This is a genomic window from Burkholderia sp. Bp8984, from assembly GCF_003853755.1.
GTDB lineage: Bacteria > Pseudomonadota > Gammaproteobacteria > Burkholderiales > Burkholderiaceae > Burkholderia.
Genome location: NZ_QTQN01000008.1, coordinates 167,386 through 224,707, shown reverse-complemented (window position 1 = coordinate 224,707; position 57,322 = coordinate 167,386). Strand labels below are relative to the sequence as shown.

The following is a 57,322-nucleotide window of genomic DNA, read 5'->3' as shown; positions in this document are numbered from 1 at the left end:
GCAGCCCGACGAGGATCGAGCTGTAGTCCGCGCCCTGGTTGCGGTAGTGGAACAGGCTGATGTTCCAGTCCGGCGCCATCGACGACAGGAACTTCATCAGCGCGCCCGGCCGTTCCGGGAATTCGAAGCGGAACAGGCGCTCTTCGAGCGCGAGCGGCGAGCGGCCGCCCACCATGTAGCGGATATGCTCCTTCGACAGCTCGTCGTGCGTGAGGTCGACGGTCTTGAAGCCGTGCGACTCGAAGTTCGCGGCGATCTCCTCCGACTCGCCGCGCCGCTTGATCTGCACGCCGACGAAGATGTGCGCGGACTGCGCATCGGCGATCCGGTAATTGAACTCGGTCACGTTGCGATCGCCGACGAGCGAGCAGAAGCGCTTGAAGCTGCCGCGCTCCTCGGGGATCGTGACGGCGAACACGGCTTCGCGCGCCTCGCCCACTTCCGCGCGTTCGGCGACGAAGCGCATCCGGTCGAAGTTCATGTTCGCGCCGGACGTGACCGCGACGAGCGTCTGGTTCTCGATGCCTTCGCGCTCCGCATACTGTTTCGCGCCGGCGACCGCGAGCGCGCCGGACGGCTCGAGCACGCTGCGCGTGTCCTGGAACACGTCCTTGATCGCCGCACACAGCGCGTCGGTGTCGACCGTCAGCACGCCGTCGAGGAATTCGCGGCACAGCCGGAAGGTTTCCTCGCCGACGAGCTTTACCGCCGTGCCGTCCGCGAACAGGCCGACCTCGCTCAGTTCGACGCGCTCGCCCTTCTGCAGCGACTGCGCCATCGCGCACGAATCCTCGGCCTGCACGCCGAACACCTTGATCTCCGGCCGCACCGCCTTGACGTAGGCCGCCACGCCGGACGCGAGCCCGCCGCCGCCGATCGGCACGAAGATCGCGTGAATCGGACCCTGGTGCTGACGCAGGATTTCCATCGCGATCGTGCCCTGGCCGGCGATCACGTACGGATCGTCGAACGGGTGGACGAACGTGAGGTCGCGCTCCGCCTGCACCTTGACCGCGTGCGCGTATGCATCGCTGTACGACTCGCCCGCCTGGATCACCTCGACGCTCGGGCCGCCGTGCGCGCGTACCGCATCGACTTTCACCTGCGGCGTCGTGACCGGCACGACGATCACGGCCTTCACGCCCATCCGGGCCGCCGAGAACGCGACGCCCTGCGCATGATTTCCGGCCGATGCCGTGATCACGCCGCGCGCGAGCGCGTCGGCCGGAATGTGCGCCATCTTGTTGTACGCGCCGCGCAGCTTGAACGAGAACACCGGCTGGTTGTCCTCGCGCTTCAGGTAAACAGGGTTGTGCAGCCGGGCCGACAGGTTGCGGGCGGGTTCGAGTTCCGTCTCGAGCGCGACGTCGTAGACGCGCGCGGTGAGGATTTTCTTCAGGTAATCGTGGGATGCCATGGGCGCTCGCGTGCAGTGCGGAAGCAGACGGTAAAGGATCAATGATAGCGCCAAGGGTCGGTCCGCACGCAAGCGGCATGCCGGGCGCACGGTCGCGGAACCGCGCCGGCGGGCGTGTTGGCCGCATGAGGCGTCCCTTTTTACCGGTTTAACCGCATGGTTACCGACCGGACGGACGGCGAATTCCGGCGCGAAAACGTGCCGAGCCAAGCCCGGCGCGGCTTGCGGCGATAGCCCCACGACCTGTCCGGCGTGTCACGCGTGGCCCGATCATGGGTTAGAATTCCGTTTTGAATCAAGGATCGGAAGATGCAGAGGCACCCTCGGATCGCCCCGTTGAAGCCGACGCCGCGCGCAGCCAGCCCCGCGGCGGAGCGGCATGCGCGCCGCGCGCGATCGTGCTGATGGCTCCGAGTGCCGCCAGGCCCCACCCGTCGGGAACGGTGAGTTCAGTCCCGTTCCGGCCCCATGCGAGTTAGTCGCACGCCTGGCAACAGAACAGATTTCCCCAAGATTGCGCCCACGCGCTTGCCGACGCCCCTGCACGGTGTATCGGCCCTCCGAGTCGTCCGAACATGAACGCACCACAAGTTTTCGATCCGCATGGCGCGGCCGCCGCCGTCGCCGCCGACCCCGCGCCCCGTCTGCGCGAGATTCCCTACAACTACACGTCCTTCTCCGACCGCGAGATCGTGATCCGCCTGCTCGGCGCGGAGGCGTGGTCGGTGCTCGACGAACTGCGCGCCGAACGCCGCACGGGCCGCTCGGCACGGATGCTGTATGAGGTGCTCGGCGATATCTGGGTCGTGCGCCGCAACCCGTACCTGCAGGACGACCTGCTCGACAACCCGAAGCGCCGCGCGCTGCTGATCGAGGCGCTGAACCACCGCCTGACCGAGATCGGCAAGCGCCGCCGCGCCGACCTGAGCGCGCACCACGACGACGCGGGCCGTGAACGCGCCGAGCGCGTCGAGATGCTCGAGGCCGCCGCGCAGCGCGCGGTCGACGAGTTCGCCGACGAATTCGACAAGATGGCCGACCTGCGCCGCCGCGCGACCAAGGCGCTCGGCCGCTGCACGCAGAAGGACAACATCCGCTTCGACGGGCTGTCGCGCGTGTCGCACGTGACCGACGCGACCGACTGGCGCGTCGAATACCCGTTCGTCGTGCTGACTCCCGATACCGAAGCCGAGATCGCGGGCCTGATCAAGGCCTGCTTCGAGCTTGGCCTGACCGTGATCCCGCGTGGCGGCGGCACCGGCTACACGGGCGGCGCGGTGCCGCTCACGCCGTTCTCCGCGGTAATCAACACCGAGAAGCTCGAACAGCTCGGCGCGGTCGAACTCACCGAACTGCCGGGCGTCGCGCACAAGGTGCCGACGATCTTCTCCGGCGCGGGCGTCGTCACGCGCCGCGTGACGGAAGCGGCGGAGGCGGCCGGCTACGTGTTCGCGGTCGACCCGACCTCGCTCGACGCATCGTGCATCGGCGGCAACGTCGCGATGAACGCCGGCGGCAAGAAGGCCGTGCTGTGGGGCACCGCGCTCGACAACCTGGCCTGGTGGCGGATGGTCGACCCGGACGGCAACTGGCTCGAAGTCACGCGCCACGAGCACAACCAGGGCAAGATCCACGACATCGCGGTCGCGCGGTTCGAGCTGAAGTGGTTCGACGGCGCGTATGCGCCGGGCGAGAAGCTGCTGAAGACCGAGATGCTCGAGATCGAAGGCCGCCGGTTCCGCAAGGAAGGCCTCGGCAAGGACGTGACCGACAAGTTCCTCGCCGGCCTGCCGGGCGTGCAGAAGGAAGGCTGCGACGGGCTGATCACGTCCGCGCGCTGGGTGCTGCACAAGATGCCCGCGCACACGCGCACCGTCTGTCTCGAATTCTTCGGCCAGGCGCGCGAGGCGATCCCGAGCATCGTCGAGATCAAGGACTACCTGTTCGAGACGTCGAAGCAGGGCGGCGCGATCCTCGCGGGCCTCGAGCACCTCGACGAGCGCTACCTGCGCGCGGTCGGCTATGCGACGAAGAGCAAGCGCAACGCATTCCCCAAGATGGTGCTGATCGGCGACATCGTCGGCGATGACGCCGACGCGGTCGCGCACGCGACATCCGAAGTGATCCGGATGGCGAACGGCAAGAGCGGCGAAGGCTTCGTCGCGATCAGCGCGGAGGCGCGCAAGCGCTTCTGGCTCGACCGCAGCCGCACGGCCGCGATCGCGAAGCACACCAACGCGTTCAAGATCAACGAGGACGTCGTGATCCCGCTGAACCGGATGGGTGAGTACACCGACGGCATCGAGAGGATCAACATCGAGCTGTCGCTGAAGAACAAGCTGCAGCTGGTCGACGCGCTGGAGGCGTTCTTCCGCGCCGGCAACCTGCCGCTCGGCAAGACCGACGACGCGAACGAGATCCCGAGCGCCGAACTGCTCGAGGATCGCGTGCAGCAGGCGCTGGAGCTGCTCAAGCGCGTGCGCGCACGCTGGGAATTCGTGCGCGACCGGCTCGACCAGCCGCTTCGCGAGGCGCAGCACTACCTCGTGCAGCTCGGCTACGAGGCGCTTGCCGAGAAGTTCGCCGATCGCGCGGACGAGCAGCCGGGCGCGACCGTGTTCCACGTCACGCAGGACCGCACGGTCCGCATCTCGTGGAAGCAGGAGATTCGCGCGGAACTGCGCGCGATCTTCAACGGCGGCGCGTTCAAGCAGATCCTCGACGAAGCACAGGCGATCCACAAGCAGGTGCTGCGCGGCCGCGTGTTCGTCGCGCTGCACATGCATGCGGGCGACGGCAACGTCCACACCAACATCCCGGTCAACTCCGACAACTACGAGATGCTGCAGGATGCGCACGCGGCGGTCGCGCGCATCATGACGCTTGCGCGCTCGCTCGACGGCGTGATCTCCGGCGAACACGGGATCGGCATCACGAAGCTCGAGTTCCTGACCGACGACGAGATCGCCGAATTCCGCGCGTACAAGCAGCGCGTCGACCCGAACGGCCGGTTCAACAAGGGCAAGCTGCTCGACGGTGCCGACCTGCGCAACGCGTACACGCCGAGCTTCGGGCTGATGGGCTACGAGTCGCTGATCATGCAGCAGTCCGACATCGGCGCGATCGCCGATTCGGTGAAGGACTGCCTGCGCTGCGGCAAGTGCAAGCCGGTGTGCGCGACCCACGTGCCGCGCGCGAACCTGCTGTACAGCCCGCGCAACAAGATCCTCGCGACCTCGCTGCTGGTCGAGGCGTTCCTGTACGAAGAGCAGACGCGCCGCGGCGTGTCGATCAAGCACTGGGACGAGTTCAACGACGTGGCCGACCACTGCACGGTGTGCCACAAGTGCGCGACGCCGTGCCCGGTGAAGATCGACTTCGGCGACGTCACGATGAACATGCGCAACCTGTTGCGCAAGATGGGCAAGAAGAAGTTCAACGCCGGCAATGCGGCGGGCATGTTCTTCCTGAACGCGACCAATCCGCAGACGATCAACGCCGCGCGCGGCGTGATGATGGGCGTCGGCTACAAGGTGCAGCGCTTCGCGAACGACATGCTGAAGAAGGTCGTGACGAAGCAGACCCAGCATCCGCCCGCGACGGTCGGCAAGCCGCCCGTGGTCGAGCAGGTGATCCACTTCGTCAACAAGAAGATGCCGGGCAACCTGCCGAAGAAGACGGCGCGCGCGCTGCTCGACATCGAGGACAACAAGATCGTGCCGATCATCCGCAACCCGAAGTCGACGACCGTCGATTCGGAAGCGGTGTTCTACTTCCCGGGCTGCGGCTCCGAGCGCCTGTTCTCGCAGGTCGGCCTCGCGACGCAGGCGATGCTGTGGGAAGCGGGCGTGCAGACCGTGCTGCCGCCGGGCTACCTGTGCTGCGGTTATCCGCAGCGCGGCTCGGGCCAGTACGACAAGGCCGAGAAGATCGTCACCGACAACCGCGTGCTGTTCCACCGGGTCGCGAACACGCTGAACTACCTCGACATCAAGACGGTGGTCGTGTCGTGCGGCACCTGCTACGACCAGCTCGCAGGCTACGAATTCGACAAGATCTTCCCGGGCTGCCGGATCATCGACATCCACGAGTTCCTGCTCGAGAAGGGGATGAAGCTCGACGGCGTGACGGGCACGCGCTACATGTATCACGACCCGTGCCACACGCCGATCAAGACGATGGACCCGGTGAAGCTCGTCAACGAGCTGATGGGCGCGGAGAAGGACGGCTACAAGATCGAGAAGAACGAGCGCTGCTGCGGTGAATCGGGCACGCTGGCGGTCACGCGTCCGGACATCTCCACCCAGGTCCGCTTCCGCAAGGAAGAGGAGATCCGCAAGGGCGCCGCGAAGCTGCGCAGCATCCCGGTCGTGGCCGGCAACGCGCCCGCGCCGGCCGCCGCGAGCGCGAACGGCCCGGACGTGAAGATCCTGACGAGCTGCCCGTCGTGCCTGCAGGGCCTGTCGCGCTACAACGAGGATGCGAACCTCGAGGCCGACTACATCGTGGTCGAGATCGCGCGCCAGGTGCTCGGCGAGAACTGGATGGCCGACTATGTCGCACATGCGAACAATGGCGGGATCGAGCGCGTGCTGGTCTAATGCGGGCATGACGACCGCCCGGGCGGGCCAGGAATGAGCGGGCGCCGGCGCAGATGCGCCGGCGCCCGTCCACATGGGAGCGACGATGGAATGCGTGTTTTGCCGTGAAGACGGCGGCGAGGTGCTCTGGCAGGACGATGCGCTGCGCGTCGTGCTCGCGACGGGCGAGCACGATTACCCTGGCTTCTGCCGGGTGATCTGGGGCACGCACGTGGCCGAGTTTTCCGATCTCGGCGAGCCCGAGCGGGCACATCTGATGCGCGTGGTGTATGCGGTGGAGCGCGCCGTGCGCCGCGTGATGCAGCCGAACAAGGTGAATCTCGCGAGCCTCGGCAACATGGTGCCGCACGTGCACTGGCACGTGATCCCGCGCTTCTCCAACGACGCCCATTTTCCGCAGCCCGTCTGGGCGCCGCGCCAGCGCAGCGTGTCCGAGGCGCTGCTGCGCACGCGCGCGGCGCAGGCCTCGCTGCTGCACAATGCGGTGCGCGAGGAAATTCAACGCATGACCGATTCGAGGCAGCCATGAGCGGTTTGACTTCCACGACGCCGATTCCGTCCGGCGTCGTCGTGCACGCGGTGTCGCGCGTGCTCGAATTGCAGTACCCGAACGGCGAAAATTACCGGATTCCGTTCGAGCTGATGCGCGTCTATTCGCCGTCGGCCGAGGTGCGCGGCCACGGGCCGGGCCAGGAGACGCTGCAGACCGGCAAGCGCGAGGTGACGATCACCGCGCTCGAGGGCGTGGGCAACTACGCGCTGCAGCCGACGTTCTCCGACGGTCATTCGACCGGCATCTACTCGTGGGATCTGCTGTACGAACTGGCGACGCAGCAGGACGCGCTGTGGCGCGACTATTTCGACAAACTGCAGGCGGCGGGCGTCGAGCGCGACGCGCCGATGCCGGCGGCCCCCGCGCCGCACGGCCACTGCCACTGAAATCGACGGCGCCCGCTCGGCGCCGTCTTGCCATTTACTGAGGATCAACGCGATGAGCAAAACCCACTTCGGCTTCGAAAGCGTCGAGGAAACCGAAAAAGCGAAGAAAGTGGCGGGCGTGTTCCATTCGGTCGCGAGCAACTACGATCTGATGAACGACCTGATGTCGGCCGGCATGCACCGCGCGTGGAAGGCGTTCACGATCGCGCAGGCGAGCGTGCGCCCCGGCTTCAAGGTGCTCGACATCGCGGCCGGCACCGGCGACCTGACCAAGGCGTTCGCGAAGGCGGCCGGGCCGACCGGCGAGGTCTGGCACACCGACATCAACGAATCGATGCTGCGCGTGGGCCGCGACCGGCTGCTCGACAAGGGCATCGTGACGCCGTCGCTGCTGTGCGATGCCGAGAAAATCCCTTTTCCGGACAACTACTTCGATGTGGTCACGGTCGCGTTCGGGCTGCGCAACATGACGCACAAGGACGCCGCGCTGGCCGAGATGCGCCGCGTCGCGAAGCCGGGCGGCCGCGTGATGGTGCTGGAATTCTCGAAAGTCTGGGATCCGCTGAAAAAAGCGTACGATCTGTATTCTTTCAAAGTATTACCGTGGCTTGGCGACAAGTTCGCGAAAGATGCTGAAAGTTACCGGTATCTTGCTGAATCTATCCGGATGCACCCCGATCAGGACACGCTGAAGACGATGATGGAACAAGCGGGCCTCGATGCCGTCAAATATTACAATTTGTCAGGTGGCGTGGTAGCTTTACACCTAGGAACCAAGTACTAAGGGGTTCTTCCCATACATTCGCCTTACATCTGGAGAAGCTGATGTCCGAATCGCGTTCGTTGTTCAACCGTAGCAAGCCGTCGAAGCCGTGGGCTCGACGGGTCGGCACGCTGCTGATGGTCGGCCTGCTCACGGCCGGCACGTTCGCATCGCTCGACGCCGAAGCCAGACGTATGGGCGGCGGGCGCAGCATCGGCCGCCAGAGTTCCACTGTCACGCAGCGCCAGGCCACGCCGCCCGCGCAGCAGCCGATGCAGCAGGCCGCGCCGGCGCAGGCGCAGCGCGCGAACCCGGCCGCACCGGCACCGGCCGCGCAGCCGAACCGCTCGCGCTGGCTCGGGCCGATCGCCGGTCTCGCGGCCGGCCTCGGCATCGCGGCGCTGCTGTCGCACTTCGGCCTCGGCGGCGCGTTCGCGAGCATGATGGCGAACGTCATCGTGATCGCGCTGCTGGCGATGGTCGGCATCTGGCTGATCCGCAAGTTCATGAACCGTCGCCGTCCGCAGGAACCGGCGTACTCGGTGGGCGGCTCGGCCTCGTCGTCGGGCGGCTACTCGCAGAGCCCGTCGTTCCAGCAAGGCAGCACCGGCAGCAACTATGCCGGCAGCGGCAGCAGCTACGCGAACGAAGCGCAGGGCGTGTTCGGCGGCGGCGCAGCGGCCGCGGGCGCGGCGGGCGCGATGGCGGCCGCACCGCTGCAGGTGCCGGCCGGCTTCGACACCGAAGCGTTCCTGCGCAGCGCGAAGGTCTACTTCGTGCGCCTGCAGGCGGCGTGGGACCAGGGCAACCTGGCCGACATCCGCGAGTTCACGACGCCGGAAATGTTCGCCGAGATCAAGATCGACCTCGATTCGCGCGGCAACGAGGCGAACCAGACCGATGTCGTGCAGCTCGACGCGGAACTGGTCGCGATCGAGGATCGCGGCATCGAGCAGTCGGCGAGCGTGCGCTTCCACGGGCTGATCCGCGAATCGGCGAATGCGTCGGCGGCGCCGTTCGATGAGGTGTGGAACCTGTCGAAGTCGGGCGGCCAGGGCTGGCTGCTCGCGGGTATCCAGCAGATCAACGCGCACTGAGCGTGACCGGCGGCCGGCTTGCCGGCTGCCCGGGCGACGGCCGCCGCACTGCGACCGCTTGCCGCCCGGGTGTGCGGTTGGCCGCGGGCTGCCGACGATCCGACGTTACAATAGAAACCCGCGTGGGCGCCCGGCCTGCGCGGGTTTTTTCTTTCCCAGCCCGATGACCTTTGCCGCCAAGCCTTTTGCTGCTGCTGTCAATCACCTGCTCGCGCGCGAATCGTGGGCGCGCGATCGCCTGATCCCTTACGCGGGCAAGACTGCCCGGCTCGACGTGCCGCCCGTCACGCTCACGCTGCTCGTGCAGCCCGACGGCTACCTGTCCGCGGTGGAAGCGCATGATGCGCAACACGTCGACGTGTCGATCGCGCTCGCGGGCGACACGGTCGCCGCATTCCTGCAGGGCGGCCAGGCGGCCGTGATGAAGCACGTGAAGATCGAGGGCGACGCCGAGTTCGCGACCCAGATCGCGAAGCTGGCCGAGCACCTGCGCTGGGAACCTGAGGAAGATCTCGCGAAGCTGGTCGGCGACGCGGCGGCGTACCGGATCGCGACGGTCGTGCGCGACGCCGGCGCGCGCGCGCGCCGCACCGGCCGCAACGTGCTCGATTCCGTCGCCGAGTACTTGCTCGACGAGAACCCGCAAGTCGTCCGACGCACGGTGCTCGGCGGCTTCGACGCCGAACTGGCGCGGGCGCGCGATGCGCTCGCGCGGGTCGAAAAGCGGGTCGAGCGACTCGAACAAAAAATCGGCGCGCGCACGGGCTCCGGCCCGCGCGGCGCGCACTGAGGGCCGCAGGGCATGCGCATTTTCCGTTTCATCAAGATTGTCTACACCGTCATCCGCTTTGGCCTCGACGAAGTGATGCTGTCCCGGATCGACGACCGGCGCGTGAAGCTGCTGCTGCGGATCACGACGATCGGCCGCCGCTTTTCCGATCCGCCCGCCGTACGGCTGCGTCACGCGCTCGAAAGCCTCGGCCCGATCTTCGTGAAGTTCGGCCAGGTGCTGTCGACGCGCCGCGACCTGCTGTCGGTCGATTTCGCGAACGAACTCGCGAAGCTGCAGGACCAGGTGCCGCCGTTCGATTCCGCGGTGGCGATCGCGATCATCGAGAAGTCGCTCGGCGCGCCGGTCGACGAGCTGTTCGACGAATTCGAGCGCGAGCCGGTCGCGAGCGCGTCGATCGCGCAGGTGCATTTCGCGAAGCTGAAGCAGGGCGTGCACGCGGGCAAGGCCGTCGCGGTCAAGGTGCTGCGCCCGAACATGCTGCCGGTGATCGATTCCGACCTCGCGCTGATGCGCGACATCGCGACGTGGACGGAGCGCATGTGGGCCGATGGCCGGCGCCTGAAGCCGCGCGAAGTCGTCGCCGAATTCGACAAGTACCTGCACGACGAGCTCGACCTGATGCGCGAGGCCGCGAACGGCAGCCAGCTGCGCCGCAACTTCGCGGGCCTCGACTTGCTGCTCGTGCCCGAGATGTTCTGGGATTTCTCGACGTCGCAGGTGCTCGTGATGGAGCGCATGACCGGCGTGCCGATCAGCCAGGTCGAGACGCTGCGCGCGGCCGGCGTCGACATCAAGAAGCTCGCGCGCGAAGGCGTCGAGATCTTCTTCACGCAGGTGTTTCGCGATGGTTTCTTTCACGCGGACATGCACCCGGGCAACATCCAGGTGAGCCTCGATCCGAACACGTTCGGCCGCTATATCGCGCTCGATTTCGGGATCGTCGGCGCGTTGTCGGATTTCGACAAGAACTACCTCGCGCAGAACTTCCTCGCGTTCTTCAAGCGCGATTACCACCGCGTCGCGACGCTGCACCTCGAATCGGGCTGGGTGCCGCCCGAGACGCGCGTCGAGGAACTCGAGAGCGCGATCCGCGCGGTGTGCGAGCCGTATTTCGACCGCGCGCTGAAGGACATCTCGCTCGGCCAGGTGCTGATGCGCCTGTTCTCGACGTCGCGCCGCTTCAACGTCGAGATCCAGCCGCAGCTCGTGCTGCTGCAGAAGACGATGCTGAACGTCGAAGGGCTCGGCCGTTCGCTCGATCCCGAACTCGACCTGTGGAAGACCGCGAAGCCGTATCTCGAGCGCTGGATGACCGAGCAGATCGGCCTGCGCGGCTGGTACGAGCGCTTCAAGGTCGAGGCGCCGCAGTGGAGCAAGACGCTGCCGCAACTGCCGCGGCTGATCCACCACGCGATGGCGGCGCGCCACGATGCGCCGCGCGCGGCGAGCGAGGACCTGATGCGCCAGATCCTCATCGAGCAGAAACGAACCAACCGGCTGATGCAGGCATTGCTGATCTTCGGTCTTGCCGTCGGCGTCGGGGCGCTCGTCGCGCGCGTGCTGCTTGCGCTCGCGTACGGCGCGTGACCGAAGGGGCCGGAGCGATGTCCGAACCGAAACAACCGTCCGCGCCGAGCGCCGCCGATTTCGCGACGCGCGACCCCGGCAGTGCCGCGTTCTGGGACGAGCGTTTCGCGCGCGGCGTGACGCCGTGGGAATTCGGCGGCGTGCCGGACGGGTTTCGCGCGTTTGCGCAGCGGCACGAGCCGTGCGCGGTGCTGATCCCCGGCTGCGGCAGTGCGCAGGAAGCCGGCTGGCTCGCGCAGGCCGGCTGGCCCGTGCGCGCGATCGATTTCGCCGCGCAGGCGGTGGCGGCTGCGAAGGCGCAGCTCGGCGCGCACGCGGACGTCGTCGAGCAGGCCGATTTCTTCACGTACCGGCCGCCGTTCGACGTGCAGTGGGTGTACGAGCGCGCGTTCCTGTGCGCGCTGCCGCCGAGCCTGCGCGCCCGTTACGCGACGCGGATGGCCGAACTGCTGCCCGCCGGTGCGCTGCTGGCCGGGTATTTCTTCGTGACGAAGAAACCGAAGGGGCCGCCGTTCGGCATCGAGCGGGCCGAACTCGATGCGCTGCTCGCGCCGTACTTCGAGCTGATCGAAGATCTGCCGGTGACCGATTCGCTGGCCGTGTTCGACGGAAACGAGCGCTGGCTCACATGGCGCCGTCGCTGAAGCCCGCGCGTCGCGGCCGTTGCCGGAGTGCGCCGGGGTTTCGGATATAATTCAAGGTTTTGCAAGCCGTTTCCAGTTTCTGCGGGAAAAATATCATGCCGATCTACGCCTATCGATGCGAAGCGTGCGGTTTCGCGAAGGACGTGCTCCAGAAGATGAGCGACGCGCCGCTGTCGCAGTGCCCCGAATGCGGGAAGGATGCTTTTCGCAAGCAGGTTACCGCCGCCGGCTTCCAGCTGAAGGGCTCGGGCTGGTATGTCACCGATTTCCGCGGTGGCTCGGGCGGCACCAGCGCGCCGGCGACGGCGTCCGGCGACACGGGCACGGCAGCACCGGCCGCCGCGGCGCCGGCGGCAGCCGCGCCCGCTGCGTCGGGTTCCGAAAGTACGACGACGAGCGCCGCGCCGGCCCCGGCCGCAGCGCCCGCCGCCGGCAGTTGACCGTCGCGGCCCGGCCGGGTCGCGACCAACCCGCGCTTCCGGCGCGGTTCATTGACGGCAGATGATGAAAAAGACGACCCTGAAAACGGTGTTTCTGACCGGCCTGCTGGTTCTCGTCCCGCTCGCGATCACGCTGTGGGTGCTCGGCCTCATCATCGGTACGATGGATCAGACGCTGCTGCTCCTGCCCGAATCGTGGCAGCCGGAGCGGATGCTCGGCTTCCATCTGCCGGGGATCGGCGCGGTGCTGACGCTCGCGTTCATCTTCGTCGTCGGGCTGGCGACGCAGAACTTCATCGGCCAGAAGCTCGTCACGTGGTGGAACGCGGTCGTGCGTCACATCCCGGTCGTCGGGCCGATCTACACGAGCGTCAAGCAGGTGTCGGACACGCTGCTGTCGAGCAGCGGCAATGCGTTCCGCAAGGCGCTCCTGATCGAATACCCGCGCCGCGGCTCGTATACGATCGCGTTTCTGACCGGCGCGCCCGGCGGCGACGTGGTCAACCATCTGACGGAAGAGTACGTGAGCGTGTACGTGCCCACGACGCCGAACCCGACGTCGGGCTTCTTCCTGATGCTGCCGAAGAGCGAAGTCATCGAACTCGACATGTCGGTCGATGCCGCGCTCAAGTACATCGTCTCGATGGGCGTCGTGGCGCCTTCGGCGCCGGCTCCGGCGCCCGCCCGCCGTCCCGTCGAGCCGCCGCTGTAAGTAAAGAATCATCGCCCGGGCCGCGCGTTGCGGCGCCCGTTGATCAAACCGAACGAAAGCAAACATCATGTCGATGCGTACTGAATACTGCGGTCTCGTGACCGAACACCTGCTGGGCCAAACCGTGTCGCTGTGCGGCTGGGTGCAGCGCCGCCGCGATCACGGCGGTGTGATCTTCATCGACCTGCGCGATCGTGAAGGCCTCGTGCAGGTGGTGTGCGATCCCGATCGCGCTGAAATGTTCGCGACCGCCGAAGGCGTGCGCAACGAGTTCTGCGTGCAGATCAAGGGTCTCGTGCGCAACCGTCCGGAAGGCACGGTCAACGCCGGCCTGAAGAGCGGCAAGATCGAAGTGCTGTGCCACGAGCTGATCGTGCTGAACGCGTCGGTCACGCCGCCGTTCCAGCTCGACGACGACAACCTGTCGGAAACGACGCGCCTCACGCACCGCGTGCTCGACCTGCGCCGTCCGCAGATGCAGCACAACCTGCGCCTGCGCTACCGTGTCGCGATCGAAGCGCGCAAGTACCTCGACGAGCAGGGCTTCATCGACATCGAAACGCCGATGCTGACGAAGAGCACGCCGGAAGGCGCGCGCGACTACCTCGTGCCGTCGCGCGTGAACGCGGGCCAGTTCTTCGCGCTGCCGCAGTCGCCGCAGCTGTTCAAGCAGCTGCTGATGGTCGCGAACTTCGACCGTTACTACCAGATCACCAAGTGCTTCCGCGACGAGGACCTCCGCGCCGATCGTCAGCCGGAATTCACGCAGATCGACTGCGAAACGTCGTTCCTCGGCGAGCAGGAAATCCGTGACCTGTTCGAAGACATGATCCGTCACATCTTCAAGACGACGATCGACGTCGAACTCGACGCGAAATTCCCGGTGATGCCGTACTCGGAAGCGATGGCGCGTTTCGGCTCGGACAAGCCGGACCTGCGCGTGCAGCTCGAATTCACCGAGCTGACCGACGCGATGAAGGACGTCGACTTCAAGGTGTTCAGCACGCCGGCCAACGCGAAGGACGGCCGTGTCGCGGCGCTGCGCGTGCCGAAGGGCGGCGAGCTGTCGCGCGGCGACATCGACGGCTACACGGAATTCGTGCGCATCTACGGCGCGAAGGGCCTCGCGTGGATCAAGGTCAACGAAAAGGCGAAGGGCCGCGACGGCCTGCAAAGCCCGATCGTCAAGAACCTGCACGACGCCTCGATCGCGGCGATCCTCGAGCGCACCGGCGCTGAAGACGGCGACATCATCTTCTTCGCGGCCGACCGCGCGAAGGTCGTCAACGACAGCCTCGGCGCGCTGCGCCTGAAGATCGGCCACTCGGAATTCGGCAAGGCGAACGGTCTCGTCCAGGCCGGCTGGAAGCCGCTGTGGGTCGTCGACTTCCCGATGTTCGAATACGACGACGAAGACGCGCGCTACGTCGCGGCACACCACCCGTTCACCAGCCCGAAGGACGAACACCTCGAGTACCTCGAGACCGACCCGGGCCGTTGCCTCGCGAAGGCCTACGACATGGTGCTGAACGGCTGGGAAATCGGCGGCGGCTCGGTGCGTATCCACCGCGAGGAAGTGCAGAGCAAGGTGTTTCGCGCGCTGAAGATCGGCGCGGAGGAAGCGCAACTGAAGTTCGGCTTCCTGCTCGACGCGCTGCAGTACGGCGCGCCGCCGCACGGCGGTATCGCGTTCGGTCTCGACCGCATCGTCACGATGATGGCCGGTGCCGACTCGATCCGCGACGTGATCGCGTTCCCGAAGACGCAGCGTGCGCAGGATCTGCTCACGCAGGCGCCGAGCCCGGTCGACGAGCGTCAGCTGCGCGAACTGCACATCCGTCTGCGTCAGCCGGAACAGCCGAAGGCGTAACGCTTGTCAACGATCGTGTGCGCGGCGACGCGCGCACGACGCCCAACGAAGAAGGCGCCTGGTGCGCCTTTTTCGCTTTTTGCGGTACAGTCGCAGCACTTGCCGCACGTTCGGGCACAGGCCGGACGCACGGCCCTGTGCCGCATGAAACCAAGATGACGAAGCCGCCGAAAATCCCCGAATCCGTTCTCGTCGTGATCTACACGCCCGAACTCGACGTGCTGGTGATCAAGCGTGCCGACCAGCCCGATTTCTGGCAATCGGTGACCGGCTCGAAGGACGCGCCCGACGAGCCGCTCGCGCTCACGGCCGCACGCGAAGTCGCCGAGGAAACCGGCATCGCGGTCGGGTCGCACGACGTGCCGGCCACCGCGCTGGTCGATTGGCACCACCGGATCGAATACGCGATCTATCCGCAATACCTGCATCGCTATGCGCCGGGCGTCACGCGCAACGTCGAGCACTGGTTCGGCCTGTGCGTGCCGCATCGCGTCGACGTGACGCTGTCGCCGCGCGAGCACGTCGACTACGCGTGGCTGCCGTTCCGCGAAGCGGCCGCGCGCTGCTTCTCGCCGTCGAATGCCGAGGCGATCCTGCAATTGCCCGTGCGCGTGTCGCTCGCGCGGGCACCGCACGGCTCGTCCGCATGAATGCGGAAACCCGCAAGCGCTTCGCGCAATTGCGGCAGATGTTCCTGCAGGAGCGCGGCTCCGCGTCGCGGCTCGCGTTCACGGCCGGCAACACGGTACGGCTCTGCGAGACCGGCAACGAATTCTTCCTCGCGCTGATCGAACGGATCGATGCGGCGCGCGAGCAGGTGATGCTCGAAACCTACATCTTCTGCGACGATGCGGCCGGCCGGCCGGTGTCGGATGCGCTGATCCGCGCGGCGCAGCGCGGCGTGCGCGTGCGCGTGATCACCGACGGCATCGGCACCGCGCGCCTGCCGCTGTTCGACACGTGGGCCGAGGCCGGCGTCGAGCATTGCATCTACAACCGCTACCTGTTCGGCCGCTTCGGCTTCTCGCGCACGCACCGCAAGCTCGCGGTGATCGATCATGCGGTCGCGTTCTGCGGCGGCATCAACATCGTCGACGACTTCACGCAGGGCAGCGCAACGCTGCCGTTTCCGCGCTGGGATTTCGCGGTCGAGATGGCGGGGCCGGCGGTGTCGGACGTGCGCGCCGCGTTCGAGCTGCAGTGGCACCGGATCCAGTTCGGCCACAAGCCGTACGCGCAGTACGCGGCGGGGCTGCACGGCGGCGAGGCGTTTCCGGACATGTTCCGGCGCTGGATGCGCAGCCACCGCTGGATCAAGGCCGGTGCGCTGCGGGTCGTGACCGAGCCGAGCGTCGCGTTCGTCGCGCGCGACAACGTCGTGAACCGCCGCGCGATCGAGAAGGCGTATCTCGCCGCGATTGGCCAGGCGCGCCAGCGGATCCTGCTCGCGAATCCGTACTTCATGCCGGGCCGCAAGCTGCGCCGCGCGCTGACCGGCGCGGCACGTCGCGGCGTCGACGTGCGGATCCTGATCGGCCGCAAGGAATTCGCGGCGCTCGATACGGCCGTGCCGTTCCTGTATCACGCGCTGCTGCGCGCGGGCGTGCGCGTGGCGGAATACGACAAGACGATGCTGCACGGCAAGGTGGCCGTGATCGACGACAACTGGGCGACCGTCGGCTCGTCGAACCTGGACGCGCTGAGCCTGATGCTGAACAATGAGGCGAACGTCGTGCTGGTGCGCTACGATGCGGTCACGAACCAGCTGCGCGACGCGATCGCGGCCGCCTTCTCCGAAGGCCGCGAAATCGATGCCGCCCGGTACGCCGCACGGCCGCGCATCGAGCGTATGCTGAACTGGCTCGCATACAACACGTACCGCCTCGTGATGAAGGCGCTGACGGTCGGCGGTTACGACTGACACGGATTCAGCATCCGCTTCATCAATCTGTCCGCACGTTCGTGCGGAAAAGCCGCTCCGGTCCTCCGGAATCGCGCAAAATAGCGGCTCGGTTAGACACCGGTTTCTAATAATTTCCTTGTTTTCGCGAGCGGCCGCACTCAATAATAGTACGGCCGTTCGATTTTATTCGAACCCCCGAACGGTTACAGAAATAGCTATGCGAAAAGGCGAACAGACGCGTGCCGCGATACTCGAAGCTGCTTTGGACCTCGCCAGCCGTGACGGGCTGGAGGGGCTGACGATCGGCCTGCTGGCCGAGCGCATGCAGATGAGCAAGAGCGGTGTGTTCGCGCACTTCGGATCGCGCGAGGACCTGCAGGTCGAGGTCGTCCGCGAGTATCACCATCGTTTCGAGAACGAGGTGTTCTTTCCGAGCCTGCGCGAGCCGCGAGGCTTGCCGCGCCTTCGGGCGATGCTGGCCCGCTGGACGGAGAAGCGCATCCAGGAGGTGACGACCGGATGCATCTACATCAGCGGTGCGGTCGAGTACGACGACCGGCCTGACAGCCCGGTACGCGAGCAGTTGATCGCGAGCGTGACGGCCTGGCGTGCCGCGATGCTGCGTGCCATTTCGCAGGCGAAGGAAGAAGGCCATCTGCGTGCGGATACCGATCCGGACCTGATGCTCTTCGAGCTGTACAGCTTCACGCTCGGCCTGCATCACGACGCACGATTCCTGCATTCGCCGGATGCCGTGCGCCTCACATGGGCCGCGCTGGAAAAGACGATCGTTTCGTATCAGAGCGAGAGCCGTTAGCGGCGCGTGATCCGCCCGCCAGGAGCTCGAGCCGTTTGCCCACCTTTGGAGAGAGTCATGGGACAGTACGCCGCGCCGCTGCGCGACATGCAATTCGTGTTGCACGAGCTTCTGAATGTCGAGGCCGAGGTCAAGCAAATGCCGCGGCATGCGGACCTCGACGCCGACACGATCAACCAGGTCCTCGAGGAGGCGGGCAAGTTCTGCTCCGAGGTACTGTTCCCGCTGAACCAGGTCGGCGACCGCGAAGGCTGCACGTATGAAGGCGACGGCGTCGTGAAGACCCCGACCGGCTTCAAGGAAGCGTATCGGCAGTACGTCGAGGCCGGCTGGCCGGCGCTCGGCTGCGATCCGGACTACGGCGGCCAGGGCCTGCCCGCGTTCGTGAACAACGCGCTCTACGAAATGCTGAACTCGGCGAACCAGGCATGGACGATGTATCCGGGCCTGTCGCACGGCGCGTACGAATGCCTGCACGCGCACGGCGCGCCGGAACTCCAGAAACAGTATCTGCCGAAGCTCGTGTCGGGCGAATGGACGGGCACGATGTGCCTGACCGAGCCGCACTGCGGCACCGACCTCGGCATCCTGCGCACCAAGGCCGAACCGAACGGCGACGGCTCGTACTCGATCAGCGGCACGAAGATCTTCATCTCGAGCGGCGAGCACGACATGTCGAAGAACATCGTCCACCTCGTGCTCGCGCGCCTGCCGGACGCGCCGCAAGGCACGAAGGGGATCTCGCTGTTCATCGTGCCGAAGTTCATTCCGGACGCCGCGGGCGAGCCGGGCGAGCGCAACGGCATCAAGTGCGGCTCGATCGAACACAAGATGGGCATCCACGGCAACTCGACGTGCGTGATGAACCTCGACAACGCGAAGGGCTGGATGGTCGGCGAGCCGAACAAGGGCTTGAACGCGATGTTCGTGATGATGAACGCCGCGCGTCTGGGCGTCGGCATGCAGGGCCTGGGCCTCACGGAAGTCGCGTACCAGAACTCGCTGACGTACGCGAAGGAACGCCTGCAGATGCGCTCGCTGACGGGCCCGAAGGCACCGGACAAGCCGGCCGATCCGATCATCGTGCACCCGGACGTGCGCCGCATGCTGCTCACGCAGAAGGCCTACGCGGAAGGCGCGCGCGCGTTCACGTACTGGTCCGCGCTGCAGATCGACAAGGAGCTGTCGCACGGTGACGAAGCGGTGCGCAAGGAAGCGGCCGACCTCGTCGCGCTGCTCACGCCGATCATCAAGGCGTTCCTGACCGACAACGCGTTCGAGTCGACCAACCACGCGATGCAGATCTACGGCGGCCACGGCTTCATCTCCGAGTGGGGCATGGAGCAGTACGTGCGCGACGCGCGGATCAACATGATCTACGAAGGCACGAACTCGATCCAGTCGCTCGACCTGCTGGGCCGCAAGGTGCTCGGCGACATGGGCGCGAAGCTGAAGAAGTTCGGCAAGCTCGTCACCGAATTCGCGGAAGCCGAAGGCGTGAAGCCGGAGATGGCCGAGTTCATCAACCCGCTCGCCGACATTGGCGACAAGGTGCAGAAGCTGACGATGGAAATCGGCATGAAGGCGATGCAGAACCCGGACGAAGTCGGCGCCGCCGCCGTGCCGTACCTGCGCACCGTCGGCCACCTGGTGTTCTCGTACTTCTGGGCGCGCATGGCGCGTCTCGCGCTCGACAAGGAAGCGTCGGGCGACCCGTTCTACAAGTCGAAGCTCGCGACGGCCCGCTTCTATTTCGCGCGTCTGCTGCCCGAAACGGCCGCGACGATCCGCGCCGCGCGCGCCGGTTCGAAGACGCTGATGGAAGTCGACGAATCGCTGTTCTGACGCGAGTCCGGGCGGTGCGCGCCGCGCACCGCCCGAACGCAACGGTTCCTGGTACTCACTTCGCCGTGCAGCCCTCACAACCCCCGCTGCACGACACTATCCGGAGACATCCCGTGAGCAATTTCCTGATTCGCAAGGTCGCCGTGCTGGGCGCCGGCGTGATGGGCGCGCAGATCGCCGCGCACCTCGTCAACGCGCGCGTGCCGGTGCTGCTGTTCGACCTGCCGGCCAAGGAAGGCCCGAAGAACGCGATCGCGCTGAAGGCGATCGAGAACCTGAAGAAGCTGTCGCCCGCGCCGTTCGGCGTGAAGGACGACGCGAAATACCTCGAAGCCGCGAACTACGAGGACGACATCGCGAAGCTCGCCGAGTGCGACGTCGTGATCGAAGCGATCGCCGAGCGGATGGACTGGAAGCACGACCTGTACAAGAAGGTCGCGCCGCACATCGCACCGAACGCGATCTTCGCGACCAACACGTCGGGCCTGTCGATCACCAAGCTGTCCGAAGGATTCTCGGACGAGCTGAAGTCGCGCTTCTGCGGCGTGCACTTCTTCAACCCGCCGCGCTACATGCACCTCGTCGAGCTGATCCCGACCGCGCACACGCGCCCGGAGATCCTCGACCAGCTCGAAACCTTCCTGACGAGCATCGTCGGCAAGGGCGTCGTGCGCGCGAAGGACACGCCGAACTTCATCGCGAACCGCGTCGGCATCTTCTCGATCCTCGCGGTGATCACCGAGGCCGCGAAGTTCGGCCTGCGTTTCGACGAGGTCGACGACCTGACGGGCAGCCGCCTCGGCCGCGCGAAGTCGGCGACGTTCCGCACCGCGGACGTGGTCGGCCTCGACACGATGGCGCACGTGATCAAGACGATGCAGGACAACCTCGCCGACGATCCGTTCTTCCCGGTCTACCAGACGCCCGCCGTGCTCGCCGAACTGGTGAAGCAGGGCGCGCTCGGCCAGAAGACGGGCGGCGGTTTCTACAAGAAGGAAGGCAAGGCGATCAAGGTGCTCGACGCGAAGACGGGCACCTACGTGGATTCGGGCGCGAAGGCGGACGAGACCGTCGGCCGCATCCTGAAGCGCCCGCCGGCGGAACGCCTGAAGCTGCTGCGCGAGACGGACCATCCGCATGCGCAGTTCCTGTGGTCGATCTTCCGCGACGTGTTCCACTACATCGGCGTGCATCTCGAGTCGATCGCCGACAACGCGCGCGACGTCGACCTCGCGATCCGCTGGGGCTTCGGCTGGAACGAAGGCCCGTTCGAAGGCTGGCAGGCCGCCGGCTGGAAGCAGGTCGCCGAGTGGGTGCAGGAAGACATCGCGGCCGGCAAGGCGCTCGCGAACGTGCCGCTGCCGTCGTGGGTGCTCGAAGGCGCGGTTGCAGAGAAGGGCGGCGTGCACACGGCCGAAGGCTCGTGGGCGCCGGCGTCGAAGCGCTTCGTGCCGCGCTCGGACCTGGCCGTCTACGGCAAGCAGGTGTTCCGCGCGCCGCTCGTCGGCGAAGCCGGCGCCGATCCGAAGACGTACGGCAAGACGCTGTTCGAAACCGACGCGGTGCGCGCATGGGTCGATGATCGCGCAGGCGAGGACGACGTCGTGATCGTGTCGTTCAAGTCGAAGATGAACACGATCGGGCCGAGCGTGATCGACGGCCTCGTGCAGGCGATCGAACTCGCGGAGAAGGATTACAAGGGCGTGGTGATCTGGCAGCCGACGTCGCTGAAGCTCGGCACGCCGGGCGGCCCGTTCTCGGCCGGCGCGAACCTCGAAGAGGCGATGCCCGCGTTCATGATGGGCGGCGCGAAGGGTATCGAGCCGTTCGTGAAGAAGTTCCAGGAAGGCATGCTGCGCGTGAAGTACGCGAACGTGCCGGTCGTCGCGGCCGTATCGGGCATCGCGCTCGGCGGCGGCTGCGAGCTGATGCTGCACAGCGCGAAGCGCGTCGTGCACGTCGAGAGCTACATCGGTCTCGTCGAAGTGGGCGTCGGCCTCGTGCCCGCGGGCGGCGGCCTGAAGGAAGCGGCGCTGCGCGCGGCGGAGGCGGCCACGGCCGCGAACGCGACTACCGACATCCTGAAGTTCGTCACGAAGTCGTTCGAGAACGCGGCGATGGCGAAGGTGTCGTCGTCGGCGCACGATGCGCGTGCGATGGGCTACCTGAAGCCGTCCGACACGATCGTCTTCAACGTGTTCGAACTGCTCGACGCCGCGAAGAAGGAAGCGCGTGCGCTGGCCGCCGTCGGCTACCGCGCACCGCTGCGCGCGAAGGACGTGCCGGTCGCAGGCCGCTCGGCGATCGCGACGATCAAGGCATCGCTCGTCAACATGCGTGACGGCCGCTTCATCAGCGACCACGACTACCTGATCGCGAGCCGCATCGCCGAAGCCGTGTGCGGCGGCGACGTCGAAGCCGGCAGCCTCGTCGACGAAGAGTGGCTGCTCGCGCTCGAGCGCCGCGCGTTCGTCGAGCTGCTCGGCACGCAGAAGACGCAGGAACGGATCATGGGCATGTTGCAGACCGGCAAGCCGGTGCGTAACTGAGCGAGCAGACGACAAGGAGTCTGAAATGAGCAAACAACTGCAAGACGCATACATCGTCGCCGCCAGCCGCACCCCGATCGGCAAGGCCCCGCGCGGTGTCTTCAAGAACACGCGCCCCGACGAGCTGCTGGTTCACGCGATCAAGTCGGCAGTCGCGCAGGTGCCCGGCCTCGACACGAAAGTGATCGAGGACGCGATCATCGGCTGCGCGATCCCGGAAGCCGAGCAGGGCCTGAACGTCGCCCGCATGGGCGCGCTGCTCGCCGGCCTGCCGCAGACGGTCGGCGGCGTGACGGTCAACCGCTTCTGCGCGTCGGGCATCACGGCGCTGGCGATGGCGGCGGACCGCATCCGCGTCGGCGAATCGGACGCGATCTTCGCGGGCGGCTGCGAATCGATGAGCATGGTGCCGATGATGGGCAACAAGCCGTCGATGTCGCCGCATATCTTCGATCGCAGCGAGGATTTCGGCATTGCGTACGGGATGGGCCTGACCGCCGAGCGCGTCGCCGAGCAGTGGAAGGTGAGCCGCGAAGACCAGGACGCATTCTCGGTCGAATCGCACCGCAAGGCGCTCGCCGCGCAGCAGGCCGGCGAGTTCGGCGACGAAATCGCCGCGTACACGATCACCGAGCGTTTCCCGAACCTCGCGACCGGTGAAATCGACGTGAAGACGCGCGAGATCAAGCTGGACGAAGGTCCGCGCGCGGATACGACGCTCGAAGGCCTCGCGAAGCTGCGCACGGTGTTCGCGAACAAGGGCTCGGTCACGGCCGGCAACAGCTCGCAGACGTCGGACGGCGCGGGCGCGCTGCTCGTCGTGTCGGAGAAGGTGCTGAAGGAATTCAACCTGACGCCGCTCGCGCGCTTCGTGAGCTTCGCGGTGCGCGGCGTGCCGCCGGAAATCATGGGCATCGGGCCGAAGGAAGCGATTCCGGCCGCGCTGAAGGCCGCCGGCCTGAAGCAGGACGATCTCGACTGGATCGAGCTGAACGAGGCATTCGCCGCGCAGTCGCTGGCGGTGATCCGCGATCTCGGCCTCGACCCGTCGAAGGTCAACCCGGTCGGCGGCGCGATCGCGCTCGGCCATCCGCTCGGCGCGACCGGCGCGATCCGCGCGGCGACCGTCGTGCACGGCCTGCGCCGCCGCAACCTGAAGTACGGGATGGTCACGATGTGCGTCGGCACCGGCATGGGTGCGGCGGGCATCATCGAACGCCTGTAAGCGGAGCGGGACAGTAGCGATCACGGTGCGCGAGCCACGAGCTTGCGCACCGTTTTTCATTCCGGAAGAGGAAAGTCAAAGGAGACGGTTGTGGCCGAAATTCAAGTGGAACGCGCCGACGGCGTGCTGACGATCACGATCGCGCGCCCGGCGAAGAAGAACGCGCTGACGGCGGCGATGTACCAGACGATGGCCGATGCGCTCGCCGACGCGCAGGAAGACAAGGCGATCCGCGTGATCCTGCTGCGCGGCAGCGACGGCAACTTCAGCGCGGGGAACGATCTCGAGGATTTCCTGAAGACGCCGCCGAAGGACGAGAACGCGTCGGTATTCCAGTTCCTCGCGCGGATCAGCGGCGCGACCAAGCCGATCGTGGCCGCGGTGCCGGGCGTCGCGGTCGGCGTCGGCGTGACGATGCTGCTGCACTGCGATCTCGTCTACGCGGCCGACACCGCGACGTTCTCGCTGCCGTTCGCGCAGCTCGGGCTGTGCCCGGAAGCCGCATCGAGCGTGCTGCTGCCGCGGCTGGCCGGCCATCAGGTCGCCGCTGAAAAGCTGCTGCTCGGAGAAGCGTTCGACGCGCTGGAAGCGCATCGCATCGGCATCGTCAATCGCGTGCTGCCGGCCGCCGAACTCGACGCATTCGCTGCGAAGCAGGCCGCGAAGCTCGCGGCACTGCCGGCGTCGTCGCTGCGCGTGACGAAGGCGCTGCTGAAGGAGACGGGCGGGGTGGCCGTGGCCGCGCGGATGAGCGAGGAAGCCGGCCATTTCTCCGCGATGCTGCGTGCGCCGGAAGCGCGCGAGGCGATGACGGCGTTCTTCGAGAAGCGCAAGCCGGATTTCCGTCAGTTCGACTGATACGGGGCGCAGACGCTTCGCTGCGCCGGACGCCTTGGCCGTCTGGCGCGACAACGCTTGCGTCTGTGCGCCGCTCGTCGCTCGTCGCGTGGCGTGCGTTTGGTCCTCGTGGCCGACGCATCAATCGGCGGGTCGGCTCGATTCTGAATCGCCATGCATTCGCGTGGTGTTCCTCGTTCCCCGCATCCGCTGCAGTTCCGCCGCCGAGACAGCCTCGCAATTCGCGCCGGCGCCCCTCATGTTGCGGCGCAGCGCCGTCATGCTTTCCGTCCCGTTAGTGCCTGCTATCCGCGACGCTTGAGGGAAGGCCCTGTGACCGTTTTGCCGCAGGCCATCGCCAGCCCTCAGCCCCAGCCTCAGCCTCAGCCTCAGCCTCAGCCCAGCCCAGCCCAGCCCAGCCCAGCCCAGCCCAGCCCAGCCCAGCCCAGCCTAGCCTAGCCTAGCCTAGCCCCAGCGCCCACCCCTCCGGGCAGTTCCGACTCACCTCGGCAAACCTTGTCCCCCGTCAAGTTGCACTGCGGCAATTTTCCGTACAGTTCGCGCACAGGTCGCCGCGGCCGGATGCGTCGCGCGATGGCGGCGTGCGGCCAGCGGTTCTTCTCAACGACAATCAGGCGAACGAACAATGATCGGACGAATCACCGGCGGGGCGCGTGCGGCACCCGTCATCGGGCTGCTGGCTGGACTCGCCGGATGCAGCGACCTTCACGTGCTCGATCCGAAGGGCGCGGTGGGCGTCGCGGAAAAATCGCTGATCGCGACCGCGACGTGGGCGATGCTGATCGTCGTCATTCCGGTGATCCTGCTCACGCTGTGGTTCGCATGGCGCTACCGCGCATCGAACCGCAACGCCGCCTACGCGCCGAACTGGTCGCATTCGACCGCGATCGAGGTCGTGATCTGGACGGTGCCGACGCTGATCATCCTGTTCCTCGGCGTGCTCACGTGGCGGACGACGCACGAGCTCGACCCGTACAAGCCGATCGAATCGTCGGTCAAGCCGATCAATGTCGAGGTCGTCGCGCTCGACTGGAAGTGGCTGTTCATCTATCCGGAACTCGGCATCGCGTCGGTGAACCAGCTCGCGATTCCGGTCGGCACGCCGGTGAATTTCCGCATCACGTCCGACTCGGTGATGAACTCGTTCTTCATCCCGCAGCTTGGCAGCCAGGTCTATGCGATGGCCGGCATGCAGACGCGCCTGCACCTGATCGCCGACGAGGCGGGCGACTACGCAGGCGTGTCCGCCAACTACAGCGGCCGCGGCTTCTCCGACATGAAGTTCCGCACGCTCGCCGAGCCGCGCGAGCAGTTCGATGCGTGGGTGCGGAAGGTGAAGGCGTCGTCCGACCGGCTCGACATGACCGCGTACGCCACGGTCGCGCAGCCGGGCGAGAAGGCGCCCGTGCGCTATTTCTCGTCGGTCGACCCGAAGCTGTTCCACAACATCATCGCGAAATACAACAACGGCCACGTCCTCGACCCGAAGGACGCCGCCTGCACGACGAAGGGGTAACGCATGTTCGGAAAACTGACTCTTTCGGCGATCCCGTTCGATCAGCCCATCATCATGGGGGCGAGCGCCTTCATGGGGCTCGTCGTGCTGGGCATCGTCGCCGCGCTGACGGTCGCGGGCCGGTGGAAATGGCTGTGGAGCGAATGGCTGACGTCCGTCGATCACAAGAAGATCGGCGTGATGTACCTGGTCGTCGCGGTGCTGATGCTGCTGCGCGGCTTCGCGGACGCCGTGATGATGCGCCTGCAGCTCGCGCTCGCGTACAACGGCCCCGGCTACCTGCCGCCGCATCACTACGACCAGGTCTTCACCGCGCACGGCGTGATCATGATCTTCTTCATGGCGATGGCGCTGCTGGTCGCGTTCTTCAACCTGATCGTGCCGCTGCAGATCGGCGCGCGCGACGTCGCGTTCCCGTTCCTGAACTCGCTCTCCTTCTGGATGACGGCGGTCGCCGCGATCCTGATGAACGTTTCGCTCGTGATCGGCGAATTCGCGCAGACGGGCTGGCTCGCGTATCCGCCGCTGTCGGAGCTGCAGTTCAGCCCGGGCGTCGGGGTCGACTACTACCTGTGGGCGCTGCAGATCTCGGGCGTCGGGACGCTGATCACGTCGATCAACTTCTTCGTGACGATCATCAAGATGCGCGCGCCGGGCATGACGCTGATGAAGATGCCGGTGTTCACGTGGACCGCGCTCTGCTCGAACGTGCTGATCATGGCGACGTTCCCGATCCTGACCGTCGCGCTCGCGCTGCTCGGCCTCGATCGCTACCTCGACATGCATTTCTTCACCAACGAAGCCGGCGGCAACGCGATGCTGTACCTGAACCTGATCTGGGCGTGGGGGCATCCGGAGGTATACATCCTCGTGCTGCCCGCGTTCGGCATCTATTCGGAAGTCATTGCGACGTTCGCGAAGAAGCCGCTGTTCGGCTACCGGACGATGGTCTATGCATCCTGCGTGATCATGGTGCTCGCGTTCCTCGTGTGGCTGCATCACTTCTTCACGATGGGCTCGGGGGCCGACGTCAACGCGTTTTTCGGGATCATGACGATGGTCATCGCGATCCCGACCGGCGTGAAGATCTTCAACTGGCTGTTCACGATGTATCGCGGCCGCATCGAATTCACGGCGCCGGTGCTGTGGACGATCGGTTTCATGGTCACGTTCACGCTCGGCGGGATGACCGGCGTGATGATGGCGATTCCGGGCGCGGATTTCGTGCTGCACAACAGCCTGTTCCTGATCGCGCACTTCCACAACGCGATCATCGGCGGCGTCGTGTTCGGCTACTTCGCGGGCGTTCACTACTGGTTCCCGAAGGTGTTCGGCTTCCGGCTCGACGAGAAGTTCGGCAAGCGCGCGTTCTGGTGCTGGTTCCTCGGCTTCTACGCGTCGTTCGTGCCGCTGTACGTGCTCGGCTTCATGGGCATGACGCGCCGCCTGAACCACTACGACAACCCGGCATGGCATCCGTGGCTGGTCGCCGCCGCGTTCGGCGTCGCGCTGATCGCGATCGGCGTACTGTGCCAGGTCGCATCGGTGTGGGTCGGCTGGCGCAATCGCAACCAGCCGCAGTATCGCGACGCGACGGGCGACCCGTGGAACGGCCGCACGCTCGAATGGGCGACGTCGTCGCCGCCTGCCGTCTACAACTTCGCGGTGCTCCCGAACGTGCACGAACTCGACGAACTCGCGTATCGCAAGGCGAAGGGCCTCGGGCTCGGCCTCGGCAAGAACGTCAGGTACGAAGACATCCACATGCCGTCGAACACGAGCGCGGGCTTCTTCGTCGGCATCTTCAGCCTGCTGCTCGGCTTCGCGCTCGTCTGGCACATCTGGTGGCTCGCGATCGCCGCGCTCGTCGGCATCGTCGCGACGGTGGTGCTGTACAGCGCACAGGACAACGACGGCTATTACATTCCGGCGGATACCGTCCGCAAGATCGAGGAACAACGCGCGGGCGTGCGGATCGGCACGCCGGCGCCGGAAGTCGAACTGGAGACGAACTGATGTCGTATCAATCTCTCGCGGGCGCCGCCCGTCATCCGGCCGCGCACCACCATCCGCCGTCGCATTCGGTGTTCGGCTTCTGGCTGTACCTGATGACCGACTGCGTGATCTTCGCGTCGCTGTTCGCGACGTTCGCGGTGCTCGGCAACCAGTTCGCCGGCGGTCCGACCGCGAAGGACCTGTTCGACATTCCGGGTGTCGCGCTCGAGACGGCGGCGCTGCTGCTGTCGAGCATCACGTACGGGTTCGCGATGCTCGGCGCGCAGCGCCGCCGGCGCGGCGCGGTGTTCGTGTGGCTCGCGGTGACGTTCGTGCTGGGCGCCGCGTTCCTCGCGATGGAACTGCGCGAGTTCTCGCACCTGATCGCCCAGGGTGCGGGCCCGCAGCGCAGCGCATTCCTGTCGGCGTTCTTCGCGCTCGTCGGCACGCACGGGCTGCACGTGGCGGTCGGCCTCTTGTGGATGGTCGTGCTCGTCGTGCAGATCGCCCGCGGCCCCGGCATGACGGAGCGCGACGTCCGGCGCCTCACCTGCCTGAGCCTCTTCTGGCACTTCCTCGACATCGTCTGGATCTGCGTGTTCTCCTTCGTCTATCTCGCGAGCGTGATCTAAATGGCCCATTCGGAACTCATCCACCACGATGACGCGCACGGCACGGCCGGCGGCTACCTCGTCGGTTTCGTGCTGTCGGTGCTGCTGACGGCCGCGTCGTTCGGCCTCGTGATGGGCGGCATGCTGGCGCCGAAGGCGGCGATCATCGCGCTCGCGGGGCTCGCATTCGTGCAGATCGTCGTGCATCTCGTCTGCTTCCTGCACATGAACGCGTCGTCCAGCCAGCGCTGGAACGTGATGGCGTTCAGCTATACGGTGCTGACCGCGCTGATCCTGATCGTCGGGACGCTGTGGGTGATGCACAACGTCAGCATGAACATGATGTCGCGATAACCGGCCCGGGGCGCGGTTCGTCCCGTCCCGCTGCGCCGTGCGTGCCGCACGGCTCCTTTTCTTTCGGGCGTGCGAATCGCATGCCTTTCTGCATCATGGTCAACAACGATTCCCAGACACCGGTTCGCGCCGACGAGCCGATCCCGCACCGCAAGGTCATCCGCGCATGGCTCGTGCCGTTCGCCACGCGCGAGATCGTGCGCCCGATCCTGCTGCTCGTGCTCGACTACCTGTTGCTGTTCGCGGCGTTCGCCGGCGCGCTGCTGATTCCGTCGACGCTCGGCAAGATCGCCTGCGGAATGGCCGCCGGGTTCATCACCGGGCGACTGTTCATCATCGGGCACGATGCGTGCCATCAGAGCCTGACGCCCGACCGCCGGCTGAACCGCTGGCTCGGCCGCATCGCCTTCCTGCCGTCGCTGACGCCTTACAGCCTGTGGGAAGTCGGGCACAACGTCGTGCATCACGGCTATACGAACCTGAAGGGCTTCGATTTCGTGTGGGCGCCGCATACGCCGGCGGAATTCGCCGCGCTGTCGCCGGCGCGGCGGTGGCTGGATCGCATCTACCGGAGCGGATGGGCGCCGGGCCTCTACTATCTCGTCGAGATCTGGTGGCTGCGGATGTATTTCCCGACCCGGGGCTATATCGGTGCGTCGCGGCCGGTATTCCGGCGCGACTGCCTGCTGGTGACGGGCTTCGCGGCCGTGTGGATCGCCGCCGTCGTCGGGGTGGCGATCGAGACGCAGCAATCCGTCGCGCTGCTGCTCGCGACCGGCGTGCTCGTGCCGTTCCTGTTCTGGTGCTCGATGATCGGCTTCGTCGTGTATGTCCACCATACCGACCCGCGCATCGCATGGCACGCGAACCGCGCCGAATGGTCCAATGCTGCACCGTTCGTGTCGACCACGCTGCACCTGACGTTTCCGTTCGGTATCGGCGGCCTGCTGCACCACATCATGGAGCACACGGCGCATCACGTCGACATGAGCGTGCCGCTGTACCGGCTCAAGCCGGCGCAGGCGAAGCTGGAGGACATGCTGCCCGGGCGGATCGTCGTGCAGCGCTTCGGCTGGCGCTGGTACTTCGACACGGCCCGCCGCTGCAAGCTCTATGACACCGACCGCAAGCTCTGGACCGACTATCGCGGAAACGTGACGAGCGAGGCGGCGCCCGAGGTGCGCGCGCCGGCCGCGGCGGGCGCGCGGCAGGGGGCGGTTCCCGAAGCCGCGGGCAACGCGCCCGCTGCGACCGCTCAGGCGGTGCCGTAATCGACGTGGCCGGTTTCGCGGCAGAAGCTGACGAGCCGCAGGCCGGCCGCCTTTGCGATCTCGATCGCGAGCGACGACGGCGCGGAGATCGTCGCGACCATCGGAATGCCGACCCGCGCCGACTTGCGCACGAGCTCGTAGCTCGCGCGGCTCGACAGGAACACGAAGCCGTCGGTCGCGTCGGCGCGCGCCAGCACGAGCGCGCCGATCAGCTTGTCGAGCGCGTTGTGGCGGCCGACGTCCTCGAACGCCATTCGGATCGCGCCTGTTGCGTCGCACCACGCGGCCGCATGCAGGCCGCCGGTGAGCTGCGTGAGCGCCTGGTGCGCCGGCAGCCCGTGGGCCGCGCGCGCGAGCGCGTCGGGCGCGAGGCGCGTGAGAAAACCGGTGTCGGGTACGCGTTCGGGCGCGAGGTCGAGCAGGTCGATGCTTTCGATGCCGCACACGCCGCAGCCGGTACGCCCCGCGAGCGCGCGGCGCCGGTCCTTCAGCGCGGCGAACGCCTGCTGGACGACTTCCAGATGCACCTCCGCGTGCGGCAGCGGCGCGTCGGCGTGCAGGATCACGTCGATGTCCTTGATGTCGCTGCCGCGCTCGACGATCCCTTCCGAGATCGCGAAGCCGACCGCGAACGCCTCGAGGTCGCGCGGCGTGCACATCATCACCGCGTGCGAGATGCCGTTGAAGACCAGCGCGACCGGCCATTCCTGGCCGACGTAGTCGTGCGCGGTTTCGACAGCGCCGCCGCGCGTGCGGCGCACGGACAGCTCGATCGCGCCGCGCGGCTCTTCTGTTTCGGTCGGATTCACGAGCACTCCCGTTGATTCGAGGCAGGGGCGGCGGCGATCGGGTCCGCCGCTCGCGCGCAGAGGTTCTAAAATACCTCAGGCAGGCCGGCCGCGCCGGCATCCGCCACTCAGGTAACGACCATGGGACTCAGCGACGCTCCGCTGCTATTCAATTTCGAACACGATTCGTCGGAAAACCTCACTTACATCCCGATGATCGTGCGTTTCAATCTCGACCGTTTCGGTCTGCGGATTTCGCTGGAGCAGTGGCAACTGCTGCCGCTCGAGGACCGCAAGCTGCTCGCGCGCTTTCCGGCCGACGACGACACCGCGATCGAGCCCAATTTCGATCACGCGCTGTTCGAAATGCTGCGCACGCATGCCGACCTCGAACCGTCGTGGTTTCAGCCGGACGAGCAGCCGAGCTGGCGCGCGACCGACTCGGTGCCGGACGCGCTCGTGCAGCAGAGCGCGCTGGCCGGGCTGCCGGCGCCCGCGCTCGCGCAGTGGCAGCGGCTCGCGCCGTTCCAGCGCTACGTGCTGGTGAAGCTGTCGCGCAAGCCGAAGCTCAATCACGACTTCGTGCCCGCGATGCGGGAGTTCGGGCTGACGGCCACGCACTGACGGGCCGCATGCGGCGCCGCCGCGCGGCGCGCATGCGTCGTTACAGCGGCGGCAGCTGACGCGGCTTGCGGTCGGGGCCGGTCGCGACGTAGGTGAGCGTCGCTTCGGTGACCTTCACGATTTCGCCCATCAGGCGCATGCGCTGCGCGTACACCTCGACGTCGACCGTGATCGACGTGTTGCCGGTGCGCATGATGGTCGCGTAGAAGCTCAGCAGGTCGCCGACGAACACCGGCTGCTTGAATACGAACGAATTGACCGCGACCGTCGCGACGCGGCCGTTCGCGCGCTGGCTCGCGGGGATCGAGCCGGCGATGTCGACCTGCGACATGATCCAGCCGCCGAACACGTCGCCGTGGACGTTCGCGTCGTGCGGTTGCGGGACGACGCGCAGCGCGGGCTGCTTTTGCGGGAGTTCGAGGGTCGAATCGGTCATGGCGGGGGCTTTCATCCTGTAATAAATGCGCCGCCGCGCGCAGGCCGGCCGGCGAGGGCGCCGGCAGCGGCGCGTAGCGGCTTCTGCGACAATACAACGTTCGCAAATTGTACGAGAAAGCGGGCGAGTCGGCCGCCGTGGCACGCGTCCGGCACCGCCGCCGATCCTGATCCCCATGCGCCGATATTCCGCTTCCGGCGAGCCCGCGCCGGCTCCGACCGGGCCCCGCAACGACTGGCAGACCATCCGGTCGCTGCTGCCGTACCTCGCTACCTACAAATGGCGCGTCGCGCTCGCGCTCGGCTGCCTGATCGGCGCGAAGGTCGCGAACCTCGGCGTGCCGGTCGTGATGAAGCGCATCGTCGATCACCTGTCCGCCGTGCAGCAGCTCACCGCGCTCGGCCGCGCGGAGCAGTCGGCCGGCATCGTGCTCGCCGGCGGCGTCGGTTTGCTGGTCATCGCCTATGCGCTCGTGCGGCTGTCGACGTCGCTGTTCACCGAGCTGCGCGAGATCCTGTTCTCGAAGGTCACCGAGAGCGCGGTGCGCCAGCTCGCGCTGCAGGTGTTCCGGCATCTGCACGGGCTGTCGCTGCGCTTCCATCTCGAACGCCAGACGGGCGGCATGTCGCGCGACATCGAGCGCGGCACGCGCGGCATCCAGCAACTGATTTCCTATTCGCTGTACAGCATCCTGCCGACGCTCGTCGAGGTCGGGCTCGTGCTCGGCTTCTTCGTGGTCAAGTACGAGGCGTATTACGCGTACGTGACGTTCGCGGCGCTGGTCACGTACATCGTGTTCACCGTGAAGGTCACCAACTGGCGCACGCACTTTCGCCGCACGATGAACGAGCTCGATTCGCGCGCGAACTCGCGGGCGATCGATTCGCTGATCAACTACGAGACGGTGAAGTACTTCGGCAACGAGGAGTGGGAGGCGCAGCGCTACGACGAGAACCTGAAGCGTTACCGCAAGGCCGCGATCCGTTCGCAGAACTCGTTGTCGGTGCTGAACTTCGGCCAGCAGGCGATCATCGGCACCGGGCTCGTGTTCATCCTGTGGCGCGCGACGCAGGGCGTGCTGGCCGGCAAGCTGACGCTCGGCGATCTCGTGCTGATCAACACGTTCATGCTGCAGCTCTACATTCCGCTGAATTTTCTCGGCGTCGTGTATCGCGAGCTGAAGCAGAGCCTCACCGACATGGACCGGATGTTCGGGTTGCTGTCGGCCGCGAAGGAAGTCGCGGATGCGCCCGACGCGAGGCCGCTTGCGGTGGCCGGCGCGCAGGTGCGCTTCGAGCACGTGAACTTCTCGTACGAAGCGTCGCGGCAGATCCTGCACGACGTGACGTTTACGATCGACGCGGGCACGACGACCGCGGTGGTCGGCCACAGCGGGTCCGGCAAGTCGACGCTGTCGCGGCTGCTGTTCCGCTTCTACGATCTCGACCGGCAGGCGGGCGGCGCGATCCGGATCGACGGCCAGGACATTCGCGACGTCACGCAGGACTCGCTGCGCGCGTCGATCGGGATCGTGCCGCAGGACACCGTGCTGTTCAACGACTCGATCTACTACAACATCGCGTACGGCCGGCCGACCGCGAGCCGCGACGAAGTGATCGCGGCCGCGCGCGCCGCGCACATCCACGACTTCATCGAGACCTTGCCGAAGGGCTATGACACGCCGGTCGGCGAGCGCGGGCTGAAACTGTCGGGCGGTGAGAAGCAACGCGTCGCGATCGCGCGCACGCTGCTGAAGGATCCGCCGGTGCTGCTGTTCGACGAGGCGACGTCGGCGCTCGATTCGCGCTCGGAGCGCGCGATCCAGCACGAGCTCGACCAGATCGCGCGGCATCGCACGACGCTCGTGATCGCGCACCGGCTGTCGACGGTCGTGCACGCGCAGCAGATTCTCGTGATGGACCACGGGCGGATCGTCGAGCGCGGCACGCACGACGAACTCGTGCGCGCGGACGGGCTGTATGCGCAGATGTGGGCGCTGCAGCAGCAGCGCGCGGCGGCGGGCGGGGAAGCAGCCGAGGCCGCGTGAGCGTGGCTGCCGCGCCGGGTGGCCCGGGCGCGGTCAGCCGCGAAACGATCAGCCCGCGGCGGCGCGCAGCCGCGCGTCGAGTTCGCCGAGCTGGGCGGGCGTGCCGACGTTCTCCCAGATTCCTTCATACAATTCGCCGCTCGCGCGGCCGGCCTCGATGGTCGCCTTGAAGTAGGGCGTGAGCGGCCGGTGCGTGCCGGGCACGATGTCGCGGAACATCCGCGTGTCGTACACGCCGATGCTGCCGAACGTGACGCGCGGCGCGCCGGCGAGCGCCAGCCGGCCGTCGTCGCGGAGCACGAAATCGCCGTCCGGATGGAACGGCGGGTTCGGCACCATCACGAGATGCATCGCGGGCGCATCGAGCGCGGCCATCTGCGCGGCGCGCGGCGCGAGCGTCCGGTAGTCGAACGCGCAGTACACGTCGCCCGCGACCGCCGCGAACACCGTCGGCCGGCCGTCGCGCTCGATGAGCGGCAGCGCCTGCGCGATCCCGCCGGCGGTTTCCAGCGCGTCGCCTTCGGCCGAGTACGCGAGCCGCACGCCCCAGCGCGAACCGTCGCCGAGCGTTGCCTCGAGCTGTTCGCCGAGCCACGCGTGGTTGATCACGATCGTCTCGATGCCCGCACGCGCGAGCGCCTCGATCTGCCAGACGATCAGCGGCTTGCCGCCGGCTTCGAGCAGCGGTTTCGGGCGGGTATCGGTCAGCGGGCGCATCCGGTCGCCGCGGCCGGCGGCGAAGATCATCGCCGTGGTCAGGGTAGTGCTCATGTTCGGCTGAGGGGAAGGACGGTGAGGGCGGTCAGAACGTATAGCCGACGTCGGCCGCGCCCTTGCCCTCGAGTTCGTCGAGCAGCTTCGCGAACGGCACGAGCGGGCGGTAGCGCAGCGCGACCTTGCGCGCGTAATTCAGGAAGCGCGGCAGGTCGTTCAGGTAGTGCGGCTTGCCGTCGCGGTAGTTGATGCGCGCGAACAGCCCCAGGATCTTGATGTGGCGCTGCAGCCCCATCCATTCGAGCTGGCGGTAGAACTCGCCGAAGTCCGGATCGACCGGCAGGCCGGCCTTCTTCGCCTTTTCCCAGTAGTACGCGAAGCAGTCGAGCTCGAACTCCTCGTCCCAGCTGATGAACGCGTCGCGCAACAGCGACACGACGTCGTACGTCAGCGGCCCGTACACGGCGTCCTGGAAGTCGAGCACGCCCGGGTTCGGCGCGCACACCATCAGGTTGCGCGGCATGAAATCGCGCAGCATGAAGCCCTGCGGCTGCGCATGGGCGCTCGCGACCAGCAGTGCGAAGGTACGGTCGAGCGTGCCGCGCATCGCATCGGTGACCGGCTTGCCGAGATGGCGGCCGACGAACCACTCGGGCAGCAGCTCCATCTCGCGGCGCAGGAACGCCTCGTCGAACGGCGGCAGCACGTCCGGCTTCGAGCTGAGCTGGAAGCGGACCAGCGCGTCGAGCGCATCGCGCATCAGCGGGCGGGCGGCGACCGGGTCGGCCGGATCGAGCACCGAGATGTACGACGTGCGGCCGAGGTCGGTCACGAGCATGAAGCCGGCGTCGAAATCGTGGGCCAGCACGTCCGGCACGTGGTCGCCGGCCGCGGCGAGCAGCTGCGCGACCTGGGCGAATTCGCGGCACTTCTCGGGCGGCGGCGCGTCGACCGCGACCAGCGAGCCGCCGGGGCTCGTGGCCGACGCGACACGGAAATAGCGGCGGAAACTGGCGTCCGACGACGCGGGCGCGAGGGTCGTCAGGTCGAGGGCGAAGCGCTCGGCGAGCGGGCGCAGCCACGCGGTCAGGGCTTCGAGGCGGGCGTCGGGCTGGGATGCGGCGGATGGGGGCGTCATGAAACTCGGCGGAGGGGGGAACGTCTTGCCATATAATACCCCACGACTTTTTTGACGCGCCCCGCGTCAGCTTCCGCCGTGCAGGCCCGCCGCCTGTCGCGCCGTCCGCCCAATCGCCTCCCCGGTTTGCGCTCAGCCGCAGTCGCGGTGCGACGGTGCGGCCCGCCGCGCGCGAATGTGCCGTGCAGCTGCGGTTGACAAGGGGCGATTCGCCAAACGATAGATGCCGCCCAAACCGCTATTCCCGAATGTCTTCCCCGGTGACGGGGCGCCGCGCAAACGGCGGCTCGCGCTCGCGCTCCTGGCCGTGCCCGGCCTCGTGCCGGCCGTGTCGCACGCGCAGCTGTCGGGCGCGGCCGCGCAGCCGCAGCCGCTCGACTCGCCGTGGGACCTGCGTCTCGCCCCGCAGCTCGAGGATCATCCGCTGAAGGACGGCGCGAAGCCGGCCACCTTCGTGATTGCCGATCATACGAGCGGCACGGCCGATCAGGACCTCGCCGCGAAGGGCTCGGCCGAGCTGCGCCGCGGCGACGCGGTCGTGAAGGCCGACGCGCTCCACTACGATCAGGATACCGACATGGCCGACGCGTACGGCCAGGTCAAGGTGGTCAACGGCGGCACGTCGTTCGCGGGCCCCGAGGCGCATCTGAAGGTCGAGGCGAACCAGGGCTTCATGACGGCGCCGAAGTACCACTTCAACGTGACGGGCGGCTCCGGCAGCGCGGAGCGCGTCGACCTGCTCGACAGCGAGCGCTCGGTGTTCGTCAACGGCACCTACACCGCGTGCCAGTGCTCGACGAACCCCGCGTGGTACATCAAGGGCAGCCGCTTCGACTTCGATACCGGCGCCGACGAAGGCACCGCGCGCAACGGCGTGCTGTTCTTCCAGGGCGTGCCGATCTTCGCGAGCCCGTGGATGACGTTCCCGCTGTCGGGCGAGCGGCGCAGCGGCCTCTTGCCGCCGACGTTCTCGATGAACTCGAACAACGGGTTCGAACTGTCGCTGCCGTACTACTTCAACATCGCGCCGAACCGCGACCTGACGATCACGCCGCGCATCATCTCGCGGCGCGGCGTGCAGACCGAAGCGACGTTCCGCTACCTGTCGCCGTCGTATTCGGGCACGTTTACGGCCAATTACCTGCCGGATGACCGGCTCGCGCACCGCAACCGCTACGCGATCTACTGGCAGCACCAGCAGAACTTCGGCGGCGGTTTCGGCGGCTACGTCTACTACAACAAGGTCTCGGACAACACGTATCCCGAAGACCTTGGGTCGATGAACCAGTTCATCAACGGGACGCAGACGCTGTACCAGCAGGAAGCCGGCCTCACGTACAACAACGGCCCGTGGTCGGTGCTCGCGCGCTACCAGCACTGGCAGACGCTGCCGCCGTCGATCGCGCCGTACAGCCGCGAGCCGCAGTTGAACGTGAAGTACACGAAGTACAACGTCGGCGGCTTCGACTTCGGCGCCGAAGCCGACTATTCGCGGTTCCGCATCACGACCGCCGACATGACCGAAGGCGACCGGATCGTCTTCAACCCGTATATCGCGTACGGTGTGTACGGCCCCGGCTACTTCGCCGTGCCGAAGGTCCAGTACCACTTCGCGTCGTACGACCTGAACCACCTGTCGTCGAGCACGCCGAACAGCCCGAAGCACTTCACCGAGTCGATCCCGACCGTGAGCTTCGACTCGGGCCTGATCTTCGACCGCTCGGTGCGCCTGTTCGGCCAGGACTTCATCCAGACCCTCGAGCCGCGCCTGTACTACGTGTACACGCCGTATCGCGACCAGTCGAACGCGCCGCTGTTCGACACCGCGGAATCGGACTTCGGCCTCGCGGAGATCTACCAGCCGAACACGTTCGTCGGCAACGACCGGATCGCCGATGCGAACCGGATCACGGCCGGCCTGACGTCGCGCTTCATCGATCCGCGCACCGGCGACGAGCGCGCGCGCTTCGTGGTCGCGCAGCAGTACTATTTCGCCGACCAGCGCGTGACGCTGAACTCCGGCCAGAGCGCCGTGCTGGCGCGCCACTCCGACCTGATCGTCGGCGCCGCGCTGAAACTCGGCTCAGGCTTCATGTCGGAGACGGCGTTCCAGTACAACCAGAACAACAACCAGCTCGTGAAGTCGAGCATCGGTTTCGGTTTCAGCCCGGGCGAGCGCCGCGTGATCAACGTCGGCTACCGCTACACGCGTGCGAACACGACGCTCGACAACCAACCGATCAACCAGTTCCTGGTGTCCGCGCAGTGGCCGCTCACGCGCCGCCTGTATGCGATCGGCCGCTTCAACTACGACCTGGCCGCCGACCGGGTCGTCGACGGTCTGCTCGGCTTACAATACGACGCGGATTGCTGGGCGCTCGGAGTCGGGGTCCAGCGGTACGCGAACGGCGTGAACACGTCGGGGCAGCAGAATTCGTCGACGCGCTTCATGATGCAGCTGACGTTGAAGGGGCTGTCGAGCGTCGACAACGGTCTCGTGGCCGCATTCCGCGCCGGGGTGCCGGGCTATACGCCGCTGCCGTCCGCGCCGCCGCCGATGTCCCGCTTCAGCAACTACGAGTAACGCCGGCTTGTCTGCACCGGTCAGCACGATTTCAATGGAGTATCAGTGGCAATGAAGAAAACCCTTCGTTTCGCGGCAGTCGTGTCCAGCCTCGCCGCCGCCGCCGCGCTGCTCGCCGCTGCGCCGGCCGCGGCGCAGGCGCTTGGTTCGCATGGCGCGCAGCTTGCCGACGAAGTCGTCGCGGTCGTCAACAACGACGTGATCACGGGTCGCGAACTCGACCAGCGCGTCGGCCTGATCTCGCGCCGGCTGCAGCAGCAGAACGCGCCCGTGCCGCCGGCCGACCAGCTGCGCGCGCAGGTGCTGAACCAGATGGTGCTCGAACGCATCCAGGTGCAGAAGGCCAAGGACGACGGGATCCGCATCGACGATGCCACCGTGCAGTCCACGCTGCAGCGCCTCGCGCAGGCGAACGGGATGACGCTCGAGCAGTACCGCGCGCGCATCGTCGCGCAAGGCGTGCCCTGGAGCGTGTTCACGAGCGACGCCCGCACCGAGCTGATGCTGTCGAAGCTGCGCGAGCGCGAGGTCGACGGCAAGATCACCGTGTCGGACGCCGAGGTCGCGAACTACATCGCGAGCCAGCGCGGGCCGAGCGCATCGCAGCAGCAGGACCTGCGCTTCCAGCACATCTTCATCAAGGCGCCGACCAACGCGCCGCAAGCCGACATCGAAGCCGCGCAGAAGAAGGCCGACGCGCTGCTGCAGCAGGCCACGTCGGGCGCCGATTTCGAGAAGCTCGCGAAGAACAACTCGGAAGCGAACGACGCGAAGAAGGGCGGCGACCTCGGCTTCAAGGCGCCGTCCGCGCTGCCGGCCGACGTCGTCGAAGCCGCGTCGAAGCTCCGCCCCGGCCAGGTCAATCCGACGCTGATCCGCGTGCCGGACGGCTTCGAGATCGTGCGTCTCGTCGACCGCCGCCAGAGCCAGGGCGCGACCGCCGCGGCACCGAAGATCGTCCAGACGCACGTGCGCCACATCCTGTTGCGCGTCGGCGAAGGCAAGTCGGAAGGCCAGGCACGCCAGCAACTGCAGGACATCCGCAAGCAGGTCGAGGCCGGCGGCGATTTCGAGAAGTTCGCGCGCACCTACTCGCAGGACGGTTCGGCGTCGCAGGGCGGCGATCTCGGCTGGATCAGCCCGGGCGAGACCGTGCCGGAATTCGAGCGCGCGATGAACAACCTGCAGGCCGGCCAGATCAGCCAGCCGATTCGCACCGAGTACGGCTACCACCTGATCCAGGTGGTCGAGCGCCGCGAGGCGGAAGGCTCGGTGCAGCAGCAGATGGATATCGCGCGCCAGGCGATCGGCCAGCGCAAGGCCGAGCAGGCGTACGCCGACTGGCTGCGTGAACTGCGCGATTCGTCGTACGTGCAGTACAAGATCGGCGGCGTCGGCCCGGCGAACTGAGCGAGCTTCGCATGACGGCATCCGCGCTGCAGATCGCGATCACGACCGGCGAACCCGCGGGTGTCGGCCCGGAGCTGACCGTGCAGGCGTTGCAGGATGCCGCGCGGCGCTGGCCCGGTGCGCATTTCACCGTGCTCGGCGATGCCGCGCTGCTCGACGCACGCGCGGCGGCCGTCGGTGCCGACCGGGCGGTGCTCGCCGGCGGCGAGCCGGTGTCGGTCGAGCATCATCCGCTCGCCGTGCCCGCGCAGGCGGGCAAGCTCGACGCGGCCAACGGCCGCTACGTGCTCGGGCTGCTCGATGCCGCGATCGACGGCGCGGTGGCGGGCCGGTTCGACGCGATCGTCACCGCACCGCTGCAGAAGAGCACGATCAACGATGCCGGCGTGCCGTTTACCGGCCATACCGAATACCTTGCGGAACGCACGCACACGCCGCGCGTCGTGATGATGCTGGCAGGCACGGGCGAGCGGCCGCTGCGCGTCGCGCTCGCGACCACGCACCTGCCGCTGAAGGACGTGTCGGCCGCGCTGACGATCGACGGGCTCGTCGAGACGCTGGCGATCGTCGATCGCGACCTGCGGCGCGACTTCGGTCTCGCGGCGCCGCGCATCGTCGTGACGGGGCTGAACCCGCACGCGGGCGAGAACGGCTATCTCGGGCGCGAGGAGATCGACGTGATCTCGCCGGCGCTCGCACGCGCGCAAGCGCAGGGCATCGACGCGCGCGGCCCGTATCCGGCCGACACGCTGTTCCAGCCGCGCCATCTCGAGGGCGCCGATTGCGTGCTTGCGATGTTCCACGATCAGGGCTTGCCCGTGCTGAAGTATGCGACCTTCGGCGAGGGCATCAACGTCACGCTCGGGCTGCCGATCATCCGCACGTCGGTCGATCACGGCACGGCGCTGGATCTGGCCGGCACGGGCCGCGCGGATCCGGGCAGCATGGTCGCCGCGCTCGACACGGCCGTCACGATGGCGCGCCATCGCCGCGCGGCCTGACACGCACGAGCCTGACCTCATTCGTCGTATTTTTCGTTTTTCTCAGTCGATGTCGAACAGCAGACAGCACCAAGGCCACTTCGCGCGCAAGCGCTTCGGGCAGAACTTCCTCGTCGATCACGGCGTGATCGACTCGATCGTCGCGACGATCGGCCCCGCGCGCGGCCAGCGGATGGTCGAGATCGGCCCCGGCCTCGGCGCGCTGACCGAGCCGCTGATCGCGCGTCTCGCGACGCCCGAGTCGCCGCTGCATGCGGTCGAGCTCGACCGCGACCTGATCGGGCGCCTGCAGCAGCGCTTCGGCGCGCTGCTGGAGCTGCACGCGGGCGACGCGCTCGCGTTCGACTTCCGCTCGCTCGCGGCACCCGGCGACAAGCCGTCGCTGCGGATCGTCGGCAACCTGCCGTACAACATTTCCAGCCCGCTGCTGTTTCACCTGATGACGTTCGCCGACGCGGTCATCGATCAGCATTTCATGCTGCAGAACGAAGTCGTCGAACGGATGGTCGCGGAGCCGGGCACGAAGGCGTTCTCGCGACTGTCGGTGATGCTGCAGTACCGCTATGTGATGGAGAAGATGCTCGACGTGCCGCCGGAATCGTTCCAGCCGCCGCCGAAGGTCGATTCGGCGATCGTCCGGATGATTCCGTACGAGCCGCACGAACTGCCGGACGTCGATCCCGTGCTGCTCGGCGAAGTCGTCACCGCCGCGTTCTCGCAGCGCCGCAAGATGCTGCGCAATACGCTCGGCGACTACCGCGAGACGATCGATTTCGACGCGCTCGGCTTCGATCTCGCGCGACGCGCGGAGGATGTCAGCGTGGCCGAATATGTCGGCGTCGCGCAGGCGCTTGCAGCGGCGCGCAAGGCCGCGGAGTAGCGGCATGCGGGCGTCGCACCTGGCGCCTGCCCCTAGCGCGATCGACGAGGCTGCCCTGAGCGGGCAGCTTTTTTTTCGCACGGCTTTCGTCGCTGCCGGACCGCGTCTGCATCGCGCTACGCGCGTCGGCGCGGCGGTGCGTTGACGAGCGCGATTCCCGTCAGCACCAGCGCGGCGGCGGACATGAAGCGCCAGCCGACCGATTCGCCGAGCAGCAGCACGCCGAACGCGACGCCGAACAGCGGCGACAGGAACGTGAACACCGACAGCCGCGACGCGCTGTAGCGCGTCAGCAGCCAGAACCACGACAGGTAGCTGACGAACGCGACGATCACCGACTGGTACGCGAGGCTCGCGAGCGCGATCGGCGTGACCCGCGCGAACGACGTCTGGCCGAGCAGCGCGGCGAGCGCGATCAGCACGACGGCCGACACCGCGAGCTGGTAGAACAGCGTCTTGCTCGCGCTGGCGCGCGCGAGCGACGTCGAGCGCACGACGACCGTCGTCGCGGCCCACATCGCGCCCCCGAGGATCCCGAGCGCGTCGCCGGCGAGCCCGGCCAGCATCGATGCGCCGGGCGCGCGCGGCGTCAGGAAGCCGTCCGCGAACGCGAGCGCGATGCCGGCGAACGCGAGGCCGACGCCGGCCCACTGGACGCGCTGCAGCCGTTCGCCCGGCGCGAACAGGTGCAGGCCGAGCGCCGTGAAGCACGGTGCCGTGTACAGGAAGATCGCCATGTGCGACGCGCTCGTCAGCGTGAGCCCGAAGAACACGCAGATGAACTCGCCGGCGAACAGCGCACCGGCCGCGATGCCCGCGCCGAGCGTGCCGTCCGCGCGGAACAGCGGCGTGCCGCGCGAGCGTGCCCAGCCCCACAGGAGGAGCGCGGCGATCACCGAGCGCAGCCCGGCCTGGAACATCGGCGGGATCGCCGCGTTGGTGCTCTTGATCGCGACCTGCTGGAAGCCCCAGATCGCGCACAGCAGCAGCATCACGCCGACGGCGCGCATGTCGAGCGCGCGGCGCACGGGCGTGCCGGCGAGCGCGGTCATCGGCGGACCTCGCCGATGCGGCGGGAAGCGGGCTGGGGCATGGGCAGAGACTTGGGCAAAGACATGGTCAGCGGCGGGCGGACGGCGCGTCCGGCGCGCGCGAATCGGCGATTTCTCACGGCAGGCTGTGGCTGGAATGAGGCGGTGGTCGCGTTCTGGCTGCGGGCGGCATGCCCGTTTTTGGTGCGAAGTGGAAGGATGTTACCCGATCGATGGACTTGCCGGGGTCGTCGGGCGCGGTGATTTCCACCGCCGCACGGGCTTCGCGCTCGCCGTGCAGATCTTGTGTATCGGCCGGTGGCGCACGGGGCGCCGGCGGCGGGATTGACCCGACTCCGGTAGAATTTCCGCTTCTGGAAAGTCCCCACAGGAGTACAACACATGCGTTTGCTGCATACGATGCTGCGAGTCGGCGATCTCGACCGCTCGATCAAGTTCTACACCGAATTGCTCGGCATGAAGCTGCTGCGTCGCGAGGATTATCCGGAAGGCAAGTTCACGCTCGCGTTCGTCGGCTACGAAGCGGAAAGCGCGGGCACCGTGCTCGAGCTGACCCACAACTGGGATACGCCGTCCTACGATCTCGGCAACGGCTTCGGCCATCTGGCGGTGGAAGTCGACGATGCCTACGCGGCCTGCGACAAGATCAAGGCGCAAGGCGGCAAGGTGACCCGCGAAGCCGGCCCGATGAAGCACGGCACGACCGTGATCGCGTTCGTCGAGGATCCGGACGGCTACAAGATCGAGTTCATTCAGAAGAAGGCGCACTGAGCGCCGGGCGCGCGGCGCACGATGTGCGTCGCGGGCAGGAAAAACGGGCGATGTGGAGGAATCCGCATCGCCCGTTTGTATTTTGGTGCGGCCGATCGCGTCAAAGCGCCGGCAGCAGTTCGGGCGGGTGATGCTTGAGCGTGTGCCGCGCTTCGCGGAATTCCGGGAAGATCGATTCGACGGTCTGCCAGAAGGCCGGACTGTGGTTCATCTCGCGCAGGTGCGACAGCTCGTGCGCGACGACGTAGTCGACGATCGACATCGGGAAGTGGATCAGCCGCCAGTTCAGCCGGATCTTGCCGTCGCTCGAGCAGCTGCCCCAGCGCGTCGCCGCCGACGACAGCGCATACATCGAATACGTGACGCCGAGCCGTTCCGCGTAGACCGCCAGGCGTTCGCCGAAGATCCGCTTCGCTTCGCCCTGCAGCCAGCCCTGCACGCGATCCTTGATCTGCTGCATGTCGGCTTGCACGGGCAGCGGCAGCGACAGCCGTTGCGCATCGGCGTCGAATGCGACGGCGCCCGCGCCGAGCGCGATCGTGATCGTCTTGCCGAGATAAGGGAGTTGCGCGCCGTCGCGCCAGTCGATCTGCGGCAGCGCGCGCTGCTCGGTGCGGGTTTTCCACTCCGCGAGCTTCGCGAAGATCCAGCGCTGCTTCTCGGCGATCGCCGCTTCGATGTCGGCGAGCGTGACCCAGCGCGGCGCGGTGATCGACAGCCCGCTGCCGTCGATCGTGAAGCCGATCGTGCGGCGCGCGGAGCGCTTCAACCGATATTCGAGCACGCGGCTGTCGAGTGCGAACGTCCGGACGCGGGAGCGATCGGGTGCGGGACCCGGATCGAGCGGCACCGCGGGAGCCGCAGCCGCTTCAGGCGGCGACGGCAGCGCGGCGGGCGCCGACGGTGGCGGCGATGCTGCCGGCCCGTCGAAGAGCGGCAGGTCCATCTGGCGATGATCGAGTGCCACGATGGCAGGCCGTGGCCGCGGACGCTTTTTCATCAGTTCGCTTCGTTTCGTCGTACGCAACGGCTGCAATCCGGGTGATTCAGACGCGTGCGGCATCGCGCGTGCCGGCATTGCCCGGCTGGCGATACGCATCGGGATCGATGCGGCGCATTTCCGCTTCGATCCATGCTTCGACCTGCGAGTTCAATACGTCGGGCGTCTTGCCTTCGACCGGAATCGGCTTGCCGATCGACACGGTGACGACGCCCGGGAACTTCGTGAACGAATTGCGCGGCCACACCCGACCTGCATTGTGCGCGATCGGCACGACCGGCGCGCCGGTTTCGATCGCGAAGCGCGCGCCGCCCGTCTTGTACTTGCCCTGCTTGCCGACCGGCGTGCGCGTGCCTTCCGGGAACATGATCATCCACGCGCCTTCCGACAGGCGCTTCTTGCCCTGGCGGATCACCGACACGAAGGCATTCTTGCCTTCCTTGCGGTTGATGTTGACCATGTGCAGCAGCCCGAGCGCCCAGCCGAAGAACGGCACGTACAGCAGCTCGCGCTTGAACACGTAGCAGAGCGGCTTCGGCATCAGCGCCGGAAACGCGAGCGTCTCCCACGCGGACTGGTGCTTCGACAGCAGCACGGCCGGGCCGTCGGGCAGGTTCTCGTAGCCTTCGATCCGGTAGCGGATGCCGTTCAGCCAGCGCACGACCCACAGCGTCGACTTGCACCAGCCGGCCGCCATCCAGTAGCGCGCGTCGGGGCGCATGAACGGAAAGGCGATGAAGCACGCGGTGGCGTACGGCACCGTGTACAGGATGAAATAGATCAGCAGCAGCAGGGAGCGGACGAAGCGCATCGGCGTGGGTCTGACAGTAGGGAGGATGCGCGCGGCGGCCGCATCACTCGTGTTCGTGTGAAAGGAAGTCGAGTGCGAACGCGCGCAGGTCGTCATGGACCTGCGTGCCGTCCGGCAGGTTGCCCGCGGCGAGCGTCTTCTTGCCCTTGCCGGTCAGCACGAGGTGCGGCCGGAAGCCGACCGCGACGCCGGCCTGCAGGTCGCGCAGCGAATCGCCGACGGCCGGCGTGTGACCGGGATCGATCTCGAAGCGCTCGGCGATCATCTGCATCATGCCGGGTTTCGGCTTGCGGCAGTCGCAGTGGTCTTCCGACGTATGCGGGCAGAAGAACACCGCGTCGATGCGCGCGCCGACCGCGGCCGCCGCGCGATGCATCTTCAGATGCATCGCGTTGAGCGTGGCCATGTCGAACAGCCCGCGACCGATGCCGGACTGGTTGGTCGCGACGACCACGCGATAGCCGGCGTGGTTGAGTCGTGCGATCGCCTCGAGGCTGCCGGGCAGCGCGATCCACTCGTCGGGCGTCTTGATGAACGCGTCCGAATCGACGTTGATCACGCCGTCCCGATCGAGGACGACGAGCTTGCGGTTGGGGCTGGTCGGCATCGTTCGGCCTTTACGCGGCGAGCTTCGAGATGTCGGCGACGCAGTTCATCTGCTGATGCAGCGCCGACAGCAGCGCGAGACGGTTCGCGCGCAGCGCGGGATCCTCGGCGTTGACCATCACGTCGTTGAAGAACGTGTCGACCGGCGCGCGCAGCGCGGCGAGCGCCGACAGCGCGCCCGTGTACGCACGCGCCTCGAGCTGCGACTGCACGTGCGGCGTCACGGCTGCGAGCTGCTCGTGCAGCGCCTTCTCGGCGGCCTCGACGAGCAGCGTCGGCTGCACCGTGCCGTTCGCGCCGCCTTCCGACTTCTTCAGGATGTTCGAGATCCGCTTGTTCGCGGCCGCGAGCGCTTCGGCTTCCGCGAGGCGCGTGAATTCGCGCACCGCGTCGAGGCGCGCGACGAGATCGTCGACACGCGTCGGGTTCAGGCTCAGCACCGCGTCGACTTCGCCGGCCGAGTAGCCGCGCTCGCGCAACAGGCCGCGCAGGCGGTCGATGAAGAACGCGAAGATCGCGTCGGTCGATTCGGCGACGCCCGGCACGCCTTCGAAGCGCGCATGGGCCGTGCGCAGCAGCGACACGAGATCGAGCGGCAGCTGTTTCTCGAGCAGCAGGCGCAGCACGCCGAGCGCGTGACGGCGCAGCGCGAACGGATCCTTCTCGCCGGTCGGCGCGAGGCCGATGCCCCAGATGCCGACGATCGTCTCGAGCTTGTCGGCCAGCGCGACGGCGGTGGACACCGGCGTGGTCGGCAGCGCGTCGCCGGAGAAGCGCGGCTGGTAATGCTCGGCGCAGGCGAGCGCGACGTCGTCGGGCTCACCGTCGTGGCGCGCGTAGTACGTGCCCATCGTGCCCTGCAGCTCCGGGAACTCGCCCACCATGTCGGTCAGCAGGTCGGCCTTCGCGAGGCGCGCGGCGCGCTTCGCGTGCGCGGCGTCGGCACCGATCGCGGGCGCGATCTCGCCGGCGAGCGCCTCGAGGCGCTCGACGCGTGCGAGCGCCGAGCCGAGCTTGTTGTGATAGACGACGTTCGCGAGCAGCGGCACGCGGTCCGCGAGCGGCTTCTTCTTGTCCTGCTCGAAGAAGAACTTCGCGTCGGCGAGGCGCGGGCGCACGACGCGCTCGTTGCCTTCGATGATCTCGCCCGGCGTCTTCGTCTCGATGTTCGACACGATCAGGAAGCGCGAGCGCAGCTTGCCGGCGACGTCGGTGAGCGCGAAGTACTTCTGGTTCGTCTGCATCGTGAGGATCAGGCATTCCTGCGGAACCTGCAGGAATTCGTCCTCGAAGCGGCACGGATAGACGACCGGCCATTCGACCAGCGACGTCACTTCGTCGAGCAGCGACTCGGGCATCACGACCGTGTCGCCGTTCGCGTGCTCGTTCAGCTGCGTGCGGATCGTTTCGCGGCGATCGGCGAAGTGCGCGATCACGCGGCCCTTGTCGCGCAGCGTGTCGGCATACGCGCGCGCATGCTGGATCGCGACGAGGCCGTCGGACAGGAAGCGGTGGCCGAGCGTGGTGTCGCCGGCATCGACGCCGAACGCGGTGACGGGCACGATGCGGTCGTCGTGCAGCACGGTCAGGCGGTGCACCGGACGCACGAACTTCACGTCGGAGCCGTCCGGGCGCTGGTAGGTCATCACCTTCGGGATCGGCAGCTTCTCGAGCGTTTCGTCGAGCGCGGCCTGCAGCCCGTCGGCGAGCGTCGCGCCGGCCGCCGAGTAGTTGACGAAGAACGCTTCGGCCTTGCCGTCCTGCGCGCGCTCGAGATCGGCGATCGACAGGTTCGGATGGCCGAGCGCCGCGAGCTTCTTCGCGAGCGGGGCGGTCGGCCGGCCTTCGGCGTCGAGCGCGACGGACACCGGCAGGACCTTTTCGCGGACCTGCTTTTCAGGCGCGACGGCGCGCACGTTCTGCACGACGACCGCGAGGCGGCGCGGCGTGGCGTAGCGTTCGAATACGAGTTCGCCTTCGATGAGGTCGCGCGCCGCGAGGCGTTGCGCGAGGCCTTCGGCGAATGCGTCGCCGAGGCGTGCGAGGGCCTTCGGCGGCAGCTCTTCGGTCAGCAGTTCGACGAGCAGGGGGGCGGGATGATTGTGCGTCATGTGTGGATTGAATCTCGTCTCGTCAGTCCTGATCGATCTTGCGTTCGACCTTGAGCGGCGGCGCCCATGCCGGCTGGGCGGCGTCCTGGGCGTCGGTGGTGAGGCCCGGCACGCCCGGCGGGTTGCCGAGCATCGGGAAGCCGAGCTTCTCGCGCGAGTCGTAGTAAGCCTGCGCGACGAGACGCGACAGCGCGCGGATGCGGCCGATGTACGCCGCGCGTTCCGTGACCGAGATCGCGCCGCGCGCGTCGAGCAGGTTGAACGTGTGGCCGGCCTTCAGCACGAGCTCGTACGCGGGCAGCGCGAGCTGCGCGTCGATCATCTTCTTCGCTTCCGCTTCGTAGCTGTTGAAGAACGTGAACAGCAGGTCGACGTTCGCGTGCTCGAAGTTGTAGGTCGACTGCTCGACCTCGTTCTGGTGGTAGACGTCGCCGTACGACAGGCGGCGCAGCTCGGGGCCGTTCGGGCCTTGCTCTTCCCATTCGGTCCACACGAGGTCGTACACGTTCTCGACCTTCTGCAGGTACATCGCGAGGCGCTCGAGGCCGTACGTGATCTCGCCGAGCACCGGCTTGCAGTCGAGGCCGCCGACCTGCTGGAAATACGTGAACTGCGTGACTTCCATGCCGTTCAGCCACACTTCCCAGCCAAGGCCCCACGCGCCGAGCGTCGGGTTCTCCCAGTCGTCTTCCACGAAGCGCACGTCGTTCTGCTTCAGGTCGAAGCCGAGCGCTTCCAGCGAACCGAGGTAGAGATCGAGGATGTTCTCCGGCGCCGGCTTGAGCACGACCTGGTACTGGTAGTAATGCTGCAGGCGGTTCGGGTTCTCGCCATAGCGGCCGTCCTTCGGGCGGCGCGACGGCTGCACGTAGGCGGCGCGCCATGGCTCCGGGCCGACCGCGCGCAGGAACGTGTGGACGTGCGACGTGCCCGCGCCGACTTCCATGTCGATGGGCTGGAGCAGGGCGCAACCCTGCTTGTCCCAGTAGGACTGCAGCGTCAGGATGATTTGCTGAAACGTAAGCATGAAGAGCCTTCGTGGCGCTGGCGCTCCGTTGCGGGCGGCGCTCCGGGCGGGGCCCGGAGGGTCGGCTCGCGCGGCGGCGCGGCTTGTTAGTGTGCTGAAACGTGCAATTTTACCGGATCGGCGGCCGGATGCGGCCGGAACGCGGACGAAGGGGGCGTCGGCGGTGTTTCGGGCGAGCCGTGCGCGGCCTGTGCGCGGGTCGTCGATGCGCGCGGTGCGCTCGCGCGCGGTGTCGCGATGCGCTGCTCGCTCCGCCTGCCGCGTCGCTTTGCGCGGGCGTTAAGATGCGCGTATTGCGGCGCGCGCGACGCCTGCCGCGCGACCGATTGCCCACTCCGGACCGCATGGACGATTCGAACGACCTCCTCATTCCGCTGATGCCGCCGCTGCTTGCGCTGCTCGGGCAGGCCGCCGACGCGCACGCGCGCGGCGAGCGCGACTCGCATGCGCTCTGGCTCGCCGCCGCCGGCCATCTGCACGCCGTCGACATGGCCGCGCTCGCGCAGCTTACCGCGGCGCTCGTCGCACGGCAGCGTGGCGCCGACGCGCTCGCGCTGGCCGAATGCGCGCTGCGCGTGCATCCGGGCGCCGGCGCGAGTTTCAATCATGGCTATGCGCTGCAGATGCTCGGCCGTCACGCCGACGCCGTCGCGTCGTACCGCGCCGCCTATGCGCTCGATCCGGGCTGGCCGTCGCTGCGCAACAACCTGGCGATCGCGCTGCGGCTGTCGGGCGGCGACCGCAACGAAGAAATCGCGCTGCTCGACGCGGCCGTGGCGGCCGACCCGCACGACGTGCAGGTGTGGACCAACCTGGTCGTCGCGCGGCTGGCGACGCAGGACCTCGACGGCGCGCTCGCGTGCGCGGCGCGGCTCGCGGAGATCGCGCCCGACAATGCGCTCGCGCAGAACAACATCGCGATGGCGATGAAGGAGGCGCAACGCTGGGACGACGCCGAGTGCCATGCGGCGCGCGCGTGCGAGCTGGCGCCCGATGACGCGTCGTTCCGTTTCAACCTCGCGATCATCCAGCTCGTGCGCGGCAACTACGCGGCCGGCTGGCGCGGCCACGAGGCGCGCTGGGACGGCGCCGGCGAGCTGCGCGGCCGCCGGCCGGTGCTGCCCGGCCCGCGCTGGCACGGCGAGCCGCTCGCGGGCAAGACGCTGCTCGTCTGGGGCGAGCAGGGGCTCGGCGACGTGCTGCAGTTCGCGCGCTTCGTCGCGCCGCTCGCCGAGCGCGTGCACCGCGAGGGCGGCCGGCTCGCGTGGAACACGTTTCCGCAGGTGGGCACGCTGATGCGGCGCAGCCTCGGCGCGCACGCGGATGCATTCAGCGCGGGCGGCGGCGTCGACGCGCTGCCGGCGTTCGACTACGAAGTGCCGCTGATCGGCCTGCCGTTGATGCTCGGGATGGAGACGTCGACGCTCGGCGCGGCGGTGCCGTACCTGCATGCCGATCCGCGCGCGCGCGACGCATGGCGAGCGCGGCTCGCGGGCGACGGCCGGCTGAAGGTCGGGCTCGTATGGACGGGCAGCGCGGGGCACCAGCGCAATCCGTTGCGGCGCGTCGGGCTCGAGCGCTATGCCGATGCGTTGCGCGGTGTCGACGGCGTCGCGTTTTACTCGCTGCAGCCGGGCGCGGACGCGGATGTCGCCGCGGCGCGCGCGGCCGGTTTCGCGATCGAGGACTTCACCGGCGAACTCGAGAGTTTCGACGATACGGCCGCGTTCATCGGCGCGCTGGATCTGGTGATCACGGTGTGCACGTCGGTCGCGCACCTGTCGGGCGCGCTCGGCGCACGCACCTGGGTGCTGCTCGACGTGAATCCGCACTGGCCCTGGCTGCTCGAACGCACCGACAGCCCGTGGTATCCGACCGCGACGCTGTACCGGCAGCCGACGTTCGGCGCGTGGGCACCGGTGATGGAAGCGCTCGGGCGGGATCTGCGCGGCCTGGCCGCGGCCGCGCAGCGGCCGGCCTGAACGGCTGGCCGGCGCGACGTCGCGCGTCGTTGCTTCCTGCGCGCGGCTTGCCGGGGTGTCGTGCGGACTCGGCCTCGTGCGCCGAACGTCGGCGGGCGGGGCGGTCCGCATGCCGCATCGACGGCGGCGGCCGCGCCGCGCCGCGCGCGCCGGCCGCCCGATGCGTCAGGCGTTCCGGTCTCCGCCGGCCTTCGCGCCGTTGCCGCGGCGCAGGCCCGGCCCGAACGTGAAGCCGAACGCGAGCAGCACCAGCGACACCGCGAGCACGATGTTGTTGCCGCTCGTCACGTACGGCGTGAAGCCGCTCGTGCCTTCGATCCGCACATCGAGCGAGCCGATCGTAAACGGCTTGAGCTGACCGAGCACGCGGCCGCGCGCGTCGATCGCGGCGGTCATCCCGGTATTGGTCGAGCGCAGCATCGGCCGGCCCGTCTCGAGCGCGCGCATCCGCGCGATCTGCAGGTGCTGGTCGAGCGCGATCGTGTCGCCGAACCACGCGAGGTTCGTCACGTTGACGAGCACGCCGGGCGGCTGCGGATTGTCGCGGATCGTCGCGGCGATTTCCTCGCCGAACAAGTCCTCGTAGCAAATGTCGGCCATCACCGGCTGGTTGTGCACGAGGAACGGCTTCTGCACCGGCGCGCCGCGCGCGAAGTCGCCGAGCGGCATCTTCATCAGGTCGACGAACCACCGGAAGCCCCACGGGATGAACTCGCCGAAGGGCACGAGATGGTGCTTGTCGTAGTGATAGATGTCGCGCGAGTGCGGCGTTACGCCGTACAGGCTGTTCGTGTAGTCGATGTAGTGGCCGTCCGGCGTGACCGATGCGCCGACCGCGCCGAACAGCACGGCCGAGCCGGTCGTGTCGCTGAACTTGCGGATCGCGACGGCGAACGGTTCGGGCAGCTCCTGGATCATCACCGCGATCGCGGTCTCCGGCGTGACGATCAGGTCGGCCGGTTTCTCGACGATCATCTGCGTGTACATCTTGATCGCCGCGTCGATGCCTTCCTGCTCGAACTTGATGTCCTGCTTCACGTTGCCCTGCAGCAGCCGCACCGTGAGCGGCGCGTTCGCGGGCACGGTCCACGCGGCCTGCGACAGCGCGATGCCGGCCGCGACGAGCGCGACGGCGATGCCGGCCGGCGCGGCGATGCGCACGCGCGCGTTGCCGGCGGCGCTGTTTTCGGATGCGGGCGCCCGGCGCGCGGCGACGAGCGCCTGCACGACCAGCGCGGCGAACAGCGCGAGCACCCAGGCGATGCCGTACACGCCGACGACCGGCGCGAAGCCCGCGAACGGACCGTCGACCTGCGGATAGCCGCTCGCGAGCCACGGGAACCCGGTGAATACGGTGCCGCGCAGCCATTCGCCGAGCGCCCAGGCGCTCGCGAACGCGAACGCGCCGTGCCAGGTCGGCGAGAACGGCCGCGGATCGGGTTCGCGGCGATGCCATGCATGGCCCGCGCAGAACGACCAGAGCCCCGCCGAGAACGCCGGGTACAGCGACAGGTAGAGCGAGAACAGCACCAGCGCGCCGCCCGCGAGCGGTGCGGCCATCTCGCCGTACACGTGCATGCTGATGTAGAGCCACCAGATGCCGCTGATGAAGTTGCCGAAGCCGAACGCGCCGCCGGTGAGCGCGGCGCCGCGCCAGCTCGACGTGCGCGTCAGCTGCGCGAAAAACCAGACGAATACGACGAGCTGCAGCCAGCCGCCGTGCGGGGTCGGTGCGAAGCTGAGCGTATTGGCCGCGCCGGCGAGCAGCGCGGCCGGATAGTGCCAGCGCGGCAGCGTGCGGCCGGGCGCCGGCGCGAGAAGACCGCCAGCCGGGCGGGACGGGATCGGATCGTCCATGTGAAGCAAAAGAGGGCGAGCGGTTGAAGGAGACGCGACCGGCGCGAGACGGTCAGTCCTCGTGCGAGGTTTCGGCGCGGCGGCTCGCGAGGGGGTTGCGGCGCACCAGCAGCACGTGGACCTGGCGCGCATCGCCGCGCTGGATCTCGAACACGAGGTTGCCGAGCTGCAGCTTCTCGCCGCGGTGCGGCACGCGGCCGAAATGATGGGTGATCAGCCCGCCGATCGTGTCGACCTCGTCGTCGGGGAAGTCGGTGCCGAACGCCTCGTTGAACTGTTCGATCTCGGTGAGCGCGCGCACGCGGAAGCGGCCGTCGGGCCCCGAGATGATGTTGCCGGCTTCCTCGTCGAAGTCGTATTCGTCCTCGATGTCGCCGACGATCTGTTCGAGCACGTCCTCGATCGTGATCAGGCCCGCGACGCCGCCGTATTCGTCGACGACGATCGCGAGGTGGTTGCGGTTCACGCGGAAGTCGTGCAGCAGCACGTTCAGGCGCTTCGATTCGGGAATGAACACGGCGGGGCGCAGCATCCCGCGCACGTCGAATTCCTCTTCGGCGTAGAAGCGCAGCAGGTCCTTCGCGAGCAGCACGCCGATCACGTTGTCGCGGTTCTCCTCGTACACGGGGTAGCGCGAGTGCGCCTTCTCGAGGACGAACGGGATGAAGTCTTCAGGCTTGTCGGCGATGTTGATCGCGTCCATCTGCGCGCGCGGCACCATGATGTCGCGCGCGCACAGGTCGGACACCTGGAACACGCCTTCGATCATCGACAGCGAATCGGCGTCGATCAGGTTGCGTTCGTGGGCGTCCTGGAGGATTTCCAGCAGCTCGGACCGGGATTCCGGCTCGGGCGAGATGAAGTCGGTCAGGCGCTCGAGCAGCGAGCGCTTTTCTTGCGGTTTGTCGGTGAGCTTACGACTGGGATACGAATCGTTCATGGTGGTGCGCCCGGGTCATGCCGGGGCGCGCGGTCACGGAGTAGGCAAGGATACACCAAGGGCATGGCGCGGCCGTGTCACACCGGCCGTCCGGCCGGGGGCAGGCGGCGCGCGCGAGCCCCGCTCGGGAACGGCCGCGCCGGGCGCGACGCCGTCCTGTGTATCCATCCTATCTCAGAAAGGGGCGGCGGGGCACGGCGGCAAAAAAAGCGGAGGCGACCGGCCGGCCGGTCGGCGTCGGTGGCATTTCGTCGCGTGCAGGGCGGGCCGGGCGGGCGCTCGGACCCTCAGAAGCGCATGCCGGCGGAACAGCCGCCGGCGGCCGCGCCGTTGGTCGCGGCGCCGCCGCAACCGAACATGCCGCAGCCGGACAGCGCGACGCTCGTGGCGACGAGCAGCGCGGCCAGCATGACGCGCGATCTGCGTGACGGGTTCATCGGCGCGGATTCTCCTTCGAACGCACGGGGGCGGCGGCCGGTGTGGCGCAAGCCGGCCGGTCGGGCATCACCGGCATCGCGCGAGCAGCCCTTCCAGCGCGCGGTCGGGGATGCCGCTCGCGCGCAGCGCGTCCACGGTGCGGCTCACGTAGTCGAGCGTCGTGCCGTAGCGGCCGGCCGCGCAGCTGAACACTTCCTTCACGACGGGGTCGGTCAGCTTGCCGGTGTAGGTGGGCACGTCGCGGCGCATCACGAATGCCAGCGCGTTCACGCGTTCGCCGGTCTCGAGCGTGCACGGCAGCCACGCGGGCCGGTACGACCCCATCGGCATTTCGCGTTTCCACAACGTCTCGAGATGCGGCTGCGCAGTCGGGCCCGCGAGCCGGAACGCGATGCCCGAGCACGAGCCGCCGCGATCGAGCGCGAGCACGAGGCCCGGACGTTCGGGCGTGCCGCGGTTCACGCGCGACCACAGGTAGAGCCCGCGATGGTAGCCGTGCACCTTGCCGCGCACGGCGGCGACGGTCGGCAGCCCGGGGTTCCAGATCAGCGAGCCATAGCCGAACAGCCAGAGATCCTGCCGGCCGTCCCAGTCGCGCATCGTGTGCGCGAGCGACGCCGCGAGTTCGTCTTCCGTCAGCAGCCGTCCCTCGCCGATCGACGGCGGGTAGGCGGGCGGCAGCATCGCGGCGTGGTGCATGGTGCGGACGGCTTTTACTGGTACGGGTTCGGGAAGCCCAGCTTCGCGAGGATGTCGACTTCGAGCGCTTCCATTTCGGCGGCGTCCTCGTCGCTCGTCTCGTGATCGTAGCCCTGCGCGTGCAGCGCGCCGTGCACCAGCAGGTGCGCGTAATGGGCGATGAGCGGCTTGCCCTGTTCGTGCGCTTCCTTCTCGACGACCGGGCAGCACAGCACGAGGTCGCCGATCACGGTGCCGTCGGGCGCCGGGTCGTACGCGAAGGTCAGCACGTTGGTCGAGTAGTCCTTGTGGCGGTAGCCGGCGTTCAGCGTTTGGCCTTCTTCGTTGCCGACGAAGCGCACGGTGAGCTGCGCGTTCGCGAACAGCGCCGGCTCGAGCCATTCGGCGATCAGCTTGCGTTTCGGCAGCGTCTTGCGGATGTCGGCGGTGATCTCGTCACCGTACTGCACGGACAGGTCGAGCTCCAGCTCGCGCAGCTCGTCCGCCATTTCCGCGATTTCCTCGTCGCGCGGCGCGGGTTCGGCACCCACGTGCAGCGTCACGCTGTCGTAGTGCTCGGGCTGCAGCGCGAGCTTCGCGCGCATCGCCGGATCGTTGTGCTGCGCGACGATCGCGACGGCTGCCTCGCCCGAGCTGCCCGACAGGTCGAACATCAGGCTGCGGCCGTCCGGGAAGTCGATTCGAAGCCCTTGCGCGTTGACGGTCCGGGCCTTGCCCTTCGCATCGAACAGCGAAAGACGCGGGGAATCGGGCGCGGCGGACTGGTCGCGCCCGGACTTGCGAGAACGGGAAGATTTCATGACGGGTGCGGCGATTGGAACGCGTTGAGGATACACCAAACGGCCGATCGCTCCCGAATTCGAACCGGCCGCGCGCGGGCGAAAAAATGCCCGGCGCGCCGTCGGGCGGGCCGGGCTGGGGCCGTTGGTCGGCGCGGCGCGCGGGCGCCGCCGGCTTCCTACGCGTCCTTGTGCTGCGCGTGGAAGTCGTCGTACGCCTCGACGATGCGTGCGACGAGCGGATGGCGCACGACGTCGGCGCTCGTGAAGCGCGTGAGCGCGATGCCGCGCACGCCGCCGAGCACCTGCTGCGCCTCGACGAGGCCGCTCTTGTGCCCGCGCGGCAGGTCGACCTGGCTCGTGTCGCCGGTGACGACGGCCTTCGAGCCGAAACCGATCCGCGTGAGGAACATCTTCATCTGCTCGGGCGTCGTGTTCTGCGCCTCGTCGAGGATGATGAACGCGTGGTTCAGCGTGCGGCCGCGCATGTAGGCGAGCGGCGCGATCTCGATCATCTGGCGCTCGAACATCTTCGCGGTCTTGTCGAAGCCGAGCAGGTCGTACAGCGCGTCGTACAGCGGCCGCAGGTACGGGTCGACCTTCTGCGCGAGATCGCCCGGCAGGAAGCCGAGCCGCTCGCCGGCCTCGACGGCCGGGCGCGTCAGCACGATCCGCTTGACCTGGTCGCGCTCGAGCGCGTCGACCGCGCACGCGACCGCGAGGTAGGTCTTGCCGGTGCCGGCCGGCCCGATGCCGAACGTCACGTCGTGCTGCAGGATCTGCTTCAGGTATTCGCGCTGCGCGGGCGTGCGGCCGCGCAGGTCGGCGCGCCGCGTGTAGAGCTTCGGCGCGGGTTCTTCGTCCGGCATTTCCGCGTCGAGCTGCGCGACGGGCTCGTCGAACGGATGGTCCGGATCGCCGCGAAAGCGCACGTCGAGCGTGTCCTGGCGGCCGTTGCCGGACGTGTGGCGCACTTCGACCAGCGCGAGCTGGATATCGTCGACCGACAGCGGATCGCGCGCGCGGTTGTAGAAGTTCTCGAGCGCTGCGAGCGCGAGCTTCGCGCCGCGGCCGCGGATCGTGATCCGGTGGCCGCGCCGCGCGAGCGTGACGTCGAGCGCCTGTTCGATCTGCCGCAGGTTCTCGTCGAGCGGGCCGCAGAGGTTGGCGAGGCGCGCGTTGTCGTCGCGCGGCGCGGTGAATTCCAGTGCTTGGACGGTCTTCAAAGTAGCGTCGGGCTCCTGTGGAACGTCAGTCGGTCAGTGGGTGGCCGCGCTCGCGTCGTCGCTCACGAGCAGCAGCTCGCCGCGCAGCGAGTGCGGGTACGCATGGTTGATCTTCACGTCGATCATCTGGCCGATCAGGCGCGGGTGCGACGCGAGCGGCGCCGGGAAATTCACGACCCGGTTGTTCTCGGTGCGGCCCGACAGTTCGTTCGGGTCCTTGCGCGACGGGCCCTCGACGAGGATCCGCTCGACCTTCCCGACCATCGACTGGCTGATGCGCGCGACGTTTTCCTCGATGGTCGCCTGCAGATGTTGCAGGCGTTTGAGCTTGACCTCGCGCGGCGTGTCGTCGTGCAGGTTCGCGGCCGGCGTGCCGGGGCGCGGGCTGTAGATGAACGAGAAGCTGGTGTCGTAGCTCATCTCGTGCACGAGCGCCATCATCTTGTCGAAATCCTCTTCGGTCTCGCCGGGGAAGCCGACGATCATGTCGGTCGACAGCGACAGGTCCGGGCGGATCGCGCGCAGCTTGCGGATCACCGACTTGTATTCCAGCACCGTGTAGCCGCGCTTCATCGCCATCAGGATGCGGTCGGA

49 protein-coding genes and 1 pseudogene (2 of these 50 running past the window's edge) are annotated in these 57,322 nt (G+C 67.6%); 31 read left to right on the top strand and 19 right to left on the bottom strand.

Features of this window, described 5'->3' with window-relative positions; genetic code table 11:
• A protein-coding gene (gene ilvA / locus DID98_RS11560) for a threonine ammonia-lyase, biosynthetic (protein WP_044848605.1) crosses the window boundary here: on the bottom strand, positions 1-1,417 show its 5' portion. Its footprint begins 107 nt before the window's first position; the window shows 1,417 of its 1,524 coding nt (coding positions 1-1,417); the start codon lies at positions 1,415-1,417; its stop codon lies off the left edge, out of view.
• A 140-nt stretch (positions 1,418-1,557) separates the two neighbouring features.
• Positions 1,558-2,007 (bottom strand): annotated as a pseudogene (locus DID98_RS36630) (hypothetical protein).
• Here DID98_RS36630 and DID98_RS11550 point away from each other — a divergent pair.
• The 23 genes from DID98_RS11550 to DID98_RS11435 all read left to right on the top strand — a co-directional run bounded on the left by DID98_RS11550 (position 1,993) and on the right by DID98_RS11435 (position 29,807).
• Complete coding sequence (locus DID98_RS11550) at positions 1,993-6,018, top strand: DUF3683 domain-containing protein (RefSeq protein WP_124521038.1); 4,026 nt, start codon at positions 1,993-1,995, stop codon at positions 6,016-6,018. The pseudogene DID98_RS36630 and the gene DID98_RS11550 overlap by 15 nt on opposite strands.
• An 85-nt stretch (positions 6,019-6,103) precedes the next feature.
• Positions 6,104-6,547, top strand: coding sequence for an HIT family protein (locus DID98_RS11545; RefSeq protein WP_044846840.1), 444 nt, complete (start codon positions 6,104-6,106; stop codon positions 6,545-6,547).
• Positions 6,544-6,957, top strand: coding sequence for a gamma-butyrobetaine hydroxylase-like domain-containing protein (locus DID98_RS11540; protein WP_124488601.1), 414 nt, complete (start codon positions 6,544-6,546; stop codon positions 6,955-6,957). The genes DID98_RS11545 and DID98_RS11540 overlap by 4 nt, the downstream gene beginning before the upstream one ends.
• A 52-nt stretch (positions 6,958-7,009) precedes the next feature.
• Positions 7,010-7,741, top strand: a complete 732-nt coding sequence (ubiE, locus tag DID98_RS11535) for a bifunctional demethylmenaquinone methyltransferase/2-methoxy-6-polyprenyl-1,4-benzoquinol methylase UbiE (protein ID WP_124570713.1) — start codon at positions 7,010-7,012, stop codon at positions 7,739-7,741.
• Positions 7,742-7,782: 41 nt separating this feature from the next.
• A complete protein-coding gene (locus tag DID98_RS11530; protein WP_124521040.1) occupies positions 7,783-8,817 on the top strand; it encodes a Tim44 domain-containing protein in 1,035 nt (344 codons plus the stop codon).
• A gap of 163 nt (positions 8,818-8,980) precedes the next feature.
• A complete protein-coding gene (locus tag DID98_RS11525) occupies positions 8,981-9,607 on the top strand; it encodes an SCP2 domain-containing protein (protein WP_044846836.1) in 627 nt (208 codons plus the stop codon).
• Between the two features lie 12 nt (positions 9,608-9,619).
• Positions 9,620-11,197, top strand: a complete 1,578-nt coding sequence (gene ubiB / locus DID98_RS11520; protein ID WP_044846835.1) for a ubiquinone biosynthesis regulatory protein kinase UbiB — start codon at positions 9,620-9,622, stop codon at positions 11,195-11,197.
• 17 nt (positions 11,198-11,214) lie between these two features.
• Positions 11,215-11,841, top strand: coding sequence for an SAM-dependent methyltransferase (locus DID98_RS11515; RefSeq protein WP_124570712.1), 627 nt, complete (start codon positions 11,215-11,217; stop codon positions 11,839-11,841).
• 95 nt (positions 11,842-11,936) lie between these two features.
• On the top strand, positions 11,937-12,281 hold the full coding sequence (locus DID98_RS11510; protein ID WP_044846833.1) for an FmdB family zinc ribbon protein: 345 nt from the start codon (positions 11,937-11,939) through the stop codon (positions 12,279-12,281).
• Between the two features lie 61 nt (positions 12,282-12,342).
• On the top strand, positions 12,343-12,993 hold the full coding sequence (locus tag DID98_RS11505; protein WP_027785397.1) for a DUF502 domain-containing protein: 651 nt from the start codon (positions 12,343-12,345) through the stop codon (positions 12,991-12,993).
• A 67-nt stretch (positions 12,994-13,060) separates the two neighbouring features.
• Positions 13,061-14,863, top strand: coding sequence for an aspartate--tRNA ligase (gene aspS / locus DID98_RS11500; RefSeq protein WP_044846832.1), 1,803 nt, complete (start codon positions 13,061-13,063; stop codon positions 14,861-14,863).
• A gap of 155 nt (positions 14,864-15,018) precedes the next feature.
• On the top strand, positions 15,019-15,513 hold the full coding sequence (nudB, locus tag DID98_RS11495) for a dihydroneopterin triphosphate diphosphatase (RefSeq protein ID WP_044846843.1): 495 nt from the start codon (positions 15,019-15,021) through the stop codon (positions 15,511-15,513).
• Complete coding sequence (gene clsB / locus DID98_RS11490; protein ID WP_044846831.1) at positions 15,510-16,784, top strand: cardiolipin synthase ClsB; 1,275 nt, start codon at positions 15,510-15,512, stop codon at positions 16,782-16,784. Before nudB ends, clsB begins: the two co-directional genes overlap by 4 nt.
• A 199-nt stretch (positions 16,785-16,983) precedes the next feature.
• Positions 16,984-17,583 carry a TetR/AcrR family transcriptional regulator gene (locus DID98_RS11485; RefSeq protein WP_006751498.1) on the top strand — a complete coding sequence of 200 codons (600 nt, stop codon included), beginning with the start codon at positions 16,984-16,986 and terminating at the stop codon, positions 17,581-17,583.
• A 57-nt stretch (positions 17,584-17,640) separates the two neighbouring features.
• A complete protein-coding gene (locus DID98_RS11480) occupies positions 17,641-19,428 on the top strand; it encodes an acyl-CoA dehydrogenase C-terminal domain-containing protein (RefSeq protein ID WP_044846830.1) in 1,788 nt (595 codons plus the stop codon).
• Between the two features lie 113 nt (positions 19,429-19,541).
• Positions 19,542-21,977, top strand: a complete 2,436-nt coding sequence (locus tag DID98_RS11475; protein WP_124570711.1) for a 3-hydroxyacyl-CoA dehydrogenase/enoyl-CoA hydratase family protein — start codon at positions 19,542-19,544, stop codon at positions 21,975-21,977.
• 25 nt (positions 21,978-22,002) lie between these two features.
• Complete coding sequence (locus DID98_RS11470) at positions 22,003-23,202, top strand: acetyl-CoA C-acyltransferase (RefSeq protein WP_044846828.1); 1,200 nt, start codon at positions 22,003-22,005, stop codon at positions 23,200-23,202.
• Positions 23,203-23,292: 90 nt separating this feature from the next.
• A complete protein-coding gene (locus DID98_RS11465) occupies positions 23,293-24,060 on the top strand; it encodes an enoyl-CoA hydratase (RefSeq protein ID WP_044846827.1) in 768 nt (255 codons plus the stop codon).
• A gap of 625 nt (positions 24,061-24,685) precedes the next feature.
• Complete coding sequence (gene cyoA / locus DID98_RS11455) at positions 24,686-25,576, top strand: ubiquinol oxidase subunit II (protein ID WP_124570710.1); 891 nt, start codon at positions 24,686-24,688, stop codon at positions 25,574-25,576.
• A 3-nt stretch (positions 25,577-25,579) separates the two neighbouring features.
• Positions 25,580-27,592 carry a cytochrome o ubiquinol oxidase subunit I gene (gene cyoB / locus DID98_RS11450; RefSeq protein WP_124488610.1) on the top strand — a complete coding sequence of 671 codons (2,013 nt, stop codon included), beginning with the start codon at positions 25,580-25,582 and terminating at the stop codon, positions 27,590-27,592.
• The gene (cyoC, locus tag DID98_RS11445) at positions 27,592-28,203 is read left to right on the top strand and encodes a cytochrome o ubiquinol oxidase subunit III (protein WP_124570709.1); all 612 of its coding nucleotides are present in this window, start codon (positions 27,592-27,594) and stop codon (positions 28,201-28,203) included. The genes cyoB and cyoC overlap by 1 nt, the downstream gene beginning before the upstream one ends.
• Positions 28,204-28,536 (top strand): cytochrome o ubiquinol oxidase subunit IV, encoded by a 333-nt coding sequence (gene cyoD / locus DID98_RS11440; RefSeq protein WP_124488612.1) that lies wholly within the window; start codon positions 28,204-28,206, stop codon positions 28,534-28,536.
• Positions 28,537-28,631: 95 nt separating this feature from the next.
• The gene (locus DID98_RS11435; RefSeq protein ID WP_124570719.1) at positions 28,632-29,807 is read left to right on the top strand and encodes a fatty acid desaturase; all 1,176 of its coding nucleotides are present in this window, start codon (positions 28,632-28,634) and stop codon (positions 29,805-29,807) included.
• Here DID98_RS11435 and fdhD read toward each other — a convergent pair.
• Positions 29,792-30,622: a formate dehydrogenase accessory sulfurtransferase FdhD gene (gene fdhD, locus DID98_RS11430; RefSeq protein WP_124488613.1), complete on the bottom strand. Its 831-nt coding sequence runs from the start codon at positions 30,620-30,622 to the stop codon at positions 29,792-29,794. The two genes, DID98_RS11435 and fdhD, sit on opposite strands and share 16 nt — an antisense overlap.
• A gap of 114 nt (positions 30,623-30,736) precedes the next feature.
• Here fdhD and DID98_RS11425 point away from each other — a divergent pair, with 114 nt between their 5' ends.
• Positions 30,737-31,219 (top strand): nitrate reductase associated protein, encoded by a 483-nt coding sequence (locus tag DID98_RS11425; RefSeq protein WP_044846821.1) that lies wholly within the window; start codon positions 30,737-30,739, stop codon positions 31,217-31,219.
• Positions 31,220-31,259: 40 nt separating this feature from the next.
• Here the strand turns inward: DID98_RS11425 and DID98_RS11420 are convergent, their stop codons facing one another.
• The gene (locus DID98_RS11420) at positions 31,260-31,655 is read right to left on the bottom strand and encodes an acyl-CoA thioesterase (protein WP_027789162.1); all 396 of its coding nucleotides are present in this window, start codon (positions 31,653-31,655) and stop codon (positions 31,260-31,262) included.
• A gap of 175 nt (positions 31,656-31,830) precedes the next feature.
• Here DID98_RS11420 and DID98_RS11410 point away from each other — a divergent pair, with 175 nt between their 5' ends.
• A complete protein-coding gene (locus DID98_RS11410; RefSeq protein ID WP_044846820.1) occupies positions 31,831-33,702 on the top strand; it encodes an ABC transporter ATP-binding protein/permease in 1,872 nt (623 codons plus the stop codon).
• Between the two features lie 48 nt (positions 33,703-33,750).
• Here the strand turns inward: DID98_RS11410 and murU are convergent, their stop codons facing one another.
• Both murU and DID98_RS11400 read right to left on the bottom strand, forming a co-directional pair.
• The gene (gene murU / locus DID98_RS11405; protein WP_124488615.1) at positions 33,751-34,473 is read right to left on the bottom strand and encodes an N-acetylmuramate alpha-1-phosphate uridylyltransferase MurU; all 723 of its coding nucleotides are present in this window, start codon (positions 34,471-34,473) and stop codon (positions 33,751-33,753) included.
• Between the two features lie 31 nt (positions 34,474-34,504).
• Positions 34,505-35,554, bottom strand: a complete 1,050-nt coding sequence (locus DID98_RS11400; protein ID WP_124570708.1) for an aminoglycoside phosphotransferase family protein — start codon at positions 35,552-35,554, stop codon at positions 34,505-34,507.
• Positions 35,555-35,777: 223 nt separating this feature from the next.
• Here DID98_RS11400 and DID98_RS11395 point away from each other — a divergent pair, with 223 nt between their 5' ends.
• Genes DID98_RS11395 through rsmA form a run of 4 tightly spaced genes read left to right on the top strand, consistent with a single transcriptional unit; the run spans position 35,778 to position 41,429 of the window.
• Positions 35,778-38,138, top strand: coding sequence for an LPS-assembly protein LptD (locus tag DID98_RS11395; RefSeq protein ID WP_124570707.1), 2,361 nt, complete (start codon positions 35,778-35,780; stop codon positions 38,136-38,138).
• Positions 38,139-38,189: 51 nt separating this feature from the next.
• Entirely contained in the window at positions 38,190-39,548 is a 1,359-nt protein-coding gene (locus DID98_RS11390; protein WP_124488618.1) for a peptidylprolyl isomerase, read from the top strand.
• An 11-nt stretch (positions 39,549-39,559) separates the two neighbouring features.
• Positions 39,560-40,549 (top strand): 4-hydroxythreonine-4-phosphate dehydrogenase PdxA, encoded by a 990-nt coding sequence (gene pdxA, locus DID98_RS11385; RefSeq protein WP_124570706.1) that lies wholly within the window; start codon positions 39,560-39,562, stop codon positions 40,547-40,549.
• 49 nt (positions 40,550-40,598) lie between these two features.
• Complete coding sequence (rsmA, locus tag DID98_RS11380) at positions 40,599-41,429, top strand: 16S rRNA (adenine(1518)-N(6)/adenine(1519)-N(6))-dimethyltransferase RsmA (protein ID WP_124488620.1); 831 nt, start codon at positions 40,599-40,601, stop codon at positions 41,427-41,429.
• Between the two features lie 116 nt (positions 41,430-41,545).
• Here rsmA and DID98_RS11375 read toward each other — a convergent pair whose 3' ends face one another.
• Positions 41,546-42,481: a DMT family transporter gene (locus DID98_RS11375; RefSeq protein WP_124570705.1), complete on the bottom strand. Its 936-nt coding sequence runs from the start codon at positions 42,479-42,481 to the stop codon at positions 41,546-41,548.
• A 381-nt stretch (positions 42,482-42,862) separates the two neighbouring features.
• Here DID98_RS11375 and gloA point away from each other — a divergent pair, with 381 nt between their 5' ends.
• Positions 42,863-43,252 (top strand): lactoylglutathione lyase, encoded by a 390-nt coding sequence (gene gloA, locus DID98_RS11370; RefSeq protein ID WP_044846812.1) that lies wholly within the window; start codon positions 42,863-42,865, stop codon positions 43,250-43,252.
• A gap of 100 nt (positions 43,253-43,352) precedes the next feature.
• Here gloA and DID98_RS11365 read toward each other — a convergent pair whose 3' ends face one another.
• From DID98_RS11365 to glyQ, 5 genes are read right to left on the bottom strand one after another with little or no spacing between them, the layout of a single operon-like run.
• Positions 43,353-44,252, bottom strand: coding sequence for a M48 family metallopeptidase (locus DID98_RS11365; protein WP_124570704.1), 900 nt, complete (start codon positions 44,250-44,252; stop codon positions 43,353-43,355).
• Between the two features lie 46 nt (positions 44,253-44,298).
• Entirely contained in the window at positions 44,299-45,063 is a 765-nt protein-coding gene (locus tag DID98_RS11360; protein WP_044846811.1) for a 1-acyl-sn-glycerol-3-phosphate acyltransferase, read from the bottom strand.
• A gap of 43 nt (positions 45,064-45,106) precedes the next feature.
• A complete protein-coding gene (gene gmhB / locus DID98_RS11355) occupies positions 45,107-45,670 on the bottom strand; it encodes a D-glycero-beta-D-manno-heptose 1,7-bisphosphate 7-phosphatase (protein WP_124488623.1) in 564 nt (187 codons plus the stop codon).
• A 10-nt stretch (positions 45,671-45,680) separates the two neighbouring features.
• On the bottom strand, positions 45,681-47,780 hold the full coding sequence (glyS, locus tag DID98_RS11350) for a glycine--tRNA ligase subunit beta (protein WP_124570703.1): 2,100 nt from the start codon (positions 47,778-47,780) through the stop codon (positions 45,681-45,683).
• A gap of 22 nt (positions 47,781-47,802) precedes the next feature.
• Positions 47,803-48,807, bottom strand: coding sequence for a glycine--tRNA ligase subunit alpha (gene glyQ, locus DID98_RS11345; protein ID WP_080294533.1), 1,005 nt, complete (start codon positions 48,805-48,807; stop codon positions 47,803-47,805).
• 344 nt (positions 48,808-49,151) lie between these two features.
• Between glyQ and DID98_RS11340 the strand changes: the two genes are divergently transcribed.
• Entirely contained in the window at positions 49,152-50,789 is a 1,638-nt protein-coding gene (locus tag DID98_RS11340; RefSeq protein WP_124570702.1) for a hypothetical protein, read from the top strand.
• Positions 50,790-50,954: 165 nt separating this feature from the next.
• Here the strand turns inward: DID98_RS11340 and lnt are convergent, their stop codons facing one another.
• The 7 genes from lnt to miaB form a co-directional block, all read right to left on the bottom strand.
• Complete coding sequence (lnt, locus tag DID98_RS11335) at positions 50,955-52,646, bottom strand: apolipoprotein N-acyltransferase (protein ID WP_124570701.1); 1,692 nt, start codon at positions 52,644-52,646, stop codon at positions 50,955-50,957.
• A 52-nt stretch (positions 52,647-52,698) separates the two neighbouring features.
• Positions 52,699-53,586 (bottom strand): HlyC/CorC family transporter, encoded by an 888-nt coding sequence (locus DID98_RS11330; RefSeq protein WP_044846806.1) that lies wholly within the window; start codon positions 53,584-53,586, stop codon positions 52,699-52,701.
• Between the two features lie 287 nt (positions 53,587-53,873).
• Positions 53,874-54,023 (bottom strand): hypothetical protein, encoded by a 150-nt coding sequence (locus DID98_RS35785; RefSeq protein ID WP_185500336.1) that lies wholly within the window; start codon positions 54,021-54,023, stop codon positions 53,874-53,876.
• A 67-nt stretch (positions 54,024-54,090) separates the two neighbouring features.
• Positions 54,091-54,723, bottom strand: coding sequence for a gamma-glutamylcyclotransferase (locus DID98_RS11325; protein ID WP_044846805.1), 633 nt, complete (start codon positions 54,721-54,723; stop codon positions 54,091-54,093).
• 14 nt (positions 54,724-54,737) lie between these two features.
• On the bottom strand, positions 54,738-55,523 hold the full coding sequence (gene ybeY / locus DID98_RS11320) for an rRNA maturation RNase YbeY (protein ID WP_124570700.1): 786 nt from the start codon (positions 55,521-55,523) through the stop codon (positions 54,738-54,740).
• Positions 55,524-55,681: 158 nt separating this feature from the next.
• Positions 55,682-56,728, bottom strand: a complete 1,047-nt coding sequence (locus DID98_RS11315) for a PhoH family protein (protein ID WP_124488629.1) — start codon at positions 56,726-56,728, stop codon at positions 55,682-55,684.
• 33 nt (positions 56,729-56,761) lie between these two features.
• Positions 56,762-57,322, bottom strand: the end of a protein-coding gene (miaB, locus tag DID98_RS11310; RefSeq protein ID WP_044846802.1) for a tRNA (N6-isopentenyl adenosine(37)-C2)-methylthiotransferase MiaB. It continues 813 nt past the right edge of the window; only the last 561 of its 1,374 coding nucleotides appear in the window; its start codon lies off the right edge, out of view; it ends in the stop codon at positions 56,762-56,764.

Excerpts from the sequence above, each read along its gene's own strand:
- DID98_RS11550 (WP_124521038.1), top strand. The coding sequence starts at position 1,993 with ATGAACGCACCACAAGTTTTCGATCCGCATGGCGCGGCCGCCGCCGTC.
- DID98_RS11545 (WP_044846840.1), top strand. The coding sequence starts at position 6,104 with ATGGAATGCGTGTTTTGCCGTGAAGACGGCGGCGAGGTGCTCTGGCAG.
- DID98_RS11540 (WP_124488601.1), top strand. The coding sequence starts at position 6,544 with ATGAGCGGTTTGACTTCCACGACGCCGATTCCGTCCGGCGTCGTCGTG.
- ubiE (WP_124570713.1), top strand. The coding sequence starts at position 7,010 with ATGAGCAAAACCCACTTCGGCTTCGAAAGCGTCGAGGAAACCGAAAAA.
- DID98_RS11530 (WP_124521040.1), top strand. The coding sequence starts at position 7,783 with ATGTCCGAATCGCGTTCGTTGTTCAACCGTAGCAAGCCGTCGAAGCCG.
- DID98_RS11525 (WP_044846836.1), top strand. The coding sequence starts at position 8,981 with ATGACCTTTGCCGCCAAGCCTTTTGCTGCTGCTGTCAATCACCTGCTC.
- ubiB (WP_044846835.1), top strand. The coding sequence starts at position 9,620 with ATGCGCATTTTCCGTTTCATCAAGATTGTCTACACCGTCATCCGCTTT.
- DID98_RS11515 (WP_124570712.1), top strand. The coding sequence starts at position 11,215 with ATGTCCGAACCGAAACAACCGTCCGCGCCGAGCGCCGCCGATTTCGCG.
- DID98_RS11510 (WP_044846833.1), top strand. The coding sequence starts at position 11,937 with ATGCCGATCTACGCCTATCGATGCGAAGCGTGCGGTTTCGCGAAGGAC.
- DID98_RS11505 (WP_027785397.1), top strand. The coding sequence starts at position 12,343 with ATGATGAAAAAGACGACCCTGAAAACGGTGTTTCTGACCGGCCTGCTG.
- aspS (WP_044846832.1), top strand. The coding sequence starts at position 13,061 with ATGTCGATGCGTACTGAATACTGCGGTCTCGTGACCGAACACCTGCTG.
- nudB (WP_044846843.1), top strand. The coding sequence starts at position 15,019 with ATGACGAAGCCGCCGAAAATCCCCGAATCCGTTCTCGTCGTGATCTAC.
- clsB (WP_044846831.1), top strand. The coding sequence starts at position 15,510 with ATGAATGCGGAAACCCGCAAGCGCTTCGCGCAATTGCGGCAGATGTTC.
- DID98_RS11485 (WP_006751498.1), top strand. The coding sequence starts at position 16,984 with ATGCGAAAAGGCGAACAGACGCGTGCCGCGATACTCGAAGCTGCTTTG.
- DID98_RS11480 (WP_044846830.1), top strand. The coding sequence starts at position 17,641 with ATGGGACAGTACGCCGCGCCGCTGCGCGACATGCAATTCGTGTTGCAC.
- DID98_RS11470 (WP_044846828.1), top strand. The coding sequence starts at position 22,003 with ATGAGCAAACAACTGCAAGACGCATACATCGTCGCCGCCAGCCGCACC.
- cyoA (WP_124570710.1), top strand. The coding sequence starts at position 24,686 with ATGATCGGACGAATCACCGGCGGGGCGCGTGCGGCACCCGTCATCGGG.
- cyoB (WP_124488610.1), top strand. The coding sequence starts at position 25,580 with ATGTTCGGAAAACTGACTCTTTCGGCGATCCCGTTCGATCAGCCCATC.
- cyoC (WP_124570709.1), top strand. The coding sequence starts at position 27,592 with ATGTCGTATCAATCTCTCGCGGGCGCCGCCCGTCATCCGGCCGCGCAC.
- cyoD (WP_124488612.1), top strand. The coding sequence starts at position 28,204 with ATGGCCCATTCGGAACTCATCCACCACGATGACGCGCACGGCACGGCC.
- DID98_RS11435 (WP_124570719.1), top strand. The coding sequence starts at position 28,632 with ATGGTCAACAACGATTCCCAGACACCGGTTCGCGCCGACGAGCCGATC.
- DID98_RS11425 (WP_044846821.1), top strand. The coding sequence starts at position 30,737 with ATGGGACTCAGCGACGCTCCGCTGCTATTCAATTTCGAACACGATTCG.
- DID98_RS11420 (WP_027789162.1), bottom strand. The coding sequence starts at position 31,655 with ATGACCGATTCGACCCTCGAACTCCCGCAAAAGCAGCCCGCGCTGCGC.
- DID98_RS11410 (WP_044846820.1), top strand. The coding sequence starts at position 31,831 with ATGCGCCGATATTCCGCTTCCGGCGAGCCCGCGCCGGCTCCGACCGGG.
- murU (WP_124488615.1), bottom strand. The coding sequence starts at position 34,473 with ATGAGCACTACCCTGACCACGGCGATGATCTTCGCCGCCGGCCGCGGC.
- DID98_RS11400 (WP_124570708.1), bottom strand. The coding sequence starts at position 35,554 with ATGACGCCCCCATCCGCCGCATCCCAGCCCGACGCCCGCCTCGAAGCC.
- DID98_RS11395 (WP_124570707.1), top strand. The coding sequence starts at position 35,778 with ATGCCGCCCAAACCGCTATTCCCGAATGTCTTCCCCGGTGACGGGGCG.
- DID98_RS11390 (WP_124488618.1), top strand. The coding sequence starts at position 38,190 with ATGAAGAAAACCCTTCGTTTCGCGGCAGTCGTGTCCAGCCTCGCCGCC.
- pdxA (WP_124570706.1), top strand. The coding sequence starts at position 39,560 with ATGACGGCATCCGCGCTGCAGATCGCGATCACGACCGGCGAACCCGCG.
- rsmA (WP_124488620.1), top strand. The coding sequence starts at position 40,599 with ATGTCGAACAGCAGACAGCACCAAGGCCACTTCGCGCGCAAGCGCTTC.
- DID98_RS11375 (WP_124570705.1), bottom strand. The coding sequence starts at position 42,481 with ATGACCGCGCTCGCCGGCACGCCCGTGCGCCGCGCGCTCGACATGCGC.
- gloA (WP_044846812.1), top strand. The coding sequence starts at position 42,863 with ATGCGTTTGCTGCATACGATGCTGCGAGTCGGCGATCTCGACCGCTCG.
- DID98_RS11365 (WP_124570704.1), bottom strand. The coding sequence starts at position 44,252 with ATGAAAAAGCGTCCGCGGCCACGGCCTGCCATCGTGGCACTCGATCAT.
- DID98_RS11360 (WP_044846811.1), bottom strand. The coding sequence starts at position 45,063 with ATGCGCTTCGTCCGCTCCCTGCTGCTGCTGATCTATTTCATCCTGTAC.
- gmhB (WP_124488623.1), bottom strand. The coding sequence starts at position 45,670 with ATGCCGACCAGCCCCAACCGCAAGCTCGTCGTCCTCGATCGGGACGGC.
- glyS (WP_124570703.1), bottom strand. The coding sequence starts at position 47,780 with ATGACGCACAATCATCCCGCCCCCCTGCTCGTCGAACTGCTGACCGAA.
- glyQ (WP_080294533.1), bottom strand. The coding sequence starts at position 48,807 with ATGCTTACGTTTCAGCAAATCATCCTGACGCTGCAGTCCTACTGGGAC.
- DID98_RS11340 (WP_124570702.1), top strand. The coding sequence starts at position 49,152 with ATGGACGATTCGAACGACCTCCTCATTCCGCTGATGCCGCCGCTGCTT.
- lnt (WP_124570701.1), bottom strand. The coding sequence starts at position 52,646 with ATGGACGATCCGATCCCGTCCCGCCCGGCTGGCGGTCTTCTCGCGCCG.
- DID98_RS11330 (WP_044846806.1), bottom strand. The coding sequence starts at position 53,586 with ATGAACGATTCGTATCCCAGTCGTAAGCTCACCGACAAACCGCAAGAA.
- DID98_RS35785 (WP_185500336.1), bottom strand. The coding sequence starts at position 54,023 with ATGAACCCGTCACGCAGATCGCGCGTCATGCTGGCCGCGCTGCTCGTC.
- DID98_RS11325 (WP_044846805.1), bottom strand. The coding sequence starts at position 54,723 with ATGCACCACGCCGCGATGCTGCCGCCCGCCTACCCGCCGTCGATCGGC.
- ybeY (WP_124570700.1), bottom strand. The coding sequence starts at position 55,523 with ATGAAATCTTCCCGTTCTCGCAAGTCCGGGCGCGACCAGTCCGCCGCG.